Annotated in this window: 47 protein-coding genes and 2 tRNA genes (1 of these 49 running past the window's edge); 34 read left to right on the top strand and 15 right to left on the bottom strand. The window is 64.8% G+C overall.

Features of this window, described 5'->3' with window-relative positions:
- On the top strand, nucleotides 1-163 hold the final stretch of the coding sequence (locus LWE61_RS12620; protein ID WP_234150482.1) for a potassium transporter Kup. Its footprint begins 1,784 nt before the window's first position; only the last 163 of its 1,947 coding nucleotides appear in the window; its start codon lies off the left edge, out of view; it ends in the stop codon at nucleotides 161-163.
- Nucleotides 164-329: 166 nt separating this feature from the next.
- Here the strand turns inward: LWE61_RS12620 and LWE61_RS12615 are convergent, their stop codons facing one another.
- Nucleotides 330-1,571 carry an MFS transporter gene (locus LWE61_RS12615; RefSeq protein ID WP_234150480.1) on the bottom strand — a complete coding sequence of 414 codons (1,242 nt, stop codon included), beginning with the start codon at nucleotides 1,569-1,571 and terminating at the stop codon, nucleotides 330-332.
- A 121-nt stretch (nucleotides 1,572-1,692) separates the two neighbouring features.
- Entirely contained in the window at nucleotides 1,693-3,363 is a 1,671-nt protein-coding gene (gene leuA / locus LWE61_RS12610) for a 2-isopropylmalate synthase (RefSeq protein ID WP_234150479.1), read from the bottom strand.
- Nucleotides 3,364-3,915: 552 nt separating this feature from the next.
- Here leuA and LWE61_RS12605 point away from each other — a divergent pair.
- From LWE61_RS12605 to LWE61_RS12580, 6 genes are all read left to right on the top strand, one after another.
- Nucleotides 3,916-5,325, top strand: coding sequence for a circularly permuted type 2 ATP-grasp protein (locus tag LWE61_RS12605; RefSeq protein WP_234150477.1), 1,410 nt, complete (start codon nucleotides 3,916-3,918; stop codon nucleotides 5,323-5,325).
- 40 nt (nucleotides 5,326-5,365) lie between these two features.
- A complete protein-coding gene (locus LWE61_RS12600; protein ID WP_234150475.1) occupies nucleotides 5,366-6,298 on the top strand; it encodes an alpha-E domain-containing protein in 933 nt (310 codons plus the stop codon).
- A 12-nt stretch (nucleotides 6,299-6,310) separates the two neighbouring features.
- On the top strand, nucleotides 6,311-7,162 hold the full coding sequence (locus LWE61_RS12595) for a transglutaminase family protein (RefSeq protein ID WP_234150473.1): 852 nt from the start codon (nucleotides 6,311-6,313) through the stop codon (nucleotides 7,160-7,162).
- Between the two features lie 66 nt (nucleotides 7,163-7,228).
- Complete coding sequence (locus LWE61_RS12590) at nucleotides 7,229-7,966, top strand: peptidase (protein WP_234150471.1); 738 nt, start codon at nucleotides 7,229-7,231, stop codon at nucleotides 7,964-7,966.
- A gap of 72 nt (nucleotides 7,967-8,038) precedes the next feature.
- On the top strand, nucleotides 8,039-9,001 hold the full coding sequence (gene trxB / locus LWE61_RS12585) for a thioredoxin-disulfide reductase (RefSeq protein WP_234150469.1): 963 nt from the start codon (nucleotides 8,039-8,041) through the stop codon (nucleotides 8,999-9,001).
- A gap of 177 nt (nucleotides 9,002-9,178) precedes the next feature.
- Nucleotides 9,179-9,958: a helix-turn-helix domain-containing protein gene (locus tag LWE61_RS12580; RefSeq protein ID WP_234150467.1), complete on the top strand. Its 780-nt coding sequence runs from the start codon at nucleotides 9,179-9,181 to the stop codon at nucleotides 9,956-9,958.
- A gap of 186 nt (nucleotides 9,959-10,144) precedes the next feature.
- On the opposite strand, the gene LWE61_RS12575 is transcribed toward LWE61_RS12580, so the two are convergent.
- Nucleotides 10,145-10,426, bottom strand: a complete 282-nt coding sequence (locus LWE61_RS12575; protein ID WP_234150465.1) for an acyl carrier protein — start codon at nucleotides 10,424-10,426, stop codon at nucleotides 10,145-10,147.
- Nucleotides 10,427-10,543: 117 nt separating this feature from the next.
- Here LWE61_RS12575 and LWE61_RS12570 point away from each other — a divergent pair, with 117 nt between their 5' ends.
- The 13 genes from LWE61_RS12570 to LWE61_RS12510 all read left to right on the top strand — a co-directional run bounded on the left by LWE61_RS12570 (nucleotide 10,544) and on the right by LWE61_RS12510 (nucleotide 27,310).
- The gene (locus LWE61_RS12570) at nucleotides 10,544-12,061 is read left to right on the top strand and encodes an acyl-CoA ligase (AMP-forming), exosortase A system-associated (RefSeq protein ID WP_234150463.1); all 1,518 of its coding nucleotides are present in this window, start codon (nucleotides 10,544-10,546) and stop codon (nucleotides 12,059-12,061) included.
- Entirely contained in the window at nucleotides 12,058-13,338 is a 1,281-nt protein-coding gene (locus LWE61_RS12565; RefSeq protein WP_234150462.1) for a pyridoxal-dependent decarboxylase, exosortase A system-associated, read from the top strand. Before LWE61_RS12570 ends, LWE61_RS12565 begins: the two co-directional genes overlap by 4 nt.
- Nucleotides 13,339-13,539: 201 nt before the next feature.
- A complete protein-coding gene (locus tag LWE61_RS12560; RefSeq protein WP_234150460.1) occupies nucleotides 13,540-14,184 on the top strand; it encodes an XrtA/PEP-CTERM system exopolysaccharide export protein in 645 nt (214 codons plus the stop codon).
- Nucleotides 14,185-14,224: 40 nt separating this feature from the next.
- The gene (locus LWE61_RS12555; RefSeq protein ID WP_234150458.1) at nucleotides 14,225-15,757 is read left to right on the top strand and encodes an XrtA system polysaccharide chain length determinant; all 1,533 of its coding nucleotides are present in this window, start codon (nucleotides 14,225-14,227) and stop codon (nucleotides 15,755-15,757) included.
- Nucleotides 15,754-16,755: a CpsD/CapB family tyrosine-protein kinase gene (locus LWE61_RS12550; RefSeq protein WP_234150457.1), complete on the top strand. Its 1,002-nt coding sequence runs from the start codon at nucleotides 15,754-15,756 to the stop codon at nucleotides 16,753-16,755. The genes LWE61_RS12555 and LWE61_RS12550 overlap by 4 nt, the downstream gene beginning before the upstream one ends.
- Nucleotides 16,755-18,395 (top strand): hypothetical protein, encoded by a 1,641-nt coding sequence (locus LWE61_RS12545; protein WP_234150455.1) that lies wholly within the window; start codon nucleotides 16,755-16,757, stop codon nucleotides 18,393-18,395. Before LWE61_RS12550 ends, LWE61_RS12545 begins: the two co-directional genes overlap by 1 nt.
- A 72-nt stretch (nucleotides 18,396-18,467) precedes the next feature.
- Nucleotides 18,468-19,784 carry an XrtA/PEP-CTERM system-associated ATPase gene (locus LWE61_RS12540; RefSeq protein WP_234150453.1) on the top strand — a complete coding sequence of 439 codons (1,317 nt, stop codon included), beginning with the start codon at nucleotides 18,468-18,470 and terminating at the stop codon, nucleotides 19,782-19,784.
- Between the two features lie 56 nt (nucleotides 19,785-19,840).
- On the top strand, nucleotides 19,841-20,740 hold the full coding sequence (locus LWE61_RS12535) for an XrtA system polysaccharide deacetylase (RefSeq protein ID WP_234150451.1): 900 nt from the start codon (nucleotides 19,841-19,843) through the stop codon (nucleotides 20,738-20,740).
- Complete coding sequence (locus LWE61_RS12530; RefSeq protein ID WP_234150812.1) at nucleotides 20,740-21,819, top strand: FemAB family XrtA/PEP-CTERM system-associated protein; 1,080 nt, start codon at nucleotides 20,740-20,742, stop codon at nucleotides 21,817-21,819. The genes LWE61_RS12535 and LWE61_RS12530 overlap by 1 nt, the downstream gene beginning before the upstream one ends.
- A gap of 5 nt (nucleotides 21,820-21,824) precedes the next feature.
- On the top strand, nucleotides 21,825-23,087 hold the full coding sequence (locus LWE61_RS12525; protein ID WP_234150449.1) for a TIGR03087 family PEP-CTERM/XrtA system glycosyltransferase: 1,263 nt from the start codon (nucleotides 21,825-21,827) through the stop codon (nucleotides 23,085-23,087).
- Entirely contained in the window at nucleotides 23,077-24,612 is a 1,536-nt protein-coding gene (gene xrtA / locus LWE61_RS12520) for an exosortase A (RefSeq protein ID WP_234150448.1), read from the top strand. Before LWE61_RS12525 ends, xrtA begins: the two co-directional genes overlap by 11 nt.
- 9 nt (nucleotides 24,613-24,621) lie before the next feature.
- Nucleotides 24,622-26,520: an XrtA/PEP-CTERM system amidotransferase gene (locus LWE61_RS12515; RefSeq protein WP_234150446.1), complete on the top strand. Its 1,899-nt coding sequence runs from the start codon at nucleotides 24,622-24,624 to the stop codon at nucleotides 26,518-26,520.
- Between the two features lie 208 nt (nucleotides 26,521-26,728).
- Entirely contained in the window at nucleotides 26,729-27,310 is a 582-nt protein-coding gene (locus LWE61_RS12510; protein WP_234150438.1) for a GAF domain-containing protein, read from the top strand.
- Between the two features lie 6 nt (nucleotides 27,311-27,316).
- On the opposite strand, the gene truA is transcribed toward LWE61_RS12510, so the two are convergent.
- On the bottom strand, nucleotides 27,317-28,072 hold the full coding sequence (gene truA / locus LWE61_RS12505) for a tRNA pseudouridine(38-40) synthase TruA (protein WP_234150436.1): 756 nt from the start codon (nucleotides 28,070-28,072) through the stop codon (nucleotides 27,317-27,319).
- 10 nt (nucleotides 28,073-28,082) lie between these two features.
- The gene (fmt, locus tag LWE61_RS12500; RefSeq protein ID WP_234150434.1) at nucleotides 28,083-28,994 is read right to left on the bottom strand and encodes a methionyl-tRNA formyltransferase; all 912 of its coding nucleotides are present in this window, start codon (nucleotides 28,992-28,994) and stop codon (nucleotides 28,083-28,085) included.
- Between the two features lie 52 nt (nucleotides 28,995-29,046).
- Between fmt and recR the strand changes: the two genes are divergently transcribed.
- From recR to LWE61_RS12485, 3 genes are all read left to right on the top strand, one after another.
- Complete coding sequence (gene recR, locus LWE61_RS12495; RefSeq protein WP_234150433.1) at nucleotides 29,047-29,643, top strand: recombination mediator RecR; 597 nt, start codon at nucleotides 29,047-29,049, stop codon at nucleotides 29,641-29,643.
- A 168-nt stretch (nucleotides 29,644-29,811) separates the two neighbouring features.
- A complete protein-coding gene (def, locus tag LWE61_RS12490; RefSeq protein WP_234150431.1) occupies nucleotides 29,812-30,342 on the top strand; it encodes a peptide deformylase in 531 nt (176 codons plus the stop codon).
- 83 nt (nucleotides 30,343-30,425) lie between these two features.
- On the top strand, nucleotides 30,426-30,746 hold the full coding sequence (locus tag LWE61_RS12485) for a DMT family transporter (protein WP_234150429.1): 321 nt from the start codon (nucleotides 30,426-30,428) through the stop codon (nucleotides 30,744-30,746).
- Nucleotides 30,747-30,862: 116 nt separating this feature from the next.
- On the opposite strand, the gene LWE61_RS12480 is transcribed toward LWE61_RS12485, so the two are convergent.
- The 3 genes from LWE61_RS12480 to LWE61_RS12470 all read right to left on the bottom strand — a co-directional run bounded on the left by LWE61_RS12480 (nucleotide 30,863) and on the right by LWE61_RS12470 (nucleotide 34,715).
- A complete protein-coding gene (locus tag LWE61_RS12480) occupies nucleotides 30,863-31,663 on the bottom strand; it encodes an NAD(P)-dependent oxidoreductase (protein ID WP_234150428.1) in 801 nt (266 codons plus the stop codon).
- 35 nt (nucleotides 31,664-31,698) lie between these two features.
- Entirely contained in the window at nucleotides 31,699-33,678 is a 1,980-nt protein-coding gene (gene parE, locus LWE61_RS12475) for a DNA topoisomerase IV subunit B (protein WP_234150426.1), read from the bottom strand.
- A 296-nt stretch (nucleotides 33,679-33,974) separates the two neighbouring features.
- Nucleotides 33,975-34,715 carry a GcrA family cell cycle regulator gene (locus LWE61_RS12470; RefSeq protein WP_234150425.1) on the bottom strand — a complete coding sequence of 247 codons (741 nt, stop codon included), beginning with the start codon at nucleotides 34,713-34,715 and terminating at the stop codon, nucleotides 33,975-33,977.
- 122 nt (nucleotides 34,716-34,837) lie between these two features.
- Here LWE61_RS12470 and LWE61_RS12465 point away from each other — a divergent pair, with 122 nt between their 5' ends.
- The gene (locus LWE61_RS12465) at nucleotides 34,838-35,692 is read left to right on the top strand and encodes an ABC transporter permease (protein ID WP_234150423.1); all 855 of its coding nucleotides are present in this window, start codon (nucleotides 34,838-34,840) and stop codon (nucleotides 35,690-35,692) included.
- Between the two features lie 34 nt (nucleotides 35,693-35,726).
- Here the strand turns inward: LWE61_RS12465 and hspQ are convergent, their stop codons facing one another.
- On the bottom strand, nucleotides 35,727-36,107 hold the full coding sequence (hspQ, locus tag LWE61_RS12460) for a heat shock protein HspQ (protein WP_234150421.1): 381 nt from the start codon (nucleotides 36,105-36,107) through the stop codon (nucleotides 35,727-35,729).
- 161 nt (nucleotides 36,108-36,268) lie between these two features.
- Here hspQ and LWE61_RS12455 point away from each other — a divergent pair.
- The 4 genes from LWE61_RS12455 to LWE61_RS12440 all read left to right on the top strand — a co-directional run bounded on the left by LWE61_RS12455 (nucleotide 36,269) and on the right by LWE61_RS12440 (nucleotide 39,879).
- Nucleotides 36,269-36,358 (top strand) — tRNA-Ser (locus LWE61_RS12455).
- A gap of 209 nt (nucleotides 36,359-36,567) precedes the next feature.
- Entirely contained in the window at nucleotides 36,568-37,557 is a 990-nt protein-coding gene (locus tag LWE61_RS12450) for a glycosyltransferase family A protein (protein ID WP_234150420.1), read from the top strand.
- 97 nt (nucleotides 37,558-37,654) lie between these two features.
- Nucleotides 37,655-37,731 (top strand) — tRNA-Pro (locus LWE61_RS12445).
- A 150-nt stretch (nucleotides 37,732-37,881) separates the two neighbouring features.
- The gene (locus tag LWE61_RS12440; RefSeq protein WP_234150418.1) at nucleotides 37,882-39,879 is read left to right on the top strand and encodes a site-specific integrase; all 1,998 of its coding nucleotides are present in this window, start codon (nucleotides 37,882-37,884) and stop codon (nucleotides 39,877-39,879) included.
- Nucleotides 39,880-39,891: 12 nt separating this feature from the next.
- Here the strand turns inward: LWE61_RS12440 and LWE61_RS12435 are convergent, their stop codons facing one another.
- The 3 genes from LWE61_RS12435 to LWE61_RS12425 form a co-directional block, all read right to left on the bottom strand.
- A complete protein-coding gene (locus LWE61_RS12435; protein ID WP_234150417.1) occupies nucleotides 39,892-42,297 on the bottom strand; it encodes a MobA/MobL family protein in 2,406 nt (801 codons plus the stop codon).
- A gap of 370 nt (nucleotides 42,298-42,667) precedes the next feature.
- Entirely contained in the window at nucleotides 42,668-43,537 is an 870-nt protein-coding gene (locus LWE61_RS12430) for a hypothetical protein (protein ID WP_234150415.1), read from the bottom strand.
- Nucleotides 43,538-43,547: 10 nt separating this feature from the next.
- Nucleotides 43,548-43,889 (bottom strand): hypothetical protein, encoded by a 342-nt coding sequence (locus LWE61_RS12425; protein WP_234150413.1) that lies wholly within the window; start codon nucleotides 43,887-43,889, stop codon nucleotides 43,548-43,550.
- Nucleotides 43,890-44,033: 144 nt separating this feature from the next.
- Here LWE61_RS12425 and LWE61_RS12420 point away from each other — a divergent pair, with 144 nt between their 5' ends.
- Nucleotides 44,034-45,020: a hypothetical protein gene (locus LWE61_RS12420; RefSeq protein WP_234150411.1), complete on the top strand. Its 987-nt coding sequence runs from the start codon at nucleotides 44,034-44,036 to the stop codon at nucleotides 45,018-45,020.
- Between the two features lie 167 nt (nucleotides 45,021-45,187).
- Here the strand turns inward: LWE61_RS12420 and LWE61_RS12415 are convergent, their stop codons facing one another.
- The 3 genes from LWE61_RS12415 to LWE61_RS12405 form a co-directional block, all read right to left on the bottom strand.
- On the bottom strand, nucleotides 45,188-46,063 hold the full coding sequence (locus tag LWE61_RS12415) for a 3'-5' exonuclease family protein (RefSeq protein WP_234150409.1): 876 nt from the start codon (nucleotides 46,061-46,063) through the stop codon (nucleotides 45,188-45,190).
- Nucleotides 46,064-46,101: 38 nt separating this feature from the next.
- Nucleotides 46,102-46,647 (bottom strand): hypothetical protein, encoded by a 546-nt coding sequence (locus LWE61_RS12410; protein WP_234150407.1) that lies wholly within the window; start codon nucleotides 46,645-46,647, stop codon nucleotides 46,102-46,104.
- A 120-nt stretch (nucleotides 46,648-46,767) separates the two neighbouring features.
- Entirely contained in the window at nucleotides 46,768-47,655 is an 888-nt protein-coding gene (locus LWE61_RS12405; RefSeq protein WP_234150405.1) for a 3'-5' exonuclease, read from the bottom strand.
- A gap of 429 nt (nucleotides 47,656-48,084) precedes the next feature.
- Here LWE61_RS12405 and LWE61_RS12400 point away from each other — a divergent pair, with 429 nt between their 5' ends.
- The 5 genes from LWE61_RS12400 to LWE61_RS12380 all read left to right on the top strand — a co-directional run bounded on the left by LWE61_RS12400 (nucleotide 48,085) and on the right by LWE61_RS12380 (nucleotide 57,302).
- Nucleotides 48,085-49,647 carry a type I restriction-modification system subunit M gene (locus LWE61_RS12400; RefSeq protein WP_234150810.1) on the top strand — a complete coding sequence of 521 codons (1,563 nt, stop codon included), beginning with the start codon at nucleotides 48,085-48,087 and terminating at the stop codon, nucleotides 49,645-49,647.
- Nucleotides 49,644-50,831, top strand: a complete 1,188-nt coding sequence (locus tag LWE61_RS12395) for a restriction endonuclease subunit S (protein ID WP_234150404.1) — start codon at nucleotides 49,644-49,646, stop codon at nucleotides 50,829-50,831. Before LWE61_RS12400 ends, LWE61_RS12395 begins: the two co-directional genes overlap by 4 nt.
- A gap of 3 nt (nucleotides 50,832-50,834) precedes the next feature.
- A complete protein-coding gene (locus LWE61_RS12390; RefSeq protein ID WP_234150403.1) occupies nucleotides 50,835-54,383 on the top strand; it encodes a DEAD/DEAH box helicase family protein in 3,549 nt (1,182 codons plus the stop codon).
- A gap of 277 nt (nucleotides 54,384-54,660) precedes the next feature.
- Nucleotides 54,661-56,181: a DUF3696 domain-containing protein gene (locus LWE61_RS12385; protein ID WP_234150402.1), complete on the top strand. Its 1,521-nt coding sequence runs from the start codon at nucleotides 54,661-54,663 to the stop codon at nucleotides 56,179-56,181.
- Entirely contained in the window at nucleotides 56,151-57,302 is a 1,152-nt protein-coding gene (locus tag LWE61_RS12380) for a hypothetical protein (protein WP_234150401.1), read from the top strand. The genes LWE61_RS12385 and LWE61_RS12380 overlap by 31 nt, the downstream gene beginning before the upstream one ends.
- The last annotated feature ends 369 nt before the right edge of the window (nucleotides 57,303-57,671 follow it).

The raw sequence follows: 57,671 nt of genomic DNA, 5'->3' as shown, positions 1-57,671 counted from the left end.
CTTCCTCGCACGGCAGACGCTGCTGCCCTCGGCCCGGCCGGGCATGGCGATTTGGCGGGAGAAGATCTTCGCCTGGATGCTGCGCAACGCGGAAAGCGCGATGGAGTTCTTCCGCCTGCCCACCAACCGCGTGGTCGAACTGGGTAGCCAGGTCGAAATTTGACGATGGCCGTCGGGGTGGCGGCGGTAGCGGCAGCTTTCGCGGCACATCCCGGCCATTGGGAAGTCGGGACGGTGGACCGCCCGTACCTTTTGGCCGCGCGCTATGGGGCTGCGGGTGCGGAGGATATGGCTGTGATTGAGCGGGAGGGAGATGTGACCTGGCGCTTTCAGGCGACTGCCGCCCGCCGCCCGGTCCGCGCCAGGGAGATGATCGCAAAGGCGGCCAGCAATCCGAACGCTCCCGCCAGCAGGAAGGCATAGATATAGCTGCCCGTCTCGCTGCGGATGACGCCCGCGCCAAAGGCGGCCGTCGCCGCGCCCAGTTGATGCGCGACCATGATCCAGCCGAAGACGATGGGGGCGAGCCGGTCGCCGAAGGTGCGGCTGGCCAGCGCCACGGTGGGCGGCACGGTTGCGATCCAGTCGAGACCATAGAATATCGCGAAGATCGTCAGGAACTGCGCATCCTGCCCGGCGAAGGGCAGCGCGATCAGCGAGAGGCCGCGCAGGCCATAATAGATGCACAGCAGCTTGCGCGGGTCGTAGCGGTCGGTCAGCCAGCCCGATGCGGTGGTGCCGACGATGTCGAGCAGGCCCATCATCGACAACATGCCCGCCGCCGCGACGGAGGCGATGCCGATGTCGCCGCAATAGGCGATGAGGTGCGTGCCGATCAGCCCGTTGGTGGTGAGGCCGCAGACGAAGAAGGTGCCTGCCAGCAGCCAGAACATCGGCTCGACGACCGCGAGGCGCAGTGTCGCGATCGCGCCGGGGCGGGTGGCCGGTTCCGGCGTTGCGGGGGTGGGCAGAGCTTCCTCGCCCAAGCGGGTTAGGCCGACGGAGCGCGGGTCTTCGGGCATCAGCAGCCAGACGATGGGGATGATGGCGAGCGCGGCGATGCTGACGGCCAGCGCGACATTACGCCACGCCACGTCGCCCGCCAGCCAGGCGAAGAGCGGCAGGAAGACGAGCGCGCCGGTCGCCGTGCTGGCGCTCAACACGCCCATGGCGAGGCCGCGATGCTGGGCGAACCAGCGGTTGACGACGGTTGCAGCCAGTACCGGCGCGACCGCGCCCGACCCGACGCCCGCGACGATGCCCCAGCTCAGCACGAACTGCCACGGCTCCGTCATCCAGCGGCTGGCGAAAGTCGCGCAGGCCATGAGGACGAGGCCGCCGAGCATCGTGGGTTTCAGGCCGATGCGGTTGGTCAGTGCCGCGCTGAACGGGCCGGTCAGGCCGTAGAAGAGGATGCCGATGGCGACGCTGAGCGAGATGGTCGCGCGGTCCCAGCCCATGGAGAGTTCCAGCGGGCGGATCATCACGCCGGGGGCGGAGCGCAGGCCCGCCGTCACCAGCAGGGCGACGAAGGTGATGGCGAGGACGAACCACGCCCGATGGATGCGCATTGCCTGCCTCCTTCGTTCCGGAGATTTCAACATGACCAATCAAAAGGCTGTTTTCGATTTGGCTGCGCCGGAGGCCCGGCGCAGCCGAATTTCAATCATATCATATTGTTATATAATGATATTATGAGCGATGCAGGCCGTTGGCGGCGGACAGGATCGCCTGCACCGACGCGGTCGCGACATCCGCGTCCAGACCCACGCCGAACACCGTGCGACCGTCCGCCGTGCGACATTCGACATAGGCGGCGGCGTTGGCGTCGCTGCCCGCGCCGACGGCATGTTCGCTATAGTCCACGACGCTGAGGTCCACGCCCATCCCCTCGCGCAGCGCATCCAGCACGGAGGAGATCAGGCCGTTGCCCCTGCCGGACACGGTCCGCTCCTCCCCATTCAGCGCCACCTTGCCCACGAACACACGGTTCCCGGCGGGGCCGCTCTCCTGATAGTCGAGCAGCTTGTAGGGCTGGTCCGCGCCCAGATGATAAAAGCTCTGGAACGCGCCCCAGATGTCGGCGGCGTGCAGTTCGCGGCTGCTGTCGTCGGCCAGCCCCTGCACCACGCGGCTGAAATCGGCCTGCATACGCTTGGGCAGCTTCAGCCCCTTGTCCTGCTGCAACACCCACGCCACGCCGCCCTTGCCGGACTGCGAATTGACGCGGATCACCGCCTCGTAGGAACAGCCGATGTCCGCCGGGTCGATGGGCAGATAGGGCACGTCCCACAGCTCGTCGTTGCGCTCCTCCTGCGCGGCGAAGCCCTTCTTGATGGCGTCCTGATGGCTGCCGGAGAAGGCGGTGAACACCAGTTCGCCCGCATAGGGATGGCGCGGATGCACGGGCAGGTTGTTGCAATAGGTCACGGTCTGCACGATTTCGTCGATGTTCGAGAAATCGAGGCCCGGCGAGACGCCCTGTGTGTACATGTTCAGCGCCACGGTCACGATGTCGCAGTTGCCGGTACGCTCGCCATTGCCGAACAGGCAACCCTCCACCCGGTCGCCGCCCGCCATCAGGCCCAGCTCCGCCGCCGCCACGCCGGTGCCCCGGTCGTTATGCGGATGCAGCGACAGAACGACCTTGTCCCGGTCGCGAATATGGCGGCCGAACCATTCGATCTGGTCGGCGTAGATGTTCGGCGTCGCCGCCTCCACCGTCGCGGGCAGGTTCAGGATCAGCGGCTTGTCGGTCGTCGGCTGGAGAATATCCATCACCGCCTCGCAGCACTCCAGGCTGAAATCCAGCTCCGCGGTGGAGAAGGTTTCCGGCGAATATTCGAAATGCCAGTCGGTGTTGGGCTGCCTGGCCGCCTCGTCCCGGATGATCTTGGCCGCGTCGATCGCGATCTGCTTGATCTGGGGCCGGTCCATCTGGAACACGATGCGGCGCCACGCGGGCGACACGGCGTTATAGACATGGACGATGGCCTGCTTCGCGCCGACAAGGCTCTGGAAGCTTTTCTCGATCAGGTCGCGGCGGGCCTGCGTCAGCACCTGGATGATGACGTCGTCGGGGATCTTGTCACCCTGCACCAGCCCAGAGATGAAGTCGAACTCCGTCGCCCCGGCGGAGGGAAAGCCGACCTCAATCTCCTTGATGCCGACACGGGTCAGCAATTCGAAGAAGCGGGTCTTCTTCTCCGTATCCATGGGGTCGATCAACGCCTGATTGCCGTCGCGCATGTCGGTGGACAGCCAGCGTGGCGGCGTGGTGATGGTGCGGCTGGGCCATTGGCGGTCGGGCAGGTCGACCTGCGGGAAGGGCCGGTATTTGCGGCTGGGGTCAGTGAGCATCATGGCAATGGATCTTCTGCAAGGCGACGCGGAATGGAGATGTCCTGCGCTGTCGCGATTGACGATAAGCGGTGAACTGGTCCCTTAGGCGGATGGTGCGCGCCCGTTCGAAGGGGCAGGCGCAGCCGGTATCGCACGCCTAAGGGCGTGTAAGTCGCGCTGTCCGCAGTAGGTGGAACATGTCAATCATTGCGCGACTGTTTTGCACATCATGGGTCGCGGGGTCAAGGCTGGTGGTCGGGGGCGGCAGGTTTGCGAGGATAAGAGACGAGAGTCCGATGGCTCCTCATGCTCCGTCCGCCCGGAGCGTATCGAAAGGCTGTACGGCCTTTGAAGCGCGGTGCCACAGGAAGCAGCACCGCCCTTCGACAGGAACAGGGCGAACGGATTTCCATTGCCCCAATATCCGCAACCGCTTGAAAGCGTTGTAGCTGTCGCACAACTGTCACTAAATCTGATCTTGCGCCCCTGAAAGACGAACTTTTCCCCTTGCATTTCCGCGAATCGAGCGCACTATGCTGCAATGCACAAACAAACGGGGGCATAGCGGTCTGAATGGCGTTTTACGAGATGCTGGACCGCAACGGATCGGTGCGGGAATGTTATGCGCCGGTCCAGCATTGGGTCGAGCAAACCGGCATAGGCGGGCTTAACCGCCGCCTGGAGGAAGCGGAGGCGATATTCCGCAAGATCGGCATAACCTTTGCCGTCTATGGCGAGGGGGGCGACCCCGAACGGCTGATCCCCTTCGACCTGCTGCCCCGCATCTTCACCGCGCTGGAATGGCGCACGCTGGAGGCGGGTATCCGGCAACGGGCGCGGGCGCTCAACGCCTTTCTCTACGACGTCTATCATCGCGGCGAGATCATCCGTGCGGGCATCATGCCGGCCGACATCATCTACAAGAACGCCGCCTACAAGCCGGAGATGGCGGGCTTTACGCCGCCGGGCCGGGTGTACAGCCATATCGTGGGCGTGGACATCGTGCGGACCGGGCCGGACAAGTTCCAGGTGCTGGAGGATAATTGCCGCACGCCGTCGGGTGTCTCCTATATGCTGGAGAACCGGGAGATCATGACGCGCATGTTCCCCGACCTGTTCAATCAGGGGATGGTGGCGCCGGTCGACCATTATCCCGACGACCTGCTGAAAAGCCTGAAGGAAGTGGCGCCGCCCGCGTGCAAGGACGATCCGGTCGTGGTCGTGCTGACGCCCGGCTCGCTCAACAGCGCCTATTATGAGCATAGCTTTCTGGCCGACCTGATGGGTGTGGAACTGGTCGAGCCGGCGGACCTCTATGCCGACGACGGCCTCGTCTATATGAAGACGACCTATGGCCCGCGCCGGGTGGACGTGATCTATCGCCGGATCGACGATGATTATATCGACCCGCTGGTGTTCCGTCCCGACAGCCTGCTGGGCGTGCCGGGCCTGTTCGACGCCTATCGGCGGGGCGGGGTGACGCTGTGCTCCGCGCCGGGTGCGGGGGTGGCGGACGACAAGGCCATCTACACCTATGTGCCGGACATGATCCGCTTCTACCTGGGGGAGAGCGCGATCCTGGAGAATATCCCGACCTGGAATTGCGCCAAGCCGGACGAATGTGCCTATGTCCTGGAAAACCTGCATGAATTGGTGGCCAAGGAAGTGCATGGGTCGGGTGGCTATGGGATGCTGATCGGGCCGAAGGCGACGAAGGCGGAGGTGGAGGCCTATGCCCACCGCATCCGCGCCAACCCGTCCGAGTTCATCGCGCAGCCGACGCTGGCCCTGTCCACCGTGCCCACGCTGGGCGAGGCGGGGATCGTGGAGCGGCATGTGGACTTCCGGCCCTATTGCCTGGTCGGCACGCAGTTGCGGCTGGTGCCCGGCGGGCTGACGCGGGTCGCGCTGACCGAGGGGTCGCTGGTCGTCAATTCTAGCCAGGGGGGCGGCGTCAAGGATACATGGGTGCTTCAGATATGAGGGGACCGATCGACAAGACGTCTGAGGAAAGGACGCACCCATGCTGAGCCGGACTGCCGAAAATCTCTTCTGGCTGGCGCGCTATCTGGAGCGGGCGGAGGCCACGGCGCGGCTCATCACCATGGGCCAGCGCATGGCGATCCTGCCCGGCGCGCACCACCGGGAGGAGTGGAAGTCGATCATCCGCGTGACCGGCAGCCAGCATCTGTTCGACAAGGACGCCGTGATCCGCGAGAGCGACGTGGTCGAGCATCTGGTCCTGAACGGGGACAATCCGGTGTCGATCCGGTCCTGCCTGATGAAGGCGCGGGCGAACGGCAAGTCCGTCCGCACCGCCCTGACGCAGGACATGTGGGAGGCGTTGAACGAGGGATGGCGCAACCTGGAAAGCTATGACGTGCCGCAGGCGCGGGCGCAGCTAGCCACCATCCTCGACTGGGTGAAGCAGCGCGCGATGATCTTTCGCGGGGCGACCGAAAGTGGCCACCTGCGCGACGAGCGGCACGACTTCATCCGCGCGGGTTGCGCGCTGGAGCGGGCGCAGTCGGTGCTGCGGCTGCTGGACGTGAAATATTATGTGCTGCTGCCGGAGACGGACGTAGTGGGCGGCAATCGCGACCATTATCAATGGCAGTCGGTGCTGTATGCCCTGTCCGGCAACCGGGCCTATCACCATGTCTATGGCGGGGTCTATTCGCCCTGGCAGATCACCGATTTCCTGATGCTCAACCGGCGCTTCCCGCGCAGCGTCCTCTATTGCTACGACCAGTTGTCGTACCGGTTGGGGCGGCTGGCGCAATGGCATGGACAGCGGCGCGAATGTCATGACAGTGTGGAGGCGATGGTGAGCGGCCTGGCGGCCAAGACCAGCGGCGACATCTTTCGCCATGGTCTGCACGAGACGGTCCAGCGGACCCTGTCGGACAGCAACCGCCTCGGCAGCGAAATCGCCGAAGCCTATCATTTCGCCTAGGAAACCCCGTCCATGCGCCTGTGCATCCGCCACGAAACCCGCTATTCCTACGAGGGCACCGCGCTGGGCGCGACGATGCGGCTGCGGCTTAAACCGATGGACAGCCCGGTCCAGCGGATCGAGGACTGGCGCATCAGCGTGAACGGCGAGCCGGTCGAGAATTTCACCGCCAACAGCTATGGCGTGCCCGAAGCCCTGTGGCGGACCGGCCAGCGGATCAGCGAGGCGGTGGTGGTCGCGGAGGGCATCGTGGAGACGGCCGACCGCGCCGGCATTATCGGCTTTCCCGACGAGGCGGCCAGCCCGCGCATCTTCCTGCGGCAGGGCGATTTCACCAAGGCGGACGGCGCGCTGGTCGAGATGGCGGCGGAGGCGCGGACGACGGACGGGCCGCTGGCCAGCCTGCACAATCTGTCGCACATCGTCCATGGCCGGATGCGCTATCGCAAGGACAGCACGGACAGCGCCACCACCGCCGCGCAGGCGCTGGAAATGGGGGGCGGCGTTTGCCAGGACTTTGCCCATGTCTTCATCGCCGCCGCGCGGGAAATGGGCGTGCCGACCCGCTATGTCGCCGGTTACGTTTATGACGAGGAGGGCGAGATGGACGCGGAGGAGATCGGCCAGAGCCATGGCTGGGCCGAAGCCTTTGTCGAGGGGCTGGGGTGGGTCGGTTTCGATCCCACGCGCAAAATCTGCGTCACGGACCAGTATGTCCGCCTGTCCTGGGGCGTGGATGCGTTCGATTCCGCGCCGCTGCGCGGGGTCGCGGCGCTGACCGGCGGGATCGGCATGAACGTGGATGTACAGGTCGCCACCGCGCCGATCCTGTCCCAGAAGCAGGCGCAGTCGCAGCAGCAATGATGGCAATCGTACGGCAATAATGCCATTGTCCGCGAATCGCTGAGCCGGGGGGCAGGGAAAAATATCGTGACTTACTGTGTTGCCGTTCGGGTCAATGCGGGCCTCGTATTGCTGTCGGACACACGCACCAACGCGGGCGTCGACAATATCGGGCGCTTCCGCAAAACCTTCACCTATGAAAGTCCGGGCGAGCGTGCGGTCGCCATCATGTGTTCGGGCAACCTGTCCGTGACGCAGGAGGTCAAGACGACCCTGTCGCGCGCGATCAAGGATAATCTGGAGGGGGTCGAGTGCGAAACGATCCTCAACTGCCGGACGCTGCACCGCGCCGCGCAGATCGTGGGCGACACGATGAAATCCGTCCAGTCGCGGATGCAACAGAAGCTGGGCATGGCCAGCACCAGCCTGTCATCCAACATGATCCTGTGCGGCCAGCGCAAAAACGGCAAGCTGCGCCTCTACCTGATCTACAGCGACGGCAATTTCATCGAGGCGACGGCGGACACGCCCTTTTTCCAGATTGGCGAGCATAAATATGGCAAGCCGATCCTGGACCGGATCATCCACCCCGACACGTCGCTGGAGGATGCGGCCAAGGCGGTGTGCGTGTCGATGGATTCGACGCTGCGGTCCAACCTGTCGGTCGGCATGCCGCTGGACCTGACGGTGATCTCCAAGGACGACCTGTCCTTTCGCCTGCGCCGCCGCATCTATCCCGACGATGAGGAATTCGGCCGCATTTCGGCGCAATGGGGCGAAACATTGCGCCGGGGCTTCGAATCCCTGCCCAGCGTCCTCGATTAACCCCCCATACGGGTATTTGCGTATGCGTATGCAATCCCTATGTAGCGACCAGAATCGCATTAAGGGCCTCTTATGACTGCTACCCATTCGACACGTATGCTGATCCTCGGTTCCGGCCCCGCTGGCCTGAGCGCCGCCATTTATGCCGCGCGCGCGGGGATGGCGCCGATCGTGGTGCAGGGTATGCAGCCAGGCGGGCAGTTGACGATCACGACCGACGTGGAGAATTACCCCGGCTTTCGCGACGTGATCCAGGGACCGTGGCTGATGGAGCAGATGCAGGCGCAGGCCGAGCATGTCGGCGCGCAGATGCTGTACGACCAAATCGTCGATGTGGACCTGTCCGAGCGTCCGTTCCGGCTGAAGGGTGACGGCGGCACAATCTATGTTGCGGATACGCTGGTGATCTCCACCGGCGCGCAGGCCAAGTGGCTGGGGCTGGAGAGCGAGAGCCTGTTGCAGGGCAAGGGCGTATCCGCCTGCGCGACCTGCGACGGTTTCTTCTATCGCGGCAAGAAGGTGGTGGTGATCGGCGGCGGCAACACGGCGGTGGAGGAGGCCCTGTACCTCACCAACCACAGCCATGACGTGACGCTGATCCATCGCCGTGACAGCCTGCGCGCGGAGAAGATCCTTCAGGAGCGGCTGTTCGCCCATCCCAAGATCAAGGTGCTGTGGAACAAGGGCATCGAGCGGTTCGTGGGCGGCGGCAACCCGGAGGGTCTGGTCGGTGTCGACCTGATCGACACGGTGACGGGCGAGAAGAGCCATGTGCCGACGGACGGCGCCTTCGTCGCCATCGGCCACAAGCCCGCGACGGAATTGTTCGTGGACAAGCTGGAACTGGATGACGGCTATCTGGTGGTCGAGAAGGGCACGAGCCGCACCGCCATCCCCGGCGTGTTCGCGGCGGGCGACGTGACGGACAAAATCTATCGCCAGGCGGTGACGGCGGCGGGCATGGGCTGCATGGCGGCGCTGGACGCCGAGCGGTTTCTGGCGGAAGCGGATTTCGAGGCTGTCGCGGCGGAGTGAGATGGGAGGTCGGGCGCGAAACCGCGTTCGGCCAGCCCTTGTCCTGTCGCTATCGGGCGGGTGCGGTTTGACAGGTCGCCGGGAAGCCGTGATCTAGTCTCATGCCCCGCGTCAGCCATGCCGAAGATAGGGGCCGGGGGATAGGGATGGGCGCTTGCGGCCCGACGGATGGCGGCGATGGATGAAGGCGTCGATGCACTGAGCGAACGGGAAAAGGCGACCTTGCGTCTGCTGCTGGCGGGGCATGACGCTAAGTCGATCGCCCGCCATCTCGACCTGTCCGTCCACACCATCAACGAACGGCTGCGCGACGCCCGCCGAAAACTGGGTGTTTCCAGCAGCCGGGAGGCCGCGCGGCATCTCGGCCGGGCCGAGGGGGGAGACCCCCAATTTCCTGTACCCATGGATTTGGGGGTCGCGCCTTTGCCGCTGCCCCCGCAACAGCCAGAGCCACACCGTCAACCCAAAGGCGCGGGCCATGTCGCGGCATGGCTTGCGGGAGGAATAGTGATGCTCTGCCTGATTGCTGTCGCCCTGTTTTCTTTCGGTCGGGGCGAGGACATACCCTCCACCCCGGCATCCGCTACCCCCGCATCCGCGATCCCGACGGCGAGTGGCCCGGCGGCGAGTGGTCGCGCGGCCACGCAATGGCTGGCGTTGGTGGACAAGGGGGATTGGAGTGGGAGCTGGCGGGCGTCGGGGACATTGTTCCAGTCGCAGGTGACGACACAGGGCTGGGCGTCGGTCATCGAACCTGTGCGTAAGCCGCTGGGCGCCGTCCTGTCCCGCACGTTGGGCAAGGTGACCAAGGCAACGTCGCTGCCCGGTGCGCCGACGGGGCACTATGAACTGCTGGAATATCGCACGACTTTCGCGAACAAGCCCGCCGCGGTCGAGACTATCGTGTTGGCGCAGCAGTCGTCCGGCTGGAAAGTGGTGGGCTACTTCATTCGATAGAAGGGGATGAGGTTAGATTGCCCGCCTTCGGCTTGCTGCGCTCGCAATGACGGTTCACGGAAAAATCATCCTGCTCTGGTGACGAGTCCAGGGCGGTTCGTTGCTCCGGCAACCCGGCTACGCGGGCGAACCATTGCGTCAGCCCATGGCTTTCAGGTGCGTCAGCCCATAGCTTTCAGGCCGGCGTCACTCCGCCCCGGCGGCGTCCAGCTTAGCCTGCGCGAAGGCGACCAGATTGCCCAGCGTTTCAAAGGTTTCCGCGTCGATGTCGTCATCGTCGATGAGGATGCCGAGGCGGTCCTCCATCTCCGTCAGGACGGTGGCGACGGCCATGCTGTCCAGTTCCGGCAGGGCGCCGAACAGGGGCGTGTCGGCGTCGAAGGCGGCGACGCGGTCCGGTGCGATGCCCAGCGCGTCGGCAAGGACCGATCGCACGGCGGAGTCTGCGGAAAGCCTGTGATCTGACATGAAACAGATGCCCCGATTCGTTGCGGATGCCCGCCTAGCCGCTGCTTTGTGGCGGGACAAGCGCGGAAACGATACGATATTTGCGTAAAGCGACGGTTGCCAATAGACGGCAAGGCCATGGTCCCCGACAGCCGCCCCCTCGACCATCTGCCGCTGGCCGGTGCGTCCGCCGATCCGGCGATCGCCCTGCCGCGCGGGGAGTCCATCGACTATGCCGGGCTGGAGTCGTGCACGGGCCGCCTTGCCGCATGGCTGCGCGCCCATTGTGCGCAATCGGGCGAGCGGGTGGCGAGCTGGCTGCCCAAGGGCGCGCTGGCCGCGATCCTGCCGCTGGCGGCGGCGCGGGCGGGGCTGGTCTATGTGCCGGTCAACCCGCTGCTCAAGCGGGCGCAGGTGGCGCATATCCTGAACGATAGCGGCGCGGCGCTGCTCATCACGCAGGCGAGCCGGGCGGCGTTGCTGGAGGCGGACGACTTGGCGGGCGCTGTCCTGATCGAGGAGCCTGTCGCCAGCGCGGCGATGGTGGACGAAGGGGCGAAGAGCCTGCCGCCCTCCGCCGCCGATCCCGCAGATGTGTGCGAGATACTCTACACCAGCGGCTCCACCGGGCGGCCCAAGGGCGTCATGCTGAGCCATGCGAACCTGTCGCTGGGCGCGGCGGCGGTGGCGGATTATCTGGACATGCGGCCCGACGACCGGACGTTGTGCGTGCTGCCGTTCAGTTTCGATTATGGGCAGAACCAGCTTTTCGCCACTTGGGCGGCGGGCGGATGCGCGGTGCCGTTCGACTATCTGCTGCCGCGCGACGTGGCGAAGGCGGTGGGGGCGCAGGGTATCACAACGCTGGCGGGGGTGCCGCCGCTGTGGGTGCAACTGCTGGACGTGGAATGGCCACAGGATGCGGCGGCGGGACTGCGGCGGCTCACCAATTCCGGCGGGGCGCTGACCCGGCCCATGGTGCGCCGCCTGCGCGAGCGGTTCGCCAACGCCGACCTTTATGCCATGTACGGCCTGACGGAGGCGTTCCGGTCCACCTATCTGCCACCCGCGCTGATCGACAGCCATCCCGACAGCATGGGCCGCGCCATCCCCCATGCGGAGATATTGGTCGTGCGCCCCGACGGCAGCCTGACCGATGCAGACGAGCCGGGCGAGCTGGTGCATTGCGGGCCGTTGGTGGCGCAGGGATATTGGCGGGACGCGGCGCGGACGGCGGAGCGGTTTCGCGCGGCGCCGCCGGCCTCCACCCATGGCGGCAGGGCGGTCTGGTCCGGCGACACGGTGCGGCGCGATGGGCAGGGGCTGCTCTATTTCGTCGGGCGGGACGATGCGATGATCAAGAGCGCGGGCAACCGCATCAGCCCCACGGAGATAGAGGAGGCCGCCGCCGCCGTCCCCGGCGTGGCGGAGGCGGTCGCGCTGGGCCTGCCCGACGCGCGTCTGGGGCAGGCGATCCGCCTCTATATCCGCGCGACGGGGGAGGAGAGCGAGGTGATCGCCGCCCTGCACGCATCGCTGCGCCGCGACCTGCCCAATTTCATGCAGCCGCGCGAGATCGTCGCGCTGGCCGATCTGCCCCGCAATCCCAATGGCAAGCTCGACCGGGTCGCGCTGGCCCAGATGGTGACGCCATGACCCAGAAGTCCAAGGCCATGGGGCCGATCCCGCCCGCCTATGCTGCGGAGGAGGGGATGCTGCTGATCGGGGGGCGGGGTGCGGCCGCGCTGGCGGACGAGGCGGGGGACACGCCGCTGTTCGCCTATGATGCGGCGATGCTGGACGCGCGGGTGGCGTCGCTGGCTGCCGTGCTGCCCGACCGCTGCGATATTCATTATGCGATGAAAGCGAACCCGTTCGCGCCGCTGCTGCGCCATATGGCCGGGCTGGTCGACGGGTTCGACATTGCGTCGGTGGGCGAGCTGGACCGGGCGCTGGCGGCGGGGGTGGACCCGGCGCACATCAGCTTTGCCGGGCCGGGCAAGCGCGATGCGGAACTGGCCGTGGCGCTGGAGCAGGGCGTCACCATCCATCTGGAGTCCGAGGGGGAGGCGCGCCGGCTGCTGGCGCTGGCCGGGCGGACGGGCCGCACCCCGCGCGTCGCCGTGCGGGTGAACCCGGATTTCGACCTGAAGGGGTCGGGGATGCGGATGGGCGGCGGGGCCAAGCCTTTTGGCGTCGATGCCGACCGCGCCGCCGACCTGGCCCGTGCGATGATCGACGCGGGCGCGGACTGGCGCGGCTGGCATATCTTTGCCGGGTCGCAGTCGCTGGACGGCGCGGCGATCATCGCCATGCAGGCGCAGACGGTGGCGCTGGCCGCCCGCCTCTCCGACGCGGTGGGCGCGGCCCCGCCGCTGGTCAATCTGGGCGGCGGGTTCGGCGTGCCCTATTTCCCCGGCGACACCGCCCTCGACATCGCGCCCATCGGCACGGCGCTGGGCGAGGCGATCGGGGCGGCGATTGCGGGAGAGGGGGCGATATTGGCGGACAGCCGTTTCGCGCTGGAACTGGGGCGCTGGTTGGTGGCGGAGGCGGGGGTCTATCTCACCCGCGTCATCGACGTGAAGCAGAGCCATGGCGAGACGTTCGCGGTCGTCGACGGGGGGCTGCACCACCAGCTCGCCGCCAGCGGCAATTTCGGCACGGTGGTCCGCCGCAACTATCCGGTCGCCATCGCCAACCGCTTTGGCCAGCCCGCCGCCGATCAGCCGGTCAGCGTCGTGGGGTGCCTGTGCACCCCGCTGGACCGGCTGGCCGATCAGGTGCTGCTGCCGCCGGTGAAGGAGGGCGATCTGGTCGCCATCTTCATGGCGGGTGCTTATGGCGCGAGCGCCAGCCCCGCGTCTTTCCTGGGTCATGAACCGGCGGTCCAGATGCTTGTGACCGGCGATGGCGACTATATCCTCGACTGATCCTTGATTATCGTTTTGCTGGCAATTGTGCAGCGTAACATGGCCCGGCCTTGCGATCCGTGCCGATCCGGTTCCTGTTCCTAACGCTATCTTCACCCTTTCGCGGCATAGCGGAAGCGTCGCTTTGTGCCCGATCCCTGCCGTTGAAACCGGCGCGGGGGCGGATTGGCAGGCGGCTTTGCGAGGAAGGGTTTGGTTGTGATGGTGAACAGGTGCATCGGCTCCACCATGCTGGCGGCGGCATTATTGCCCGCGCTGGCCGGTTGCAGCAGCGGCGTCACCGGCGGCGCGCAACTGCCCCCCGCCTCCTTCGTCTCGACCAATGAAGGGCCGGGCGAGGAATATGTGATCGGCCCGCTGGACGAGCTGACCGTGTTCGTGTGGCGCAACCCGGAACTGGGCGCAAAGGTGCAGGTGCGCCCCGACGGACGCATCACCACGCCGCTGATTACGGACATGCCGGCGGTGGGCAAGACGCCCGCCATGCTGGCCGACGACATCAAGCTCCAGCTCTCGCAATATATCGAGAATCCGCTGGTTTCGGTCATCGTCAACAATTTCTCCGGCACCTATTCGCAGCAGATCCGGGTGGTCGGCGCGACGGAAAAGCCGGCCTCGCTGCCCTATCGCGCGAACATGACGCTGCTCGACGCGATGATCGCGGTGGGCGGACTGTCGGAATATGCCGCGGGTAACCGGGCGCGGCTCGTCCGCTATGACCGGACCACGGGTAACCAGCGCGAATATCAGGTGCGTCTGGGCGACCTGCTCAAAAAGGGCGACAGCCGCGCCAATGTGCAACTGGCGCCGGGCGATGTGATCATCATCCCCGAAAGCCGCTTCTGACCCTCATCGCTGCCCGATCAACAGGATACCGAACCCGGCCATGACCAGCATCTACGAAGAGGTCCAGATCGCGATCCACGGCATATGGAGCCGTCGATGGCTGGCGCTGGCCGTGGCATGGGGCGTGGCGTTGCTGGGCTGGCTGGTCGTGTCGCTGATCCCCAACAGCTATGAGTCGCGCGCCCGCGTCTATATCGAGGCGCAGTCGATCCTGTCGCCCACGCCCGGCACCGCGCCGGTGGACCAGATGCAGCAGCTCGACCAGATCCGCCAGACGCTGACCAGCGTCGATAATCTGGTGCAGGTGGTCAAGGGCACGGACCTGGCCAAGACGGTGCAGACCGACCGCGACATCGGCGACAAGGTCAGCGCGCTGAAGGCCAATATCACCATCGTCTCCCAGCAGAACAACATGTTCGAGATCGCGGCGAAATCCGCCGACCGCAGCATGTCCGATCGGCAGAACGCCATCGTGTCGCAGCAGGTGGTCAACAAGCTGCTCGATATATTGGGGCAGGAGAATATGACCGGCGGCAAGGCGACGACCAGCCAGACGCTGCGTATCCTCGACGGCCAGATACAGGCGCGGGCGAAGGATCTGGCGAACGCGGAGCAGCGCCGGGTGGATTTCGAACAGAAGAATATCGGCATGTTGCCGGGCAGCGGCTCCATCGGCACGCGCATCGATCAGACGCGCGGCGAGCTGAGCCAGATCGAATCGCAGATCATGGCGGCACAGAGCGAACTGGCCGGGATCAACGGCCAGCTTGCCTCCACCCCGCAGACCATCGACGTGGGCGGCGGTGGCGGCACGGCGGGGGTCAGCCCGCTGGGACAGGCGATGGGCGAACTGGCGCAGGCGCGTGCGCGAGGCTGGACCGACAGCCATCCTGACGTGGTCGCCATCAAGCGCCAGATCGCCGCCCTGCGCGGCGCAGGCAGCGGCACGGGCAGCGCGGCGACGATGACCCGCACGCCCAACCCGGCCTATATCCAGCTTCGCTCCCTCCAGACGGAGAAGGGGGCTGCGCTGTCCGCCCTTCAGGCGCGGCGGGGCGACCTGGCCGGGCAGATGGGCGGCATGACGGCGAAGCAGGTGGAGGAGCCGGGCATCGCGGCGGAAGCCACACGGCTGGGCCGCGACTATGACGCCCTCAAGGCGCAATATGACAAGCTGGTCGCGGACCGGGAGGAAACCCGGCTGCGCGGCGACGTGCAGAGCGAGGCCGGCCTGTTCCGCGTCCGCCTGATCGACCCGCCGGGCCTGCCGTCCGCCCCCGCCAAGCCCAACCGGCCGCTGTTGCTGGTCGGCGTGCTGATCGCGGCCATCGGCGCGGGCTTGGGACTGGCCTTCGTGCTGGGCCAGTTGCAGACGACCTACGCCACGGCGGGCCGCCTGGAGCGCGCGACCGGCATCCCGGTCATGGGCGCGATCAGCGAGACATTGGGCGCGGCGGCCATCGCCAAGCGCCGCCGGATGCTGGGCATACTGGCCGGAGCGGGCGGTGGGCTGTTCGTCATGTGCCTGGCTCTGGTTGTGCTGGAATTCGTACAACGGGGAATGGCGGCATGAGCCGGGAGAAGACCATGGCCGACTTCAAGGGCGCAACCCGGACGGAGGGACCGTCGCTGATCGAGCGGGCGGCGGAAATCTATGATTTCAAAACGGCGTTGCGCCATGGTCCGGCGGCGGCGGTGGCTGCCCCGGTGGTGGTCCCTGTGGCTGCTGCGGTGACAGCGCCGGTGGCGGAGGCGAAGCCGATGGCGGCGGCTGCGGTGGCTCCGGCGGCGGTTGCCGCGCCCGCTCCGATCGCGCCGGTGGCCCGGACTGCGCCCAATCCCGATGCGGAATATCATGCGCTGGACCGCGCGGCGCTGCGCGAGGAGGGCTTTGTCGATCCCACAGGCGCGCCGACCAGTCTTTCGGAGGAGTTCCGCATCGTCAAGCGGCAGTTGCTGGGCGGCGTGTTCGCGCCCGATGCGGCCCCGCGCGACCGGCTGGTGCTGGTCAACAGCGCGCATCCGGGCGACGGCAAGACATGGCTGACCATCAACCTGGCCCTGTCGCTGTCGGCGGAGCAGGATAGCGAAGTGCTGCTGATCGACGGCGATTTCGGCAATCCGGCGCTGGCCCGCCGCCTTGGCCTGCCGGACGGGCCGGGCTTCATGGATGCGCTGGCCGATCCGTCGGTCGATGTCGCGGACCTGATCGTGCGGACCGACGTGCCGAACCTGTCGATCCTGCGCGCCGGGCGGCAATTGCATAACGATACGGAGATACTGGCGTCCGACCGGACCCGTGCGGTGCTGGACAGTCTGGTCGCGGGGCATCCGCGCCGCATCGTCCTGTTCGACTCGCCGCCCGCGCTGGCGGCGTCGGCGGCGTCGGAGCTGGCTCGCCATGTCGGCATGGTCCTGCTGGTCGTCCGCGCCGACCGCACCAGCGACGTGGCGCTGCGCGATGCGGTGCAACTGCTGTCCGCCTGCCCCAATATCCGTGCGGTGCTGAACGGCGTCAAATTCTCCTCCAGCGGTCGCCTGTTCGGCGCCTATTATGGAAAGCGCAGCTGATGCGGCCCCTCTCCCACACACATCTGGCCCATGCCCGCCTGCTCCTGACCGCCGCATCGCTGGCCGCGATGCTGGCCGCCGCGCCCGCGCAGGCGCAGCGCCGGACCGAGATAAACCCCTATCTGGGCATAGACCAGACGGCCGTGGCCGATCTGGGCGGCGGCGACCGGGACACGCTGACCTACACCAGCGTCATCGTGGGCGTGGACGCCAGCATCCAGAACCGGTCGACGGAGGTGCGCGCCAACCTGGCCTATCAGCACCAGTTCACATGGTCGGACAATGAGCCGAACAGCAGCGTCATCAGCGGCGTGGTCAGCGCCCGCACCAACCTGATCGGGCGCGCCCTGCAACTGGAGGGCGGCGTGCTGGCGACGCGGGTGCGGACCGACGGCTTTACCGGGGCGAACGGCAATCTGGCGAGCGCCGGGTCGAAGTCGCAAATCTACTCCGCCTATGTCGGTCCGACCTTCACGTCGAAGATCGGCGATCTGGACGTGAACGCGGCCTATCGCCTCGGCTACAACCGGCTGGAGGATGGGCTGGACAGCGGGCTTTCCGGGGGCCTGTCGGGTGGCGGCGTGCCGCTCGACAGCTTCTCCGAAAGCTGGACCCATGTCGCCACGGCGTCGGTGGGGATGCAGCCGGGCGTGATCCTGCCGGTCGGCTGGGCCGTCGGTGTCGGCTACAACCGCGAGGACGCCAGCCAGTTGTCGCAGCGGTATGAGGATAAATGGGGCAAGCTGGACCTGACGCTGCCCGTTACCGGCGACCTTGCGGTCATCGGCGGCGTCGGCTATCAGGCGATCGAGATCAGCAACAAGGATGCGCTGCGCGATGGCAACGGCGCGCCGGTGCGCGACCGCGACGGCCGGTTCGTGACCGACGCCAACAGCCCGCGCCTCCTGTCCTACGACAATAGCGAGCTGATCTGGGACGTGGGCATATTGTGGCGGCCCAGCCGCCGCACATCGCTGTCGCTGACGGTCGGGCATCGGTACGGGTCGGAGAGCGTGCGGGGCAGCCTGAGCTGGCAGCCGGACGAACGCAGTTCGCTGACCGTCAGCCTGTATGACAGCGTGGACAGCTTCGGCCGGGCGCTGAGCGGCAACCTGGCCAACCTGCCCGACGATTTCATCGTCACGCGCAACCCGTTCAGCGGCGACATCAACGGCTGCGCCTTCGGGCAGGGCGGCGATGCCTGCTTCAGCGACACGTTGAGCGGCATCCGCACCGCCAATTACCGCAACCGCGGCGTTTCGGCGAGCTATGCCCATACCGCCGGACCATGGCGCTATGGCATCGGCGTCGGTTATTCGCAGCGCAAGTTCCTGGGCAACGACCCGGTGTTCGCGCGGGTCAATGGCCTGTCGGACGAGAATTATTTTGCCGCCGCCGCGCTGGGCTATGCGCTGGACGACCAGTCGGGGATCGACGTGAACGTCTATGCCAACCAGTTCAAGTCCGGCATTTCGGGCGTGGCCGACGTGTTCAACGCGGGCGCGTACCTTAGCTATCACCGCCGGATCACGCGCAGGCTGAATGGCCATGCGTCGGTCGGCGTCGATCATGTGAAGGCGCAGGGGGTGGACAGCGTTCTCACCGGCCTCGCCCAGATCGGCCTGCGCTACAGTTTCTGATGATGTGCCGCCTCCGGGCGGCGCATGGAATATATGGGCCGCCTTTGCGGCGGCACATGGGAGTATCGACCAATGTACGACCAGTTTTATGGCTTTTCGGGGCGTCCCTTCCAGCTCACGCCGGACCCGGCTTTCTATTTCGAGAGCGGGACGCATCGCAAGGCCATGTCCTACCTCGGCTATGGGCTGGCGCAGGGGGAGGGCTTCATCGTCATCACCGGCGACATCGGCGCGGGCAAGACGACGCTGGTCGGGCATCTGATGGCGACCATCGACCCCCGGCGGCTGACGGCGGTGCAGCTTGTCTCCACGCAGGTCGGCGGCGACGATGTGCTGCGCCTCGCCGCGCAGAATTTCGGCATTGCGAGCGAGGGCGTAGATAAGGCGACGTTGCTGGCGCGGGTCGAGGCGTTCCTCCAGGATAAGGCGCGGGCGGGCAAGCGGTCGCTGCTGATCGTGGACGAGGCGCAGAACCTGTCCACCGCCGCGCTGGAGGAGTTGCGGATGCTCTCCAACTTCCAGCTGGGCGGGCAGTCGTTGTTGCAGATATTCCTGCTGGGCCAGCCGGAGTTTCGCGAGGTTATCAGTGGGGAGGCGCGGCTGGAGCAGTTGCGCCAGCGCGTGATCGCCACCCACCACCTCGACCCGATGCAGCCGCAGGAGGTTGCCCCCTATATCGAGCATCGCCTGGGCCTGGTCGGCTGGACGGGCAATCCGCGCTTTACGCCGGACGCGTACCAGATGCTGGCGGCGGCCAGCGCGGGCGTGCCGCGCCGGCTGAACGCGCTGGTCAGTCGGGTGTTGCTGCTGGGCGCGATCGACCGGCTGGACATCATCGACCGCCGCGTGATCGAGGCGGTGCTGGCGGACAGCGGGTCGATGGAGGCGGAGCCGGTGGCTGTGCCGGCTTTTGAGTCCGTGGCTGTCGCGGTGGCTGTGTCTGAGCCGGTCGTTGCCGTGGAGCCGGTCGTGCGGGACGTCGAGGCGCCGGTTGCGGTTGTCGAGACGGAGCAGGACAGCGAGCCGGAGCGGGACGTGGCGTCGGAAGCTGTCGCCGCGCTGGATACGCCGGTCGAGGACGAGGAACTGGTGCTGGACGTGTCCACCGTCCGGGACGAGCCTGTGGCCGAGACCATCTCCGCCGACGAACTGCACGCCATCCGGGCGGAGGTGCGCGCCCTCAACGCCGCGCTGGCGGATGTGCAGGCGGGCGTTCAGGCGGGCGGGGCGCTGGTCCCGGCGCGGATCGAGTTGATCGAGGCGCGGCTCGCCGCCGTCGAGCAGCGCGCGCAGGAGCAGGACGAAGTGCTGCGCCGCATCCTCGCCAAGCTGATCGAATGGGCGGAGCGCGACGAGCGCAACGGTCCTTTCGCCCATCGTGCGGCCTGACGGCGGCGTTGAGATGAAGACAGGGCGCGGCTTGCGCCATAGGATGCCATGCCATCATGCGTAGCCCCTCCCATCCTGCCTGCGCCCCCGCCAACGCCCTGACCGTCGATGTCGAGGACTGGTTTCAGGTGGGCGCGTTCGAGCGGACCATCGGTCGCGACCAGTGGGACGGGTGCGTCCACCGGTTCGAGGGCAATACCGACCGGGTGCTGGACCTGTTCGCGCGGGCGAAGGTCAGCGGCACCTTCTTCATCCTGGGCTGGGTGGCGGAGCGCGCGCCCGCGCTGATCCGCCGTATCGCGGATGCGGGGCATGAGGTGGCGAGCCATGGCTATGACCATGCCCGTGTCTTCACGCTGGACGCGGAGGGGTTTCGCGCCGACCTGCGCCGGTCGCGCGGGCTGCTGGAGGATGCGGGCGGGCAGGCCGTCATCGCCTATCGCGCGCCCAGCTTCTCCATCGACCGGCGCAATCCCTGGGCGCATCGGGTGCTGGCGGAGGAAGGCTATGCCTATTCCAGCAGCGTCGCGCCGATCGCGCATGACCATTATGGCTGGCCGGACGCGCCGCGCTTTGCCTATCGCCCGCTGGCCGATGCCGATCTGGTCGAGGTGCCGGTGACGACTGCGCTGGTCGCGGGGCGGCGGATCTCCGCGGCGGGGGGCGGTTTCTTTCGCCTGCTGCCCTATGCGGTCAGTCGCTGGGCGGTGGCGCAGGTCAACCGCGCGGGGCAGCCCGCCATGACCTATTTCCACCCGTGGGAGATAGACATGGGGCAGCCGCGCATCGCGGAGGCTCCGCTGAAATCACGGCTGCGCCATTACACTAATATCGCGCGTATGGAGGCCAAGCTGGAACGGCTGATCGGAGATTTCCGCTGGGGGCGGATGGACGCGATGGTCGCGGGCCTGCGCCAGGGCGGCATAGAGCATTGGCATGGGGGAGGCGCGGCATGATGCCGACACTGGATTTCGGCGTGGATACCCGCGTCAGCGTCGCGGTGGTCAGCCCGCAGGATACAGCGGCGGTGGCGCAGATCGAGGCGTTCGTCGCCCGCCGGTCGGACACCACGCCCTTTCACCGGCCCGCCTGGGTCGATGCGGTGGCGCGGGGTGCGGGGCAGCAGTCGGCCTATATCGTCGCGCGCGGGCCTGATGGCGCGATCCGTGGTTTCCTGCCGCTCAACATCATCCACAGCCCCCTGTTCGGTCGGGCGCTGGTGTCGAGCGGCTTTGCGGTCGATGGCGGCATCGTGGCGGATGAGCCGGCCACGGCGCGGCTGATCGCGGAGGCGGCGGTCGCGCTGGCCGCCCGGCATAGCTGCCCGACCGTCGAGTTGCGCGGCGGCGCGGCGCCCGGTCCAAAATGGACGGTGCGCAGCGGGGCCTACCTCAACTTTGCCCGGCCGCTGGAGCAGGATGCGGAGGCGCAATTGCTCTCCATCCCCAAAAAGCATCGGGCGGAGGTGCGCAAGGGGCTGACGAACGGTTTCGGGATCGAGATCGGCACCGGCGACCGGCTGCGCGACATCCATTATGCGCTGTACCGGCGCAGCGTGCATAATCTGGGTACGCCAGTCTTTCCCCGTGCGCTGTTCGAGGAGGTGCTGGACGCCTTTGGCGACCAGGCCAATATCCTGCTGGTCAAGGATGGCGATACGCCGCTGTCGGCGGTCATCAGCCTCTATCATCGCGGCGCGTGTATGCCCTATTGGCATGGTGCGGACCTGAACGCGCGCAAGGCGCGGTCGAACGAAGTGCTGTATTTCAACCTGATGCTGCATGCCATGGAGCGGGGATGCGACATCTTCGACTTTGGCCGGTCGAAGGTTGGGACCGGCCCTGCGCTGTGGAAGAAGACATGGGGGTTCGAGGCGGACCCGCTGGACTATTTCGTCCATGCGGCGGCCGGGCATGAGGCGCGCGACGTCAATCCGCTGTCCCCGCAATATCGCCGCAAGGTGGAATTGTGGAAGCGGCTGCCCGCGCCCATCGCCGACCGCATCGGCCCGTGGATCGCGCGGGGTCTGGGCTGAACCCGATGGCAAAGGGTGAAGCGGAACGGGCAGGCGCGCGCGCGGAAGGGCTGGGGGAAATCCTGTTCATCGCGCACCGCGTCCCCTATCCGCCGGATCGGGGTGACAAGATCCGGTCCTATCATGAACTGCGCCATCTCGCCCGTCTGGCCCCGGTGCATCTGGCCGCGCTGGCGGACGATCCGCGTGACCTGCACCATGGCGAGGCGCTGTCCGCGCTGACCGCCAGCCATTGCGTGCGTCCCCGCACCCTGTCGCGCCCGCGCGCGGCGGTGGAGGGGCTGCTGCGCCGCGAACCCATGTCGGTGGCGCTGTTCCGGGACCGGGGCCTGCGCGGCTATGTCGAGCGTATCGTGGCGACCCGGCCGCTGGCGGCGGTGTTCGTCTATTCGGGCAACATGGCCCCCTATGTCCCCACCGCCCTGGATGCGGACACGCGGTTCGTGATGGACCTGTGCGATGTGGATTCGGCCAAGTTCGCCGCCTATGGCGCGGCGGGCGGCGGCGTGATGGGATGGATCAACCGGCGCGAGGGCAGGCTGCTCGGCGCGCTGGAGGTGGCGGTGGCGAAGCGGGCCGACGCCGCGCTGTTCATCAGCCGGGCGGAGGCGGATGTCTTTGCCACGCTGGACGGAGCGGACGGGAGCGGCGTGTCCGTGGTGGGCAATGGCGTCGACCTGGACGCCTTCGACCCCGCGCAGCCGCGCGCTGTACCGGCGGCGCTGGCGGCGGTGCAGGGGCCAAGGATCGTCTTCACCGGCCAGATGGACTATCGCCCCAATATCGAGGCGGTGACGGATTTCGCGGCCCACGCCCTGCCCATCGTGCGGCAGCGCCATCCCGATGCGCAGTTCGTGATCGTGGGCCGCAATCCCGCCGATGCCGTGCGCGCGCTGGCGGACAGTCCGGGCGTGATGGTGACGGGCGAGGTCGACGACACGCGCGCCTGGCTGGCCGCCGCCGATGTGGTGGTGGCCCCGCTGCGGCTGGCGCGGGGCGTGCAGAACAAGGTGCTGGAGGCGATGGCGATGGCCCGCCCGATGGTGGTGTCGACCGCCGCGGCGGAAGGCATCGACGCGGAGCATGGCCGGGATTTCCTGATCGCGGCGGATGCGGAGGAGGAGGGGCGGCTGGTCGCGGATCTGCTGTCCAACCCCGCCCGCGCGGCGGCGCTGGGGCAGGCCGGGCGCGCGCGGGTGGAGGCGCGCTATAGCTGGGATGCGGCCCTTGCGCCGCTGACCGGGCTGGTGTTCGGCGATGGCGGCTGAGGCCCGGCTGGGCACGACCGAATGGATGACGCCCGCGCGGTTCGGCGGGCTGGGCGTGTGGCCCCGCCACCTGTTGCTGCTGGGTGCGATGGCGGGGCTGCTGCTGTGGCTGTGCCGGGCCGATATGCTGGCCATCATCGACATCTGGGCGCGGACCGGCGCGTTCCACCATTGTTTCCTGATCCCGCCGATCATCGGCTGGCTGGTGTGGCAGCGGCGATCCGTGCTGGCGATGCTGACCCCGGAATATGCGATGTCCGGCGTGCTGCTGGCCGGGGTGGGCGCGCTGCTGTGGCTGGCGGGAGCGGCGGCCTATGTCGCGCTGTTCCGGCAGGCGGGGCTGGTGATCGCGGGGCAGGGGCTGGTGATCGCGCTGTTGGGCGTGCCGGTCGCGCGGGCGCTGGCCTTTCCGCTGGTCTTCGCGCTGTTCCTGATCCCGGCGGGCAGCGAGTTCGAGCCGATCCTGCAACTGGTCACGGCGGACATCGCCGTCGCCCTGCTGCATGGCGTCGGCACACCGGCGGTGCTGGAGGGCGTGTTCATCGAAACCCCCGCCGGGCTGTTCCGCGTGGCGGAGGCGTGCAGTGGCACCGCTTTCCTGCTCGCCATGGCCGCCTATGCGATGCTGGTCGCGGCGATGTGCTTCACCCGCTGGCGGCGGCGTATCCTCTTTCTGGCGGCGGCGATGCTGGCGGCGCTGCTGACCAACGGCATCCGGGCGTTCGGCATCATGGAACTGGCGAACCGGACCAGCATCCATAACCCGATCGTGCAGGACCATGTCCTGTATGGCTGGCTGTTGTTCGCGCTGGTGCTGGGCCTGTTGATGGCGGGCGCGTCGCGCTGGTTCGACCGCGATCCCGATGCGCCCCCCGCCGATGCGCGGACGTTGCAGGGCGTGGGTCGGGGCGAGAGCGGGGGGCGGGTCGTCGTGCCCGCGCTGCTGCTGGCGCTGTTGCTGCCCCGATTGTGGCTGGTCGCGACGGCGCCGGTGGAGGCGCAGATCCCGCCGCCCGTCGCGCCGTCGGTGCCGGGCTGGCATGTCCTTCCTGGCAGCTTTGCGGGCGAGTGGCGGCCGCATTTCGCGGGGGCGACCTGGATCGGGCAGTGGCGCTATGCGCGCGGAGCGGCGACGGTCGACCTGGCGGTGGTGCTGTTCGACCGGCAGGAGGAAGGGCGCGAACTGGTCGGTTTCGGGCAGGGGGCGGTCGCGCCGGAGGATGTGTGGGCGCATATGGCCAATGCGGCGGCCCCGGCGAACGGACAAGGCGAGTGGCTGCGCGGACCGGGTGGGCGGGCGCGCTATGTGGCGAGCTGGTATCTGGTCGGCGGCGCCGTCACCGGCAACCGGGTCGATGCGAAGCTGGCGGCGGTGCGTGCCCGGCTGACCGGCGGCGGCCATGGCGCGGCGGCGATCCTGCTGTCCGCCCCCGGCGGCGAGGATGCGGCGCGGGCGAGCGGCGATTTTCTGCGGGCGGCGGGGTCGGTGCAGGAAATGGCTGACCGCGCGCGCAGGATGCGGTAACGCCCCGGTATGTGCGGGATTGCGGGAATATTCCATCTGGAGATGGCCAAGCCGGTCGAGGAGAGCCGCGTGCGCGCGATGCTCGTCCCCATGGCGCATCGGGGGCCTGACGGATCGGGCGTGTGGACCGCGCCGGGGGTGGGGCTGGGCCATTTGCGCCTGTCCATCATCGACCTGGCAGGCGGGGCGCAGCCGATGGCGACCGACGATGGTCAGATCGTCGTCACCTTCAACGGTGAAATCTATAATTTCGCGGAGGTTCGCGCCGAGCTGGAGGAAAAGGGGCACCGCTTTGTCTCCCACAGCGATACCGAGGTCATCCTGCACGGCTGGCGCCAGTGGGGCGAGCGGTGCGTCGATCATTTCGTCGGCATGTTCGCCTTTGCCCTGCACGACCGGGCCACCCAGTCGCTGTGGCTGGTGCGCGACCGGCTGGGCGTCAAGCCGCTGCATTATGCACAACTGTATGACGGCAGCCTGATCTTCGCGAGCGAGATGAAGGGCATTCTGGCCCACCCCATGATGCGGCGTGAGCCGGACCTGAGCGCGGTCGAGGATTATCTGGCCTTTGGCTATGTCCCCGACGACGCCAGCATCGTGAAGGGCGTGCAGAAGCTAGGCGCGGGCGAGACGCTGCTGGCCGTGCGGGGCAAGCCGCTGGGCCGTCCGCGCCGCTATTGGGATGTCAGCTTCGCGGACCGGCACAGCGGTTCGCCCGCCGCGCTGGAGGAGGAGCTGGTCCACCTGCTGCGCCAGTCGGTGCGGTCGCGCATGGTGGCGGATGTGCCGCTGGGCGCGTTCCTGTCGGGCGGGGTGGACAGCAGCACGGTGGTCGCCTTCATGGCGGAAAATTCGCGGGAGGCGGTGCGGACCTGCACCATCGGCTTTGACGACAAGGCGGTGGACGAGACGAGCCATGCCGACCTGATCGCCCGCCGATACGCCACCGACCATCGGGTGCGGATCGTGTCGCCGGACGATTATCCGCTGATCGACACGCTCACCACCCATTTCGACGAGCCGTTCGCGGATGTCTCCGCGCTGCCCACCTATCGCGTGTGCCAACTGGCGCGGGAGCAGGTGACGGTGGCGCTGAGTGGCGACGGCGCGGACGAGGCGTTCGCCGGATACCGCCGCCACAAATTCCAGCATCGCGAGGAGGGGATACGATCGCTGATCCCCGGTGCGATTCGCGGGCCGTTGCTGGGCACGCTGGGCAATCTCTATCCCAAGGCCGACTGGCTGCCGCGCCCGCTGCGCGCCAAGTCCACGCTGCTGGGCCTCGCGATGGACGGTGCGGAAGCCTATGCCCATTCGGTCAGCGTCACCCGGCCGCCGATGCGCGCGCGGCTGTGGGCGGACGAGCATCGCGCGGCGCTCAGCGGCTATCGGGCGGAGGATCGCTATATCAAGGCGATGCGCGATGCGCCCGCGCGCGACGCCATCGACCGCGCCCAATATGCGGACATCCGCATCTGGCTGCCCGGCGACATCCTCACCAAGACCGACCGGATGAGCATGGCGGTGAGCCTGGAGGCGCGCGAGCCGCTGCTGGATCACCGGCTGATCGAATTTGCCGCGAAACTGCCGGTCAACCAGCGCATCCGGGGGCAGAATGGCAAATATCTGTTGAAGAAGGCGATGGAGCCGATGTTGCCGACCTCCATCCTCTATCGCCAGAAGCAGGGGTTCGTGACCCCGGTGTCGGCGTGGTTCCGTGGTCCGCTGGCGGCGGAAGCGCGGGCGGTGGCGGGCGGATCGGCGCTGGCGCGGACCGGCTGGTTCGACATGACGCGGGTGGCGAACATCGCGGAGCAGCATCGGTCGGGCCTCCACAATCATGGACGGCTGCTCTGGCAGTTGCTGATGCTGGATCGGTCGGTCGAACGGCTGTTCGGAACCCGGTAACGCCTTTTGGAGCCTGTTTCGCAATGCGCCTTTGGTGCAGCCGCCCTTCACCGTCACCCGACCCTGCATGGAAGGCGGATGGGGATAAGGGCTGGTGCAGCAACAGAAATATGCACTTGCGCACATTTCGGGATAGAACTCTTAACGGCCCTGTAATGACTCGCCCGCTATGCTGTCGGCATAATAAGCAAAGCTTACGGGATCGCGCATGGCCATTGGAATCAAGGAGCAGCTCCGCCTCGCGGCGCTGCACAGCTATCATGTGCTCGACACACGGCCGGAGCCGTTTTTCGACGACATGGTCCGGGATCTGGCCCGTGTTGCGCGCGTCCCCATATCGCTGATCTCGCTGGTCGATGCCGACCGCCAGTGGTTCAAGGCCCGCACCGGCCTGAGCGCGACCGAGACGGAGCGGCGCATTTCCTTCTGCACCTTTGCGGTTGAACGGGACGAGGATTTCCTGATCGTGCCGGATGCCGCGCGCGATCCGCGCTTTGCCGACAGTCCGCTGGTGACGGGCGCGCCGCATATCCGATTTTACGCGGGGCGCGTGCTCAAGACGCCGCTGGGCCAGAATATCGGCACCATCAACATCATCGACACGCGCCCCCGGCAGGAGTTGAGCGAGTCGATCAAGGATAGGATGACCGCCTATAGCCAGCAGATCATCGCGACGTTCGACCGGCACCGGGCCGACCGCATCTTTACCGAGGCGCGGCGCACGTCGCAGGGCAATGATCCGGCGGGCGGTGCCCGGCAATATATCGGCGGCGCGCGCAGCCTGCGGTGAGACGCGTCACTCCGGGTAGATGGCCCCGGTGAAATAGAGGCCGTCCGGCGGGGCGTTGAGGCCCAGCCGCCCGCGATCCTGTGCGGCCAGTGCATCGCGCACATCCTCCGGCGTCCAGCGGCCCATGCCGACCAGCGCAAGGCAGCCGACCATCGAGCGGACCTGATGATGCAGGAAGCTGCGCGCGGCGGCGTGGACGATGATCCGCGCGCCGTCTCGTCCATCGGCCCGCACCACGTCCAGCCGGTCCAGCGTCTTCACCGGGCTTTCCGCCTGGCAATGGGCGGAGCGGAAGGTGGTGAAGTCGTGCAGGCCGACGAGATGCTGCGCGGCTTGCTGCATCGCGTCCGCGTCGAGCGGCTGGGGCACGCGCCACACCAGCCCCTTCTCAAAGGTCGCGGGCGCCCGGCGGCTGAGGATATGATATTCGTAGCGGCGGCCGAGACAGGAAAAGCGGGCGTGCCAGTCGTCCGCCACCACCACGCAATCGAGAATGGCGACGGGGGCGGGACGCAGTTTTGCGTTGACCGCCTCCATCAGGCGAAAGGGCGTGATGTCCCGCTCCACATCGGCATGGGCGCGCATGGCGGTGGCGTGGACGCCCGCATCGGTGCGGCCCGCCGCGTTCACGACCGGGCGGACCCCGGTGACGGCGGCGATGGCCTCCTCCACGGCCTGCTGCACGGAGGGGCCATGGGCCTGCCGTTGCCAGCCCATGAAGGGCCGACCGTCAAATTCGATCAGGAAGGCGAAGCGGGTCATGCGGGGCGGGTCATGCCGGGTCGACGGCGGTTCCGGGCGCGACGGCAAAGCCGCGCAGCATGTCGGCCAGCGGCATCGCGCCCTTGCCCGCGCGCTGCACCAGCGTCGGGCGGACGCTGCCGTCCCCGCAGGCGATCAGGAGGCGGTCGTCGAGGATGGTGCCGGTGGCACCGCTCACCGTATCCGGCTCGGCGGCCAATATCTTGATCCGCTCGCCGCCGATGGACAGCCAGGCGCCGGGCATGGGGTTGAAGGCGCGGACCTGCCGCTCCACGTCCAAGGCGGAGCGGGTGAAGTCGAGGCGGCTCTCCGCCTTCTCGATCTTGCTGGCGTAGGTCACGCCCTCTTCGGGTTGGACCTCCGCCGGGAATGCTTCGATGTCGGCCAGCACCCGGACCATCAGGTCGGCCCCGGCGCGGGCGATTGCGTCGGTCAGGTCGCCCGCCGTCCTACCCTCCACTGGGGTCCGCCAGATGGCGCGCATCGGCCCGGTGTCGAGGCCCGCCTCCATCTGCATGATGGTCACGCCCGTTTCCGCATCGCCCGCCAGTATCGCCCGCTGCACCGGTGCGGCCCCGCGCCAGCGCGGCAGGATCGAGCCATGGACGTTGAGGCAGCCGAGCCGGGGCCGGGCCAGAATAGCCTTGGGCAGGATCAGGCCATAGGCGGCGACGACCGCCACATCCGCGTCCAGCGCGGCGAAGGCGGCCAGTTCGCCCTCCCCGCGCAGGGAGGTGGGGGTACGTATGCGCAGGCCCAGCGCCTCCGCACGGGCATGGACGGGGGTGGGGCGATCCGCCTTGCCGCGCCCGGCGGGGCGGGGCGGCTGGCTGAAGACCGCGACAATCTGATGCCCAGCGTCGACCAGCGCGTCGAGCGTGGGGATGGCAAAATCGGGGGTGCCCATGAAGATGATCCGCATGCCGCCCTCTCACCCCTTGCGGGGGCGGCGCGCAAGTCTTTATTGGTGGGGCATGGCCTCTCCTGAAATTGAAGCGCTCACGACGGCGCTGGCCCGGCTGCCCGGCCTGGGTCCACGATCCGCACGCCGCGCCGTGCTGCACCTGTTGCGGCGGCGGGAGGGCGCGCTGGTGCCGCTGCTCGATGCGCTGGCGGCGGTGAACGAGCGGATGCGGACCTGCCATGTCTGCGGCAATGTCGATACGTCCGACCCCTGCGGCATCTGCGCCGATCCGCGCCGCGACGCGCGGTCGCTGTGCGTGGTGGAGGATGTGGCGGACCTGTGGGCGCTGGAGCGGTCGCGGCTGTTTCCGGGGCGTTTCCATGTGCTGGGCGGGCGACTGTCCGCGCTGGACGGGGTGCGGCCGGAAGATTTGTCCATTGCCGGGCTGGTGGCGCGGGTCGCGGCGGGCGGCGTGGACGAGGTGGTGCTGGCGATGAACGCCACCCTCGAGGGGCAGACGACGGCCCATTATATCGCCGAGCGGCTGGAGACCTATCCGCTGCGCATCACCCAATTGGCGCATGGCCTGCCGGTCGGCGGGGAGCTGGATTATCTGGACGAGGGGACGCTGGCGCAGGCGCTGCGCGCGCGGCGGCCGGTCGCCTGACACTCCCTGTCCTGCCGTGTTGGTAGGAAATGGCCTTCGGTCGCGGCGGCAAGTGTCTAGACCGCCACGATTTTTCCGCGAACCGGGCCAGTACGGGGCAGGCGTTGGGTCGTTTCGTGCCGGGCCGATCTTGTAAAAATCGGCCATATCCTGTATTTATGGGACCATATGGCAATTCTTCCGATCCTCGAAGCGCCCGATCCGCGGCTGCGTACCATCTCCTCCCCGGTGGAGGAGATTGACGATGATTTGCAGCGTCTGATCGACGACATGTTCGAGACGATGTACGACGCGCCGGGCATCGGCCTCGCCGCGATCCAGATCGGCGTGCCCAAGCGGTTGCTGGTGATGGACCTGCAGGAACCGGAATCGGAGGAGGAGGATGCTCCGCCGGTCCGCAAGCCGCTGGTCTTCATCAACCCGCGCATCCTCGACGGTTCGGCGGACCTCAGCGTCTATAACGAAGGCTGCCTGTCGGTGCCGGAGCAGTTCGCGGAGGTCGAGCGCCCCGCCAGCGTGCGGGCAAGCTGGATGGACCGGGATGGCCGCATCCATGAGGAGACGCTGGAGGGCCTGCTGGCCACCTGCCTCCAGCATGAGATGGACCATCTGGAGGGCATACTCTTCATCGACCATCTCTCGCGGCTGAAGCGCGACATGGTCCTGAAAAAACTGGCGAAGGCGCGCAAGGCGGCCTGAGCCCCCCGATCATCGGTGCACGGCCTCTTTCCGGGTTTCCGGCCGGCACCCTGTTCCATGAGCCCGCTGATAGGGAGTATCCTATGGCGTGGCTCGTCCTCGGCATTGCTGTCGTTACCGAAATCCTGTGGGTGCTGAGCCTGAAATGGGCGGGCGTGCAGAAGGGGTGGGCGGCGTCGCTGGTGCCCATCACGCTCAGCTTCATCAATATGGGCTTGCTGGCGGTCGCGATGCGCGACCTGCCGACGGGAACGGCCTATGCGGTGTGGACCGGGCTGGGCGCGGTCGGCGTGGTGATCTGCGGCGCATGGCTGTTCGGGGACAGGCTGTCGGTCCCGCAACTGGTCTTCATGGGCATGATCGTGGTGGGCGTGGTCGGCGCGAAGCTGACGGCGCCGGTCTGAGCAATATTCGGCAGGGGGTGGCTATGGGTGATCCGGTCATCTGAACCGGGTATCGCGGCCCTGTTTTCGTCTTTCCCACAGCCGATTGCATCGCAGCCGATGCGGGGCTTCGGTTCCTACGCCGGGCCGTCCTTGCCGAAAAAGGCGAGGGTGGGCGCGAAGGCGGCAAGGTCGATCCCCGCGCCCGCCGCGCTGGCGGCCACCGTCGCCACATCCTTGGACACGAAGGGCCAGGATCGGGCGAGCGCGGCATCGACCGGGACGCCGGAGCGGAACAGGTTCAGCGCATAGCTGTCCCCGCTGCATCCCGTCAGGATGGGCACGATGTCGGCAATCGCGAACCCCTGTCCCTCAGCAACCTCCAGCAGGGCGGCGGCATTTTTGAGGTTGGTGGCGAAGAGCAGGTTGTTGAGCAGCTTGATCGTCTGGCCATGTCCCAACGGCCCGACATGGTGGATTCGGCTGGCATAGCTGGCGATCAGGGGGCGTGCCCGCTCCACGGCATCGGCTTCCCCGCCGACCATGGCGGTCAGATCTCCGGCGAGGACGGTGTGCGGACCGCCGCTGAATGTGGCGTCGATGACCATGACCCCGGCGGGCGCCCGCGCGCCAATCTCCCGCGCCAGATCGGGCGAGCCGGTGGTGTGGATGGCGAGGATGCTGCCGGGGACCATCGCCGCCAGCGCGCCGTCATCGAACAGGACGGAGCGGACCTGCGCATCGTCGAACAGGCAAAGGGCAAGGATGTCGCTGGCCGTCGCCAGTGCACCATGGTCGGCCACGGAGGCCGCGCCCGCCGCCCTGACCGCATCCAGCCCGGCACCGCGCGCGAACACCGTCATATCCAGTCCCGCGCCGAGCGCGCGCAGCACCATGTTGGCGCCGATGGCGCCCAGGCCGATCCAGCCGATCCGCATATCCCTCTCCCGCTTCCTTCAGCCTCTCCGCCCGGTCAGGCGTCGATCGCGTCTTCCTCGACGCTGGCGGCCCGTTCCTGGATGAAGGCGAAGCGGTGGGCGGGGTTGGTGCCCATCAGCCGGTCGACCAGATCGCGTACGCCGGCCCGGTCCTCATATTCCTGCGGCAGGGTGATGCGGATCATGCTGCGCGTCTTGGGGTCCATGGTGGTTTCGCGGAGTTGCATGGGGTTCATCTCGCCCAGCCCCTTGAAGCGGCTGACCTCGACCTTCTTGCCCTTGAACTCCTTGGCCATCAATTGTTCGCGGTGCGCGTCGTCGCGGGCGTAGAGGCTCTTGCCCCCCGCCACGATGCGATAGAGCGGCGGCTGGGCGAGGTAGAGGTGGCCGCGCCGGACCAGTTCCGGCATCTCCTGAAAGAAGAAGGTCATCAGCAGCGTGGCGATATGCGCGCCGTCCACGTCGGCGTCGGTCATGATGACGACCCGCTCGTACCGCAGCAGGTCGGGGTTGCAGTCCTTGCGGCTGCCACAGCCGAGCGCCTGGATCAGGTCGGCGACCTCCAGATTGGCGGAAATCTTGGCGCTGGTGGCGGAGGCGACGTTCAATATCTTGCCGCGGATCGGCAGGATCGCCTGCGTCTTGCGCTCGCGCGCCTGCTTGGCCGATCCGCCTGCGCTGTCGCCCTCCACGATGAAGATTTCCGTGCCCTCCGGCGAATCGGTCGAGCAGTCGGTCAGCTTGCCGGGCAGGCGCAGCTTGCGCCCCGATGTCGCGGTCTTGCGCTTGACGTCACGCTCCGCCTTGCGGCGCAGGCGCTCGTCCATGCGATCCATGACATAGGCGAGCAGCGCCTTGCCCCGGTCCATACTGTCGGCCAGATAATGGTCGAAATGATCGCGCACCGCATTTTCGACGAGGCGCGCGGCCTCCGGCGAGGTCAGCCGGTCCTTCGTCTGGCTCTGGAACTGCGGGTCGCGGATGAAGACGGAGAGCATCACCTCGACGCCCACCATGATATCCTCCGCCTGAATATCCTTGGCGCGCTTTTGCCCGGCCAGGTCGCCGAACGCGCGGATACCCTTGGTCAGGGCGGCGCGCAGGCCCTGCTCATGCGTGCCGCCGTCGGGGGTCGGGATGGTGTTGCAATACCAGCTGAACGATCCGTCCGACCAGAGCGGCCAGGCGATCGCCCATTCCACCCGGCCCGCATTGTCGGGGAAGGCGTGGGTGCCGCGAAAAAACTCCGCCGTGGCGCATTCGCGCGTGCCGACCTGTTCCTTCAGATGATCGGCCAGGCCGCCGGGGAACTGGAACACCGCCTCCGCAGGCGTGTCGTCGGTGATGATCGACGGGTCGCAGCGCCAGCGGATTTCGACGCCGGCAAACAGATAGGCCTTTGACCGGGCCAGCTTGTGCAGGCGCGCCGGCTTGAACAGCAGGTTACCGAAAATCTCCGTATCCGGTTCGAAGCGGACGGTGGTGCCGCGCCGGTTGGGGGCGGCGCCGACCTTCTCCACCGGGCCGAGCGACAGGCCGCGCGAGAAGCTCTGGCGATAGAGTTCCTTGTTGCGGGCGACCTCGACCTCGGTCTTGACCGACAGGGCGTTGACCACGCTGATGCCGACGCCGTGCAGGCCGCCGCTGGTCTGATAGGCCTTGTCGGAGAATTTTCCGCCAGAATGGAGCGTGGTGAGGATCACCTCCAGCGCCGACTGGCCGGGATATTTGGGATGGGGGTCGACGGGGATGCCGCGGCCATTGTCGGTGATGGTCAGACGGTTGCCCGCCTCCAGCGTCACCTCGATCCGGGTGGCGAAACCGGCGACGGCCTCGTCCATCGCATTGTCGAGCACTTCGGCGGCGAGATGGTGCAGCGCCCGCTCGTCCGTGCCGCCGATATACATGCCGGGACGGCGCCGGACCGGCTCCAGCCCCTCCAGCACCTCGATGGCGGATGCGTCATACGCCTGTGCGGCGGCCTGGTTGGCTTCGGCAAAAAGATCTTCGGACATGGGGGGGACTATAGGGGGGTGGGGAGGCATCCGGCAAGCGGCGGGGGCCTGTGCGCGCGATTTCCTGCTTCGAGCGGTACGGCTGTTGGGAGAGGGGCTGTTGCAGCGGGGAGTGGGGAGCCGTTGCTCCTGTGCCTCAGGGCAAGAACGGCCTTTCGACAGGCTCAGGGCGAATGGGGGAGGGGAAGGCGCGTGTGCTTCCTCCCTTTGTCGTCGTTGCGATCGCAGTCAGCCCGATCCCGTCCAGCCCAAAGAAAAAACCGCCCGGATCGACCGACCCGGACGGCTTGACATCGTCAGCGGACCCGCGGGCCGCCGAAGGGCAGCGGCGGGGGCGGGCGGCGGGTGCCGCGCGGCAACTGGGCCTGATAAGCGCGGCCGCAATGTTCGACGCAATAGGGGAAACCGGGGTTCACCTTGACGCCGCAGAAGTGGAAGTCCGGCTCGCCCGGATGACCGATCGGCCATTTGCAGATCTTCTCCGTCAGATCGAGCAGGCTGGTCTTGTCCGCAATCTCCGCGCTGGGTTTGGCGGGCACCAGACGGCGCGGCGGCGCGGGCGGGATAGGCTGCTGCTGCTCGCCCGGTCCCTGACGCAGGAAGCCGCCGGGGCCGACCGAGATGATGCGCGGCTGTGGCGGGGGAGGCGGCGCGTCGGACGCGTCCACGGCGGGCGCAGGCGCCGCAGCCGCAGCTGGGGGTGGAGCGGGTCGGGCGACGGGCGCAGCCGATGTCGAGAAGGGCGGGGGCGTCGCGACGCTGGGCCTTGCGGGCGCTTCGGCCACCACCGGCGCGGGGGCAGGGGCGGGCGCCGGGGCAGGCGCAGCCTCGGCCGCCGGCTTGCGTGCCGCCGCTGCCTTGGCGCCCGAATCGGCGGCCTTCACCGGCGAAGGGCGCGCCTGGAGGCCCAGACGGTGCGCCTTGCCGATCACGGCATTGCGGCTGACGCCACCCAGTTCCTCGGCAATCTGGCTTGCGGTCATGCCGCGTTCCCACATGGTCTTGAGCTGATCGATACGCTCAGTTGTCCACGCCATGCTCGCTCCTTCTGATATAGCGCCGCGCATATGGGTGTTCGGCGGCAAAAGGTCAAATGGACTCGGCGGAAATGGGGCATCGGCCCTTGCCGACGACCCGCCTTCCACGATAGGCGACGATCATGACCGATACGCCCCCTTCGCACCCCGCGCCGCCCGATCGCCCCGGCCTGATCGCCCATGAGCCGGGCGTGCCCGTCATCCGGTCCGTCAACTGGGCCGGAACCCGCGCGCTCTACGCCAAGGAAGTGCGCCGTTTCCTGAAGGTGCAGTTGCAGACCATCTGGGGACCGAGCGTCACGACATTGCTCTATCTGCTGATCTTCGTGCTGGCGCTGGGCGGCGCGCAACGGACCGTGCTGGGCGTGCCCTTTGCGGATTTCGTCGCGCCGGGCCTGATCGCGATGGCGATGATCCAGGCGACCTTCGCCAACGCCAGCTTCTCACTGCTCAGCGGCAAGATGCAGGGGACTATCGTCGACTATCTGATGCCGCCGCTGTCCACGGGCGAACTGATCCTGGCGCTGGTCAGTGCGGCGGTCACGCGCGCGGTGCTGGTCGGGCTGGCGCTGTGGCTGGTCATGGCGCTGTGGCCGGGCGTCCATGTCATGCCGCGCCATCCCTGGGCGATCCTGTGGTTCGGGCTGCTGGGGTCGGCTTTCGTCGCCTTTCTGGGCATATTGACGTCGGTGTGGGCGGAGAAGTTCGACCATAGCGCCGCCGTCACCAATTTCGTGATCGGTCCCCTGTCGCTCTTGTCCGGCACCTTCTACGCCATCGACCGGTTGCCGCCGCTGTTCCACGCGATCAGCCACGCCAACCCGTTCTTCTATGTGATTTCGGGCTTTCGCTATGGTTTCCTGTCGGCGGCGGACACGGCGGTGGGGCGCGGCGCGATCATCCTGCTGGCGGCGACGGTGGCGCTGGGCAGCCTGACCTATGTGGTCCTGAAGAGCGGCTGGCGGATCAAGCCCTGACGCACGACAAGGCTCGCCATGCCGGGGCGGGTCGTCAGTGCCAGCGTTCGCCGCGCATCCGATAGCTGCCGTCGGCCTGCTTCTTGAAGAAATGGCCGATGGCGGGATGGTTCACCGGCCCGCCGGTCGCGTCCTCCACCAGATTCTGCTGGCTGACATAGGCGATATAGCTGCCCTCCTCATTCTCCGCGAAGAGGTGGTAATAGGGCTGGGCGCGGGCGGGGCGGACATCCTCCGGGATGGACTCATACCATTGTTCGCTGTTCGCAAAGGCGGGGTCGACATCGAACACCAGTCCCCGGAACCCGTAGAGGCGGTGCGCGACCACGTCGCCGATCCGAAAGAGCGCATGCGCGACCAGCGGCGCATCGGCAATGGAAGGGGGCAGGGAGGAACGGTCATAGAGTATGTCCATGGCCCTCATGTAGTGCACCGCAGCACGGGTGCAAGAAAAATGCCGTGATCCCGCTTTTCGCCCATCATCCCCGCTTGGCAAAGCCGATATCATTCGTTAGTGGGCCTTCCTCACGACCATGGTCGCACATCAAGGTGCGGCATCCCGAACGGGAATTCTGCGGAGAGATGGCAGAGTGGTCGAATGCACCGCACTCGAAATGCGGCATGCCGGCAACGGCATCCAGGGTTCGAATCCCTGTCTCTCCGCCACTTCCCTTTTCCGGAATGAGCCTTGCTGATGAGCGCGGCTGGACGACCTGCCATTCCATCGAAAGAGGGTTAATTTACCATCATAGGTGGTTAACCAGTTGGATTTGCGCCATCGGCACAACCTAATGTTTCTCCGAGGATTTTCGATCGTTGCATGGGGTGCCCCGCCGGATTGGCTGCGCCTGCCCCATGCCACGATAGCCGGAGAAATGAGCATGTGGCCCCAGTTGATGGCGCGCGCTAAGCGCAGCATGTACAATCACCTGTGCCGGGGCATATTCGCCACGCCGCCGATTGTCGCCCGTCAGGACGGCGTCGTCATCTTCTCGATGATCGGCACGGCGGTGATGATCCCCTATATGATCGCCATCAAGTCGCTCCATCATCATCTGCAACGCGGACGGGTGGTCGTGATGGACGATGGGACGCTGACCGATGCGGACCGGCTGCTGCTGCGCCATCATCTCGACAGTCCGCAAATCCTGTCGCTGAAGGATGTGGACGTTGGGCCGTGTCCGCGCGGCGGGACGTGGGAGCGGTTGCTGACCATCCTCGACATGGCGGCTGATGAGTATGTGATCCAGCTCGATAGCGACACCGTCACCCTCGGTCCCGTGCCGCATGTGCTGGAAGCCATCGACGCGAACCGGAGCTTTACCCTGCTAGGCGCGGAAACGCCGGTGCAGGAGATATTGCCGGTCGACATCTTCACCCGCCGCTTCTTCCCCGGCGGAGAGCCTGCGGCGGAGGACTTCACCGGCCACATTCAGGGAGCGACCGAATCCGTCCTGACCCGCATGGCCGTCCCCGGCCTCGACCGTCCGCGCTATGTGCGCGGCTGTTCCGGCTTCACCGGCTTTGCACGGGGCAGTGACCGGCGGCTGGCCACGGCCTTCTCCCAGACGGCCAGCGCCGTGCTGGGCGTGAAGCGGTGGCATGAATGGGGGACGGAGCAGGTGACGTCCAGTTTCGTCATCGCCAACAGCGACAATGCCATGGTGCTGCCACCCGCCCTCTATGAGAATTATTGGGGCACTGCACCGGCGGCGGATGCGCGCTTCCTGCATTTCATCGGGACATATCGCTGGCATGCGTGGGAATATCAGCAACATTGCCTGTCGGCGATCCGCGACCTGAAGGCAGGTGGCGCGCTGGACCAGTCCGTGCGCGGCGAACCGGAGCAGGCCCGCGCGGCCTGATTTCGGGTGTTAATGCGCCCGACCGGCTGATTGAGACGCGAAAGGCTGGAATAGTGCTTGCGCCGCCGGGGCAGCATACCTAAGGCCCTCTTCGGATCGGGGAGTAGCGCAGTCTGGTAGCGCGCCTGCTTTGGGAGCAGGATGTCGCAGGTTCGAATCCTGTCTCCCCGACCACTTATCTCCATCCTGACCAGTAACCAGTTGAAAACCGGCCTTTTTCTAAGGAGGCGGGTAATTGGTTGCGAATCCTTTCGCGCAATTGTGCCAGAGATTGTGCCAGCCGCTGTGTTCGCGCCTGTGCCCGCCATGCCAGCGGGAGCGCGCATGGCCACCAACATTTACCCCCGCGGCACCACGCAATGGTGGCGCCGTTCGGTCCACTTTGTTGCCGTCCTTAACGATCCTATAACCATCCGGATGTCGCTGAAAACGCGATGCCCGCGCGAGGCTCGAGCCCGTGCCGGGTATCTCGAGATGGAGATGAAGGTTGTGGAAACGACGATCGTCGAGGAACTGAGGACGCGGATCGCGCCGGACGATATGCGTGCGGTCTACCGCACCGCGTTCGAGGCGACGCTCGACCGCTATATCGTCCAGCAGGCAGCGACCCCATTCCGAGCGGAGGCCCATGCGGCGATAAATCTCACCTATGCGCGCTATTTCACGCTGATGGCCTCCACGCCCACGGCGCCCGAGGCCGATGAGGATCTGCGAGATCAGCTCGCGGCCAGTGGGCTCTCGCCCAAGGACGCGGACGCACTGTTCGTTACGGTGGCGAGACACAATGGCGCCTCGCCAATCGGCCATAACTATCTGGCGGGCTATCTTCGATCCGCCGGGATCAAGCCCACCGAGGACAATCTGCGCGCGATGTCGCGGGTGGCGGCGGCGGCTTATCGTAACGCCTGCCTTGCCGCAACCGAAGGACTGGACCTGCCCAATCCCGAAGCCCAGGTCTGGCCGCTGCCCAGCGTGCTGCGCAAGCTGCTCGAGCTGCCCGGTGGTGAAACCGAACAGGCGAAGCCCCCACCACAGGAACCGGAGACAGTGCTGGATCCCGCCCCTATCCCAATTACGCCGGCTGCGCCTGCGCCAGCGGGGTTGGGTAGAAAAATCGACGTTTCGTTGTCGACCCTTGCAGCGACCTGCCTGCAACGGAAGATCGATGATCGCGAGTGGCGCGAGGAACGCCGCCGTGACATCGATGCAGCGGTGAACCTGTTTCTTGAAGCGAGGGGCGACCTCATGCTGTCGGAAATTGACCAGCAGGCATGTAGCGCGATGACCGCGCTCTTTCCGCGCCTGCCCACTCGCTATGGCCACATCCGCGAGGACATCGAGGGCGGCATAGCTGCCGTCATCGAACGCGGTGACGCCCTCCGCGCGCTCTGGAAGCAGGATCCGGTCAAGGCTGAGCGCGAACTGCTGCCCACCGTGGGCATCAGTGACATCACGCACAACAAGCACCTGACCTGGCTGAGCGCCCTGTTCAAGTTCGCAGACGCCAACGGCTATGTCACACCCGACGTCGATCTCGGCAAACTGCGCCGCAAGGTGAAAAAGAAAAAGGGCGGCAAGCGCCTGCCTTGGGCGGAGGCTGATCTGCGGACCCTCATTTCTGGGCCGGTGTGGACGGGATGCAAGGGGTTGTGGAACCGCCTGGTGGCTGGCGACCTCGTTTTCCACGACGGGATGTATTGGGGCTTGCCGCTGGTCATCTGCACGGGCGGCCGGTCCGAGGAGCCGGCCGGGCTGATGCTGGCGGACATATTCGAGGATGCCCCGATCCCTTACTTCCACTTCCGTGACAACGCCTATCGCTTGCTGAAAAACGACCAGTCCGATCGCAAGGTGCCGATCGCCCCGGCGCTGATCCGGCTTGGCTTTCTCGACCACGTCCGTGCAATGCGCGAGTTGGGTCACGAGTTGCTGTTCCCCGAATTCTACAATCCTAAGGCCAGCATGAGCTTCGACCATAACTTCTACGACAAGGTGTTCGAGCCACTGCGCGCCTTTCATTTTCCAACCGGAACCAGCCAGAAGCGCGGGCGCAAGGACGTCGATGTCCACTCGATCCGGACCCGCGTCGCATCGTTCTGGCGCGACCGAAAGTTCGATCCGGGTTTGCGCCAGTATCTGTTAGGCCACGTGCCTGACGGCGAGACGGCCGCGAGCTATGAGGACGAACCGGGCCTCGACCTGCTGCTGCCGCTGGTCAACACGTTGGGCGATCTGTTGCCGGAGCTGCCGGTCATGCCGCTGCGCCTGCGCCCGTCCGAATGGCAGAAGTTCGGTTCGATCCGGGGACGGCCGGCGAAATAGCACGTTGGGCCGCTAACGCCCTGCCGATCGCGCCGCCGCCATAGCGGCGGCGATAGCGCGCCTGGTCGCCTCGGACGTTTCGGGAGCCGACGAGCTATCAAGGGGCGTCGGCAACGCGGGTTGCTGTGACTCGACCATCGGCGGCTTGGCAGCAATCGTAGCCCCGGGAGGCGCGACCGCTGCGGAGCGTTGCCGCTCGATCATCAGCGCTTGCTGACGCAGTGCTGCAGCATCACGGCGGCAATCGACCAGCAATGCGCGTTCATCAGTAAGGCGATCGTCGAGCAGGCCGAGATACCCTGTAGCGGCCACGACCAGCCGCTGGGACTCTTCGCGCTCGGATGGCCGACCGGCTGCGGGGTCGGCGTCGAACGCCTGGACGAGTTGACGGTTGGCTTGGCGGACATGCGCCGCTCGCGACCGCACCCGCTCTATTCCATGGTGAACGCGGAAGGCGATATCGTCCAGTTGCGCCGCCGTATGCAGGTTGTCGCGCAGCATGTTCGCCTCCTGCTCGACCGCCTCGGTCCCCTTGATCCTGCGACGCGAGCGCCGGTAGCGCTCGATCCGTTCTTCGGCATCTGCCAGCGCCTGACGGTGAAGCGCATCACCCTGCGCCATGATCGCCTTCCACTGGCGGAGTTCATTTGCGGTTCCGATCTTGGTCCTCTCGCCCCGGGTTTCGGCCGCCGCCTGGCTGGTGCCGAGATGCTCTTGCGGATCGGCAATGATGCCCATTTCGGTATAGCGACGCGGATCGAGCCGCCTCTCAACGCCTGCGCGCGCCAGATGATGATTGGTGATCGCCGCCAGTTCCTCGCGCAGGGTCTTGATCCACGTCTTGTCGGTTATCCCGTCGACCTTCTTCTGTTTTATAGGGGTCGCCTTGCCATTGGTGCGTCCTCGCTTCGGCGTGACGACGGTGAAGTCCCACATGCCGGGCTCGAGCCCAACCGTCTTGAACCCGCGGTTTTCGAGGTTGGCGATATCGGTTTCGGTGATGCGGCGACACGGTCGATCGTAATAGATCAGGTGGAAATGCCAATTCTTCTCGTTGTTGTGATGATCCGGCGCATGCATCACCGCCACAAAGGGCATTTTGCGCCGTTCGAATATCGCCGAGAATTCGCGGACGATCGTGAACCGCTCTCCTTCATCGAGCTCGTCTGGCAGTTCGCCGACGACACGATACTGGATGCGGCCCTTGCGTCCGTCGTGAAATGCGGCGAACGGCGTCGACCCGGACGTCTTGTTGGCCGTGGTCGGCTTAACCCAGCCGGGCTGCTTGTCGAGGAACGCGCGCATCGCTTTGCCGGAGGGAATGTCGAAGCGGATCGGCTCGTGCGGCGTATTCGTGCCCAGCGCCTCCCGGAGTTCGGCGGGGCAGTCCGGATGGATCGAGACTTTCGCCCAGAACGCCGGGCGGTCGTTGACCCGCAACGACATCTGGTCGTTGCTGGCGACCGCCTCGTGCTGCTCGACCAGCGACCAGAACCGGGCCCGCTGTTCATCGTCCGGATCGATGTTTGTGATGAGCGCCCGCGTGCCGTCCGGCTGGATCGCCACCGCCTCCGTGCGACCGATGTAGCGATCATGGTCTGGTGCCTCCCCCGCGCTGGCCAGCACGGCTATTCCGCCTGGGCTATGGCTTTGAGGAAGCGACGACGCATCTGGCAGTCGGTGAACGGCCGACCCGGATACCATGGATAGATCTTGAGCGCCGGGCAGGTGACCATGGGATCCCCGTCCTTGACGTACCAGATCGCGCCGGGACAACAGCCACAGACCGGCATCGGAGTCGGCATCTTCTCTGGCTCCGTATACCACAGATCCCGGAGCACCGGGCTGAGGTCCGGCGAGGTCGTCCACCAGTCCTCGGGCAATCCACGGATCGAACCCGAGGTATCGGTGCCAGTCGTATTCATGGTCTTTCTCCAGGTTGGTGATGCGTGACGATGTGGTCGTGATGCCGGTGGCGTGATGCTGATCGATGCCGATAGCTGGCATCAGGACGGCGGCCGCTATGTCCATGCCGACCGCAGGTTCGATCGACGCGACCGCCACCTCCCGTTCAACGTACCGGGCATGCGCACGAGCAGCGCCAGGGCGGTTGCGCAGGCCGCTCTCGTTCATCTCGTGCGTGACCTTGCTGATCGCGCGGTGCTGAATGTGGAAAGAGGTAGCCCCGGCCGTATTGGTCAGCCGATAGGATCGCGTGACCGGCCGGTTAAACTGAACGGCGCGATCCTGTTGCTGCCCCTCCGCCCGCTGGATAAGGCTGGCGCGGCGGCGGCGCCATCGCTTGACGCCCAGCGTATCCTCGGGATCGACATCCTCAATCCCGTCGCGAATACGCACTAGCTTCGAAAAAGCACGCTCCGCGCGCGCGACGGCGCGGTCAAAGCCGTCCTGCTTCATATGATACCTCTTTGGTAAGCCAATCCGATCACGGCAGTTTTTGGGATCGTCGCACGTGATCAGACAGTCCGGAGCATAAGTCAGAAATGAACATGGATCATGACTTACGCAGGTGGATGCTCGGCTGCTTGTGGCATGCCCGCGTTCTTCATCGGCTGCACCCGCCAGCCGATCGCACAGCAGTTTGGGCTCCTGCCCAAACTGCGGTAGTGCGCCTGAAAACATTGCCGGGCCAATGCCCTGTCACTGCGCTGGCAGTGATTGCCCGCCAACCCGCTTCGTCCTCTGTAGCAATGCAGCAGCATTGCCGAGAGATTGAGCGGGTCGGCGTTTTCCATCCCCGGCAGAAATGAAGCTACCGGCAAGGCAATCACAGGTTGCCGCTCTCGAGCAGGGTGGCGACCTTGCGCAATCCCAGCGGCGTGAAGCCGGCATTTCTGACCGCAGTCATGATCCGCGTGCACCGGAGATTTTCGGCGAGCGCCGCGTCGCTCGTCTGTTGGATCACGTTGACCGAGAAGCCGGGCATCTCGACCGGGCGTTCGTGTCGGTTCAGAATGGCTGGGACCGGACCGAGAAGATCGAGCACGGGCGGCTGGACCGCGAACCTGCGTATCCACTCCGCGACCTGAACGGCTGCAAGGCCAAACCCCGCCGGCGGATGCGTCACGGCCGTCGCCATCGTCTGTCCAGGCTGGCGGATATAGGCCTGGAAGCCGGGACGAAGTTGTCCGACCTCGACAACGTCGGTGCCTTCCAGCGTGCCACTGAATGCGCGCGAGCCGTCACGGTTGACCTTGACGAAGAGCTTCTCGAACCCCTCGATCTTCGGCGCAAGCGCCTTAATCGCCTCGACTGCGCCGAGCTTGTTGGTTGACACCGGTAAGCACGCGACTGTGCGATAGCCCGCCTCTGCATAGACGGTGCGCATGGCCGGAAGCCGGTCCACGATCTCGCGCTGGGACGCGAGACTGTTCGCGCCCAGATCGAGGATGACATGCGCGTGGCTGGTCGCCGCGAGGATGTCGCGCGCCTTGATCGCGTCAACACCCCAGCCGACGACCTTGGCATTATCGTCGGCGACCTTCGCGGCTTGGTTGCCAGCGTCGCCGTCGAGCATAATGACGGATTCCCCGGCAAGCTGCAGCAGTGCCTGGATCATCTGCGCTAACAGCGTCTTGCCTTCCCCGCCCGCGTTGCTGACGATGACGATGAAGAGGAGCCTGATGAGATTGTTCATGGCAGCCTCCTCAGAAATCGCTGGGATTGCGGTCGTCGACAAAGCGGCACCGCGCCCCCTGTGCTTGATTGTTGACGTCAGCGACGCTGGGCAGCATCGGCGACGCAGCGACCAGCCCGAAGGGAGTGCCGGCATTCGGCCAACCGTGCCGATCGAGATAGCGGACTGCCGCGCGGAAGCTGCTGTAGCCCTTGCCAACCGGATGCCCAGCGCGGCGCAACGTGCGATAGATGGCGTTTAGCGGCTGGCCGGCATCCCTCGCAGCCATTATGTTAGCCGCGTTGGCTTTGACCGCCGCTCGGACGGGGCTGTTGCGCTCCCGCTCATCCGCGACATCGTCGATAAAACTCATCGTCATTCTCCTGCTGGCGCCGCTACGTTGCGGCGCGAATGCTGCGACAGTGCAGCAGCAGCAGTTCTGGGACAGATGCCCCACCGTTGCGCGTTAGTCGTAATTCTATTATTCTATGACTTTCGCGCAGCATGGAGGTGGGTGATGACAAAGAAGAAGGACGGTCGACCGCCCCGCTGCCTCTCGGCTTGGCGGACGCTTCAGGCGCAGGGTGAGCTTGTGGCTCGCTTCCCCGCCGTGACGATGTTGATCGACACCTTGGCCGGGAACTTCGATGCCGATCATGTGGACACAGCGTTGGCCAACGCCATCGATAGCGTGAAGGCCGCAGGCGGTCGAAGCCGCGAGGCTTTGGCGGCTTGCGCCTCGGTCGAGGAGCGCCAGTTACATGCCGCAGCTGAGGTTGAGCGGATCGCGCAGGATCGACACGCGCTGGCGAAGCTGGCTGCGACAGTGAGCGCGGAACTCGACAGCGCCACTGCGGATTTAGCGGATGCCGAGATCCGGCTGCGTCGCGCTATGCTGGAGGGCAATCCGGCAGACCGCTACGAACGCGATCTGGTCAGGAAGCTGCGCGCGGCTGGCGTGACCGACAGGCTGGCGCGCGAATTCAACCCCGCCCACGTAACCCGCATCAAGGAAGCGCTGGACGGTGCACCTGCGCCCCGTGCCCCGAGGCCTCGCCCTATGCGTCGGAAGGCGGACGTCGCGCTGGCCTGGAGCGCCGACAATCGATGGGGTTCGGTCTTAGAGGCGGCGGCCGAGCATTACCGGTTCGATCGACGACCCATAACGTCAGGCGCGGTGGACGTAAATGCATTGCGACAGTGCGGACTTCCCCCCGATACCGATCTGGCCGCATTCGGCGACCCGCACCTGATCGGTCGGTTCGAGGCGGCTCCTGATGCACGCGCGCGCGCAAGAGCCTGTTGGGATATCTGTGCGAAGTGGATAGCGGAAAACATCGTTGATGACGTCGGCTCCGGCGTTGCCATCATGCGTGAGCGGGCCTGGACATTTCTCTTCGGCGTCCAGCACGGTTTCGCGCACCAGATCAAAAAGCTCGATCGCGTGACATTCCCTTCACCTTGGACGCTGAACGAATATGTGGTCGCGCAGCCGCGTGACTGAGCGTGAGCGTGAGCGTGGTGTCCTCGGCGTCGAACGGCTGGATGACCAGCTCCGATACGGCTTCCTCAATCTCGACGGCATGCATTGCAATCGGCACCCGACATTCGGCGCCCCCATCACAACCAGGGTTTGGTGGGCGGGGTGAGATTCGTCACCCCGCCCGGATGTTACGCTGCTTCGCCCAGCCACGGCGCTAGGGCCGGGATACGACTGGCGGCTTGCGCCTGCTGCTCCTCGAACAGTGATTGCCGATGGTGGCGGAGCGCAGGGACATAGCCAGCGGCGGGATGCCGCTCGATCACGTCACGAAGGATGCGGTCGACTACGACCCCGATCTCCGTTCGGCCATCGTGCATCTGGCGCCAGTGGGCGAACATGAGCGCGGTCGAAATTACATCGCATTCGCACGCCTCCCGCACCGCTTTCCAGTTCCTGGCATAGATCAGCCGAGCGATGGCGAAAGGCGCGGCGGTGATTTTTCCGGGCAGGTTCAGCGCGGCGAGCACCTCGGCCTGATGGATCGGCTTCATCTTGAAGCCGCCCGTCACGACCTGCTGAAGGTCGAGATGGCGCGCGTCCCTGCTGTAGCCGAATGCCAACCAGCGCCATGCGGTCGGCAGCGTCAGGCCCAATCGCATGACGGCCATTCGGATCATGCATAAATCATGCATGGCGCCGCCCCACGAAATTATTTCCGCGCCCGGGTTTTGGCACAGAAGGTCGAGCAGTCCCTGCATCATGCCCAATTCGTCAAAAACAGCGGCGCTCCAGGTCTCGAAGCTCGTCATGCCGATGCCGCCGTCCGGGTGCTCGATCATCACCATGGCGGAGATAGTCACGATGCTCTGGAAGGGCCAGCGGGGCGTCTGCAACGGATCCTCGCTGCGCTTGTAGTTGCGCCGGGAGGGCTGGCCCCGTTGCGGTCTCCAGCGCTCCATCACCTGATAACGGCGGTGGCCGACGTCATCAAGCACGGCGCTCTCGAGGTCGAGAACGATGTATTTGCGGGGCTTCTGGTCGATAGGCGTGTTGGTGTATTTCATGGTGTGTCCTTGAATTTGGTGTCTCGGCTGCGGCGAGATCAGGCGAACCTGATGACGGTTTCCACGGGCGTGGGGGCCGGCGGTGTCCAGCGACCGCCGCGCTGCACGATGGCGTTGCCCTCCAGCATAACGTCGTCGAGCCCGGCGGCCACCACTCGGATCCGCTCCATTGCCCGGCGCCTCCCTAACGCCAGCCGCCGACCGGGCATTCCGCGCCGACGCTCCAGATACAGCCGCTCGTTGAGGACGAAATGCTCGTCTTGGTATTCGGACAGAACCACTATCGGCGTCGTATCATCGGCGGCGTAGAAGGTGCAGTTTCGGATGATATCGACAACCATCGGTCCGCGCAGGGCCAGGACGTAGTCGGTCGGCAATTCCTGCGCGACGGATGCCCAGGCGCCATAGACCATATCGCGACCAGCGGTCTCTGCCAGTCGACCGAGGTCCATGCCGATCTGGATATCGACGGGACCGCCGGCCGACCATGCGATGGTGTGGCAGGCCGGAGCGGTGAGCGGATAGCCCATCTCCTGCCTGATCGCCAGCATGTGGTTCTGCATCATCAATTTGGTAAGCGTCATGCTATTTCCTTCCTTGCGTTCGGCGTGGTCGCCGGAGCCATTTTTCCACTCATCTGTGGGGCTCATTTCATCTGCCTGAGATCGAAGGGCGTGCGGCGCGGAGCGGCACGCCGTTGCACTTCAGCGATGCCGCTCGCGCCATGTGACGGCGGCGGTGCGCGGCGCTGGCCCATGGGGCATGACCTCGCGGTTCAGCCACAGTGTTTCCGCCTCGCAATTCTCTGCGGACACCTCGATCCACCACACCCTGGCGGACGGATCCCAGCGATATCCCCGACCTTTCAGCAGGTGCCGCATGGAGAACGGCGCACCCGTGGCCTCGACGCTGATCGTCGTCCGCTCCGCAGCATCGAGCAACGCCCCGATGGCCGTGCGGTCGTCTGGCAGGCGATAGGCGAGCAGGTGGACGAGGCTCAAAACATCCGCCATCGCCCGATGACCATCGTTGAAGAAGCCGATGTTCATCAGCAGATGCCCAAGAGCCCTGCCATCCAGCCCGGCCTTGGCTCGCCAGTCGATATCTCGGCAACTGCACACCCATGCAGCGTTCGCCGTGGCTGGCAGCAACTGACGGAGAAAGGCCGCGTCGAAGCGGCAGTTGTGCGCTACGAGGACGTCTGCTTCGCCCAGCGCGCGCTGAAGAAGATCCAAGTCGAGGGACTTCCCGGCCACGTCAGCGTCCGTGATGCCGGTCAGCCGAGTGATCTCAGCGGGAATTGGCATGCCGGGATCCGACAGCCCTTGCCCAGAACGCACGATGCTGACGATCTCGCCGTAAACGTCCACTTCCAGCACGACATAGGCAATGTCGATGATCTGGTCGTGGAGCGGATCAACGCCGGTGGTTTCTACATCTACAACGCCGACCTTGCGGAGCGGCGCCTGCGGATTGCGTGTGAGGGAGATATCTTCAAGTCGGCCCACACGCCGCACGACACGGATATCCCAGTCGTCATGCGTGGAAGACGCGGTGATGTCGTCACCGTCGGAAGCGTTCAGTCTGTTCATGGTCGATACTCCTGTTGGATCGACCGAGACGAGGGTTCCTTTTCCCCTCCACTATCTCGATCACAGGAGCCGCACCGGGGACGGTTTTCCATCGATGGTGCATGGCGATGGGGACAGAGGCCGCTAAATCAGATCAGGCGTCGAATTCTGGCCGATTTCGGTCTATCCGGTTACTGGCGGGTAGGCACGGATAGCTGGCCATCCGGTATTACGCCCTGACACCATACAACGGGATCGATAGCGGCCGGTCGGCCCTTTACCATTTGTGTACGTCGGCCTTCAAAATACTGCGGGCGTATCTGGCGGGGTTGCACCGGCCACCTAGATGGGTTGCACCACAACAAAACTTGACGGAACAAGCGGTCCAGCGTCTATCGGACGATGCCGGCCCGCTCGGGCCGGAATTCATAAATACTGGGGAAATTGTTCGTGCTCACCGGCGAGATACGCGGCCAGATCAACAAGCTGCGCGACGCGCTCTGGTCCGGCGGGGTGTCAAATCCGCTGACCGGCGTCGAACAGATCACCTACCTCCTCTTCGCCAAACGCATCGACGAGATCCAGACCCGCGAAGAGGCAAAGGCGACTGCGCTCAAGCGCCCGCTCGCTCGCAGCGTCTTTCCCGAGGGCAAGGATGGCCTCGACACGCCCGGCTTCCGCGACGGCGGCTGCCCTTATGAACTGATGCGCTGGTCGAAGTTCAAGAACGAGGCGCCCGAGCGCATGTACGAGATCGTCGCCGATCACGTCATGCCCTTCCTCCGTACACTCGGCGGGTCGGAGAGTGTCATGGCCAGTCATATGAAGGGCGCCCGCCTAGCCTTCACCAAGCCCGCTCTGCTGGACAAGCTGGTGCAGGGACTGGACGAGATACCGATGGACGACCGCGACACAAAGGGCGACGTCTACGAATATCTGCTCTCCATGATCTCCAGCGCGGGCGAGAACGGCCAGTTCCGCACGCCGCGCCACATTATCGACCTGATGGTGCGCCTGATGAACCCCGGCCCGGACGACACTGTCTGCGATCCCGCCTGCGGCACCGCCGGCTTCCTGATGATGGCGGCCGAGCATGTGCGGCGCGAGCATCCCGGCGTCTTCTACGACGCCGCCTCGCGCCAGCATTTCGAGACGAAGGCGTTCACCGGCTTCGACTTTGACGAGACCATGCTCCGCATCGCCGCGATGAACATGATGCTGCACGGCATCGAGGAGCCGCGCATCGAATATCGCGACAGCCTGGCCGAGGGCGCGGGCGAAGACAGCGGGCATTACAGCCTGATCCTGGCCAACCCTCCCTTTGCCGGCAGCCTGGACAATGAAAGCTGTTCCAAGGATCTGCTGAAAGTCGTCAACACGAAGAAGACCGAGTTGCTGTTCCTGGCCCTGTTCATGCGCCTGCTTTCCACCGGCGGACGCGCGGCGGTGATCGTCCCAGACGGCGTGCTGTTCGGATCGCAGAAGGCGTTCAAGACCATGCGTAAGACGCTGGTCGACGAGCATCGGCTGGAGGCGGTAATCTCCCTTCCGTCCGGCACTTTCCGCCCCTATGCCGGTGTCTCCACCGCGATCCTGATCTTCACCAAGACCGGGCGCGGCGGCACTGATACGGTCTGGTATTATGACGTGCAGGCGGACGGCTGGAGCCTGGACGACAAGCGCAATCCACTACTTGCAGACGACCTGCTTGGTGCCGCACCGTCGCGGGCGCTCAACGAGGGCGATCATAGCAAAAACAATCTGCCCGACCTGCTCGCCCGTTGGGCCGGCCGCGAAAGAGGTAAGTGCGCCAATACCCGCACCGCGCAAAGCTTTTGCGTGCCCCGCGCGGAGATCGAGGCGGCGGGCTATGACCTATCGATCAACCGATACAAGGAGGTGGTGCATGCCGAGGTGGAGCATGCGTCGCCAAAGGACGTCATCCGCGGACTGCGCGAAATAGAAGACGAAATCTCTAAAGGGCTGGCGGCGCTTGAGGAGATGCTGAGGTGAGTTCAGTCTCCGCCGTCCCCATTGCCGACTTCTGCAGAACTGGCAGCGGAACAACACCCTCGCGCGAAAAGCTCGGAACATACTATGGCGGCACGATTCCGTGGGTCAAATCGGGCGAACTACGTGAAGGCTTAATTACGGCGACCGAGGAAAGCGTAACCGAACTAGCGATGAAGGAAACTTCGCTGAAGCTTGCCCCAAAGGGAGCGTTGCTAGTGGCGATGTATGGAGCGACAGTAGGACGAGTAGCTCGACTGGGTGTCGCTGCGACTACAAATCAAGCTATTTGTCACGTTGTCCCAGATTGCAAGCTTGCAGATGAACAATACGTGTTCCACGCCTTGCAGGCGAAAGCTCCGGAGCTGGTAGCAAAAGGGGTCGGCGGAGCGCAGCCTAACATTAGTCAAGGAACAATAAGGGATACAAAAATCTATCTGCCGTCCCTCCCAGAGCAGCGACGGATTGCGGCGATCTTGGACCAAGCGGACGCGCTGCGCCGCCTGCGCCGCCAGTCTCTCGAGTATGTCGCCGGGCTCCCCAGCGCGATATTTCGTGAAATGTTTGGTGACCTTGTCGCCAACGACGGCGGGTTTGAAGCCGGAATTGTTTCCGATTTGGTTGGCGGCTTCGACACCGGGAAAAATCTTGCTCCAGCGCCAAGCGACGAAACTACAATAAATCGTGTCCTAAAAGTCAGCGCCGTGACCAGCGGCGCTTTTGATGGGAACGAGTCAAAGCCATTGCCGGATAGCTACACGCCACCCAAGGCGCACTTCATCAATAAAGGGGATTTGCTTTTCAGTCGAGCAAACACATCCGCTCTTATTGGGGCTACCGCGCTTGTAAAGACGGAGATTGCAAATATCGTCTTGCCAGACAAAATCTGGCGATTTCAATGGCGCGAAGGTAATGAATCTATATTTGTCCATCATCTCTTCCAATCTCTGCCTATGCGCCGGGAGATATCAAGACGAGCTAGCGGCACGAGCGGTTCAATGAAAAATATTGGAAAAGAAAAGGTGCTCGGCATCAAGATTGGTGTTCCGGGCGCAAATGCGCGTCGGGAATTTGAACGAAAAATCGAGACTGCGGATCAAGCGTATAACGAAATACAGCGAGCTTGTCTTAACTCCGACGCCCTCTTTACCTCCCTCCAGCATCGCGCCTTTCGCGGAGAACTCTAGCCCATGACCACAGCCGGACCGGGTAATCGCAAGATCCTCTCTATCGCGGGCGGTGCTTCACTGCACCCGTCCGCGCTGGTTCCGGCCGACCAGTTCGCGTTCCTTACCGCCTTTCCCTTCATTGCCGACCATGTGACCATGGCCGAGCGGCAGGCTCTGTCCGACCCGCGCGGCGCCGCCGTCCATTGCCGCCTCGCGGTCGAGGCGCTGATGGTCTGGCTTTACGATCATGACAGCGCGCTCAAGCGGCCCTATGGCGACCATCTTGCTGCGCTGATCGCCGAGCCGAGCTTTCATGCGCTCGCCGGCACGATGATCCGCACCAAGATCGACCTGATCCGCAAAATTGGCAACCGTGCCGCCCATGCCGGCCCCTTCGCCGCCAGCCAGTCGGTCAGCGCGCTGCGCGAGCTGTTCCACATCGGCATCTGGTTCGCGACACGCTATTCCGAGAATCCGCCGCCCGCCGAACTGGTCTTCTCTGCCGATCTGCTGCCGCGCGGCGATGCCGGGCCGCAGACCAGCGCCGCCGATGTGCAGAAGCTGGAGGATGCCGCCGAGGCGAGTCGCGCCGCGCTGGAGCAGGAGCGCAAGGCCCGCATGGCAGACGCCGATGCGCGGGAGGCGATGGAGGCCGAACTGGAGGCGATGCGCGCGGAGATCACCGCGCTGCGCCATGCCAATGAAGGCAGCGATGCAGGCCATGATTATGACGAGGCGACCACGCGCCTCGAATTCATCGACGTGCTGTTGCGGGAGGCTGGCTGGCCGCTCACCGATGCGCGAGACGTGGAGTTCCCGGTCCATGGGATGCCCAATGACCGCAGCGCCGATGGCAGGGGCGCGGGTTTCGTCGACTATGTGCTGTGGGGGGAAGACGGCAAGCCGCTGGCCGTGATCGAGGCAAAGCGTGCGCGCAAAAGCCCGATGGAGGGGCAGGAACAGGCCCGGCTCTATGCGGACTGCCTACAGGCGCAGTTCGGCCAGCGCCCGGTCATCTTTTACACCAATGGCTATGACCATTGGATATGGGACGACCTGCGCCATCCGCCGCGTCCCGTCGCCGGGTTTCGCACGCGGGACGAACTCCAACTGATGGTGCAGCGGCGAGACACGCGCCTGCCGCTCGCCAGCGTGCCGACCAACCGCGCCATCGCCGGATCGCATCGCCGTACCTATCAGGAAAAGGCGATCCGTGCCGTCTGCCACCGGTTCGAGGATGTGGAGCGCGGCGGGGAGAACCATCGCAAGGCCCTGCTGGTTATGGCGACCGGCTCCGGCAAGACGCGCGTCTCCATTGCGTTGACCGATGTGTTGATGCGGGCGAACTGGGCGAAGCGGATCCTGTTCCTGGCGGACCGCATCCCGCTCGTGAAGCAGGCGGCGAGTAATTTCCGCAAGCATCTGCCCGACAGTTCGCCTGTGAATCTGGTGCTGCATCCCAAGGCGGACGGGCGCGTGTTTCTGTCCACCTATCCCACGATGATGAACCTGATCGAGCGGGCCCGGCAGGAGGGCAAGCAGCGCTTCGGCCCCGGCTACTTCGACCTCATCATCGTCGATGAGGCGCACCGGTCGGTCTATCGGAAATATAAGGCGATCTTCGACTGGTTCGACGCGCCGCTGGTCGGCCTGACCGCCACGCCCAAGGACGAGATCGACAAGAACACCTATGCGCTGTTCGAGCTGGAAGATGGCGTCCCGACCGATGCCTATGACCTGAAACAGGCGGTGACTGACGGCTTCCTAGTGCCGCCCAAGGCGATCGACGTGCCGATGAAGATCCCGTTTGCGGGCATCCGATATGATGACCTGCCAGACGATGAAAAGGAGGCGTGGGACGCGATCGACTGGGGCGAGGACGGCCCGCCAGACAGCGTCGACCCAGCCGCCATCAACGACTGGCTGTTCAATATCGACACCATAGACCAGATGCTGAAGCAACTGATGGAGGACGGGCTGAAGGTGGCCGGCGGCGACCGGCTGGGCAAGACCATCATCTTCGCCAAGAACCACAAGCATGCAGAGTTCATCGTCGAGCGGTTCAATGCGAACTATCCGGCGCTGAAGGGGCATTTCTGCCGCCTGATCGACAATCAGGTGAAATATGCCCACAGCCTGATCGAGGATTTCGAGGTGCCGGAGAAGGATCCGCACATCGCCGTGTCCGTGGACATGCTCGACACCGGCATCGACATCCCCGACGTGCTGAACCTGGTGTTCTTCAAGATCGTCCGTTCCAAGTCCAAATTCTGGCAGATGATCGGCCGCGGGACGCGCCTGCGCGAAGGCATTTTCGTGGATGCCGACGGCAATCGGACCGACAAGGAATATTTCTACGTCTTCGATTATCTGGGCAATCTCGACTATTTCAACGCGCAGATGGATGGTGCGGAAGCGCGCGCCGCCGTTCCACTGGGCGAGCGCCTGTTCGCCGCACGTGTCGAGGTGCTGGGACTGATGCAGCCTGCCCGAACCTCTGATGAAGCCGTCCGGGAACCCGTGGGCGGCTATCGTGGGGAGCAGGACGAGCCCGGCCTTTATGAGGGTGTCCGGTCCCAGCTTCGGCAGGAAGTCGCGGGCATGCCGCTCGACAATTTCATCGTCCGGACCAAGCGGCGTTACGTCGAGAAGTTTCAGGACGGCAGCGCCTGGGGTCGTCTCGGCGAAGAGGACCGGCACGAACTGATCGAGCATGTGGCTGGCCTGCCGACCAGCCTCACCGACCCGGATGTCGATGCAAAGCGGTTCGACCTGCTGTGCCTGCGTATCCAGTTGACCATGCTGCGCAGCGCGACCTTCACGCCGCTGCGCAAGGCGTTTGTCGAGCAGGTTCACCAACTGGAGAGCAAGGGCGCGGTGCCGGACGTGGCCCGCTGCATGGCGCTGATTCTGGAGGTGCAGACCAACGAATGGTGGACTGACGCGACGCCGGAGATGGTGGAAATTGCCCGCCGCCGTCTGCGCGGCCTGATGAACCTGATCGAGCCGGGCAAGCAGGTCGTCGTCACCACGAACATCGCCGACATCATGGGCGCGAAGCGCGAGGTTGAGCTTGTTGACCTGGGCGGCGCCTCATCCCTCGCCCAGTTCCGGCGCAAGGCGAAGGCCTATGTGGATGCCTATGCCGACCACGTCACGCTGGCGCGGCTGCGTCAGGGGCGACCGCTGACGCCGGTCGATCTGGATGAACTACAGAAGCTGTTCATCGACGCCGGCGTGGCCGAGAGTGCAGACTTTCAGCGCATCCGCGAGATGCCGGACATGCCGGACTTCATCCGTTCCCTCATCGGCCTTGACCGTCGCGCGGCTCAGACGGCATTTAACGAGGCGCTGGCAGGTGCAACCCTGTCTCCCCGCCAGATCCATTTCGTGGAAATGATCGTCGACTATCTGACCACCTCCGGCCAGATGGATCCGGGCATGCTGTATGAGCCCCCCTTTACCAATGCGGCACCGAACGGGGTCAGCGATATGTTTAACGGCGATATCGTCACCCGGATTGTCGATACGCTGGAGGCGTTCGCACCACGATACGACGTGGCCCTATGAATCTTTATTGATACAGTTGGCCGAACGCGGAATGTCTGGTCCAGAGCCAGTATCAGGCGGTAGCTGCCGCTCGCGCCGCGCCCCACTAACGGCCATGACGGCCGCGCGGGATGATTTTTATTATTGAAGCGCCGAGAGTCTGGCTTTCAGCAAGGTAGACGGGTTTGGATCACGCTAACCGGAATGACCCCGGAGGCGCGGAAAACGGTTGCATGGACCAAGCGAACAAACGGGTGTAGGCTTGACGAAAGTGCGGAACAGGGCGACCTTGAGTTTTATGTTGAAAGCCATCAGCGTTCAAAATTACCGTGGTTTCAGTCAGCCAACCACTCTCCATCTGCGCCCACTCACGATTCTTTTGGGGCGAAACAGTTCCGGAAAAAGTTCGCTCACCCGTCTTATCCCGCTACTTCAACAGTCATTGGAGCGCCAGAGCTCGTCACCAATCTTGTGGAGCTCGGAGTCGGTAGACCTAGGCAATATCTCCGACGTTATAACACATGACACCGCTGCTGCAGAACTCCGTATTGGGTTTCAAGTATCAGTGCCCAACTTTTACGCCTTTCTGAACCGAAGTCGCTACGGTTTCGTTTCAACGCCAGGCAATCCGTCCGCCGATCTTGAATATACCATGAGACTGAGTGCGGACGGCGCACGGACAAAATTTAACGGGATACTCATCCGCATTGGGGAGCAGACTCTATCCGTAGACTGGGATGGTGATGGAAACGTAACTAGATTTGCGGTCAATGACGTAGAGTTTCCTCTTGGCGAAGCAAGATATAAAGCAGATACAAAGTCTGTATTTCCCGAGATATCTCGGTTATTCGAAAAAGATGAAATTACGCATTCCGCGAGAACCCCATTGTTCTATGATGACATACGCCCCGCCCTCGAAAATGTCATCCACGGGCGTACCGCAGCAGAAAAAATTGATTTTTTTGCTCGCCATTTTTCTTACTTGCCTAGAGAAAAGGCGAGGGAAGCATTGCGGCAATTTCCTAATGCAGTAAGTCGGAAGGTTAGCGATCATAATAGCCGTGTAATTTCCGATCTATCGATGATTAATGACTTGCCAAGGATCATGCAGACTTTAAATATACTAGTTGCGCCAGATCTTCTCGCCTCTGCTTACATTGGCCCATCTCGCGCGAGCGGGAAGCGGTTTGATCGCATTCAGGAGCTTTCCGTAGATAGACTTGATGCAAGCGGCGATAACACTGCAATGTATGTCTATTCATTAAGCGAGGAAGAACGGCAATCCTTCAACGATTTGCTCGTAAGGGCGTGCGGTCACGTCATGCAGGTGGAAGAATCGGGGCCGGGCCATGTTAGCATCAAGGTAGGCCGACAGGGCCAGGCCCACTTCGAAAATATCGCCGACGTTGGCTTCGGCTTTTCACAATTAGTTCCTGTTATCGCCCAGCTGCACGCAGTTAGAGAGCGAAACAGCAATCGGAGCGGCCTAAGCGGAAATAGCGTTGTCTTCGCCGTAGAACAGCCAGAGCTTCATCTTCATCCTGCAATGCAAGCGAATTTGGCTGATCTGTTTGTAGCAGCAGTATCTCGAACGAGTAGCAAAGATATTACAACAACGATATTGGTCGAAACCCATAGTGAGACTCTCGTATCTCAGCTAGGCGTGTTGATTGCCGAAGGCGAAATTAGCAGCGATGACGTGGCCGTTTATTTCGTAGAAAAGGATGAAAGGTCTGGCACTTCATCGCTGACTGAGAAAAAGTTTGGTACGGATGGTTTAATTTCTGATTGGCCGATTGGCTTTTTTTCGTCTTATTAATTATGCATTGGAAACTGTCCAAAGATTTTTCCAGCATTTCGGAGATCGATCTACGAGCGCATGATGCCTTATTTGATCGCCTTTTGCATGTGCATTTGCAGAGAAACCACCTCTTCTGTTTGAGCCCTTCTGAAGTGGTGGCTCTAAGAAGGGCGATTCAATTCGGCCCACAAGCATTGCACGTTCTTAGTACCATATTGAGGCGTGCCCAAGATTATGCGGCGTCAGTTGGGTCAGCAACACGACACGCTGTTCTAATGCCACTTGGATCCGCCGTTCGCGAGCCATTAGGCAAAGAGTTCTATATCAAGGCGGAAGATGCATCATGGTGGTTGGAGCATCCGCCAAGCCTATATGTTGAAAACGCCGTGTCAGATGGTGGGCTTTACAATTTTATTTTGTCGAGCGGCCTGCGCAGCTTAATAGGCTCACCGAAATACTTAATGGTTAGACCATTCCATGGAGGAGGCAACCCGCTCGGTTCCGTTATGGAAGCGCTCTTCGACGAGCGTATACAAGGTATTTGCATATGCGATCGGGACGATGCGTGCGCTGTTCCCCCGTTCCCGAAAGATACAACCAGCGAACAAGCCCACGTAGCACTGCATAAGATGCGCGTCGTGGATGCTCAAGGTCAAAGCGAGCCAAGAAACCCATTTTTTAGCTTTAAAATAACGCACGGATGGGGTGTAGAAAACTACATTGGTCCTAATGTATTAAACCTATTTTTTAATAGTCATCTTGAGGCTTGCACGTCGAGGTCCGCTTTCCTGAATGCTTTTCCTGACTTTCCCGCGTTGTCAGAGACTGAGGCAAATGAATGGTTTTCGATAAACTTCAAGTCTGTTACGCAAGATGCGGAGAATATCGAGAGAGGTCTATCGGGACGTTTCAGAATCGCCGCCGATAGTACCAGATGCGGATTGTTAGCAGGCTTATCGATTCCAAAGAGCGTTATCCCGTTTGTTATCGCATCGGCGAAATCTGGACGTCACCATCACGAACTTCTGCGTGCATTTGACCGAGACATGAGAATAAATATTTATCGGAACGCCGTTCGCGACCTTACGCAAGCGGCGATGGACGCGCTCGCCGCCGATACGCAGATGAATTTCGCCTAACTACGATGGTGCGCCTAGGGACAGTCGAGGCGCGACTGTTGCACTATTTATAACATATGAACGACCGTCCGCTTTGGGATCAGACGATCATCCTAATCTTTGACCAACTCTGGCGCACTGCGGCTCTTCAGCACCTGAATGTACTGCGCCAATATCTGTCGGAGACATTCATCGCGGGTACAAACGCAATCTAGGTTAAACGGATCGTTAACAAAGCCTTTGGCCTTCTGCCGTAGGACAGGTGACCTGACCCCCAACCTTCATCCGGTTGCGATTAGAGTCTCGGCATCGTTTTTGCGCATGAGCGCGGGTTGAGCAATGGCCTGTGCAGCGGAGCCCGTAGGGCGTAGCGAAGCGGGCCATTGCTTA

The organism is Sphingobium sufflavum (assembly GCF_021403115.1).
Taxonomy (GTDB): Bacteria; Pseudomonadota; Alphaproteobacteria; order Sphingomonadales; family Sphingomonadaceae; genus Sphingobium; species Sphingobium sufflavum.
This window is presented reverse-complemented; position numbering and strand designations above follow the sequence as displayed.

Coding starts and splice junctions, on each gene's coding strand:
- LWE61_RS12615 (WP_234150480.1), bottom strand. CDS start 1,571: ATGCGCATCCATCGGGCGTGGTTCGTCCTCGCCATCACCTTCGTCGCC.
- leuA (WP_234150479.1), bottom strand. CDS start 3,363: ATGATGCTCACTGACCCCAGCCGCAAATACCGGCCCTTCCCGCAGGTC.
- LWE61_RS12605 (WP_234150477.1), top strand. CDS start 3,916: ATGGCGTTTTACGAGATGCTGGACCGCAACGGATCGGTGCGGGAATGT.
- LWE61_RS12600 (WP_234150475.1), top strand. CDS start 5,366: ATGCTGAGCCGGACTGCCGAAAATCTCTTCTGGCTGGCGCGCTATCTG.
- LWE61_RS12595 (WP_234150473.1), top strand. CDS start 6,311: ATGCGCCTGTGCATCCGCCACGAAACCCGCTATTCCTACGAGGGCACC.
- trxB (WP_234150469.1), top strand. CDS start 8,039: ATGACTGCTACCCATTCGACACGTATGCTGATCCTCGGTTCCGGCCCC.
- LWE61_RS12580 (WP_234150467.1), top strand. CDS start 9,179: ATGGATGAAGGCGTCGATGCACTGAGCGAACGGGAAAAGGCGACCTTG.
- LWE61_RS12575 (WP_234150465.1), bottom strand. CDS start 10,426: ATGTCAGATCACAGGCTTTCCGCAGACTCCGCCGTGCGATCGGTCCTT.
- LWE61_RS12570 (WP_234150463.1), top strand. CDS start 10,544: ATGGTCCCCGACAGCCGCCCCCTCGACCATCTGCCGCTGGCCGGTGCG.
- LWE61_RS12565 (WP_234150462.1), top strand. CDS start 12,058: ATGACCCAGAAGTCCAAGGCCATGGGGCCGATCCCGCCCGCCTATGCT.
- LWE61_RS12560 (WP_234150460.1), top strand. CDS start 13,540: ATGGTGAACAGGTGCATCGGCTCCACCATGCTGGCGGCGGCATTATTG.
- LWE61_RS12555 (WP_234150458.1), top strand. CDS start 14,225: ATGACCAGCATCTACGAAGAGGTCCAGATCGCGATCCACGGCATATGG.
- LWE61_RS12550 (WP_234150457.1), top strand. CDS start 15,754: ATGAGCCGGGAGAAGACCATGGCCGACTTCAAGGGCGCAACCCGGACG.
- LWE61_RS12545 (WP_234150455.1), top strand. CDS start 16,755: ATGCGGCCCCTCTCCCACACACATCTGGCCCATGCCCGCCTGCTCCTG.
- LWE61_RS12540 (WP_234150453.1), top strand. CDS start 18,468: ATGTACGACCAGTTTTATGGCTTTTCGGGGCGTCCCTTCCAGCTCACG.
- LWE61_RS12535 (WP_234150451.1), top strand. CDS start 19,841: ATGCGTAGCCCCTCCCATCCTGCCTGCGCCCCCGCCAACGCCCTGACC.
- LWE61_RS12530 (WP_234150812.1), top strand. CDS start 20,740: ATGCCGACACTGGATTTCGGCGTGGATACCCGCGTCAGCGTCGCGGTG.
- LWE61_RS12525 (WP_234150449.1), top strand. CDS start 21,825: ATGGCAAAGGGTGAAGCGGAACGGGCAGGCGCGCGCGCGGAAGGGCTG.
- xrtA (WP_234150448.1), top strand. CDS start 23,077: ATGGCGGCTGAGGCCCGGCTGGGCACGACCGAATGGATGACGCCCGCG.
- LWE61_RS12515 (WP_234150446.1), top strand. CDS start 24,622: ATGTGCGGGATTGCGGGAATATTCCATCTGGAGATGGCCAAGCCGGTC.
- LWE61_RS12510 (WP_234150438.1), top strand. CDS start 26,729: ATGGCCATTGGAATCAAGGAGCAGCTCCGCCTCGCGGCGCTGCACAGC.
- truA (WP_234150436.1), bottom strand. CDS start 28,072: ATGACCCGCTTCGCCTTCCTGATCGAATTTGACGGTCGGCCCTTCATG.
- fmt (WP_234150434.1), bottom strand. CDS start 28,994: ATGCGGATCATCTTCATGGGCACCCCCGATTTTGCCATCCCCACGCTC.
- recR (WP_234150433.1), top strand. CDS start 29,047: ATGGCCTCTCCTGAAATTGAAGCGCTCACGACGGCGCTGGCCCGGCTG.
- def (WP_234150431.1), top strand. CDS start 29,812: ATGGCAATTCTTCCGATCCTCGAAGCGCCCGATCCGCGGCTGCGTACC.
- LWE61_RS12485 (WP_234150429.1), top strand. CDS start 30,426: ATGGCGTGGCTCGTCCTCGGCATTGCTGTCGTTACCGAAATCCTGTGG.
- LWE61_RS12480 (WP_234150428.1), bottom strand. CDS start 31,663: ATGCGGATCGGCTGGATCGGCCTGGGCGCCATCGGCGCCAACATGGTG.
- parE (WP_234150426.1), bottom strand. CDS start 33,678: ATGTCCGAAGATCTTTTTGCCGAAGCCAACCAGGCCGCCGCACAGGCG.
- LWE61_RS12470 (WP_234150425.1), bottom strand. CDS start 34,715: ATGGCGTGGACAACTGAGCGTATCGATCAGCTCAAGACCATGTGGGAA.
- LWE61_RS12465 (WP_234150423.1), top strand. CDS start 34,838: ATGACCGATACGCCCCCTTCGCACCCCGCGCCGCCCGATCGCCCCGGC.
- hspQ (WP_234150421.1), bottom strand. CDS start 36,107: ATGGACATACTCTATGACCGTTCCTCCCTGCCCCCTTCCATTGCCGAT.
- LWE61_RS12450 (WP_234150420.1), top strand. CDS start 36,568: ATGAGCATGTGGCCCCAGTTGATGGCGCGCGCTAAGCGCAGCATGTAC.
- LWE61_RS12440 (WP_234150418.1), top strand. CDS start 37,882: ATGGCCACCAACATTTACCCCCGCGGCACCACGCAATGGTGGCGCCGT.
- LWE61_RS12435 (WP_234150417.1), bottom strand. CDS start 42,297: ATGAAGCAGGACGGCTTTGACCGCGCCGTCGCGCGCGCGGAGCGTGCT.
- LWE61_RS12430 (WP_234150415.1), bottom strand. CDS start 43,537: ATGAACAATCTCATCAGGCTCCTCTTCATCGTCATCGTCAGCAACGCG.
- LWE61_RS12425 (WP_234150413.1), bottom strand. CDS start 43,889: ATGAGTTTTATCGACGATGTCGCGGATGAGCGGGAGCGCAACAGCCCC.
- LWE61_RS12420 (WP_234150411.1), top strand. CDS start 44,034: ATGACAAAGAAGAAGGACGGTCGACCGCCCCGCTGCCTCTCGGCTTGG.
- LWE61_RS12415 (WP_234150409.1), bottom strand. CDS start 46,063: ATGAAATACACCAACACGCCTATCGACCAGAAGCCCCGCAAATACATC.
- LWE61_RS12410 (WP_234150407.1), bottom strand. CDS start 46,647: ATGACGCTTACCAAATTGATGATGCAGAACCACATGCTGGCGATCAGG.
- LWE61_RS12405 (WP_234150405.1), bottom strand. CDS start 47,655: ATGAACAGACTGAACGCTTCCGACGGTGACGACATCACCGCGTCTTCC.
- LWE61_RS12390 (WP_234150403.1), top strand. CDS start 50,835: ATGACCACAGCCGGACCGGGTAATCGCAAGATCCTCTCTATCGCGGGC.
- LWE61_RS12385 (WP_234150402.1), top strand. CDS start 54,661: ATGTTGAAAGCCATCAGCGTTCAAAATTACCGTGGTTTCAGTCAGCCA.